This window comes from Streptomyces viridochromogenes DSM 40736 (assembly GCF_000158955.1).
GTDB lineage: Bacteria > Actinomycetota > Actinomycetes > Streptomycetales > Streptomycetaceae > Streptomyces > Streptomyces venetus.
In genome coordinates this window covers 2110074-2153432 of sequence record NZ_GG657757.1, presented here as the reverse complement: position 1 = coordinate 2153432, position 43359 = coordinate 2110074, and the positions used below count along the sequence as shown (strand labels likewise).

At 71.6% G+C, this 43359-nt stretch carries 42 protein-coding genes and 1 pseudogene; 20 read left to right on the top strand and 23 right to left on the bottom strand.

Features of this window, described 5'->3' with window-relative positions:
- Positions 1–300 precede the first annotated feature (300 nt).
- Positions 301–990 carry a DUF899 domain-containing protein gene (locus SSQG_RS09450; RefSeq protein ID WP_003989512.1) on the top strand — a complete coding sequence of 230 codons (690 nt, stop codon included), beginning with the start codon at positions 301–303 and terminating at the stop codon, positions 988–990.
- A 158-nt stretch (positions 991–1148) separates the two neighbouring features.
- Complete coding sequence (locus SSQG_RS09445) at positions 1149–1331, top strand: hypothetical protein (RefSeq protein ID WP_003989511.1); 183 nt, start codon at positions 1149–1151, stop codon at positions 1329–1331.
- 24 nt (positions 1332–1355) lie between these two features.
- Here the strand turns inward: SSQG_RS09445 and SSQG_RS09440 are convergent.
- The 3 genes and pseudogenes from SSQG_RS09440 to SSQG_RS09430 all read right to left on the bottom strand — a co-directional run bounded on the left by SSQG_RS09440 (position 1356) and on the right by SSQG_RS09430 (position 4739).
- A pseudogene (locus SSQG_RS09440) lies at positions 1356–3325 on the bottom strand (ABC transporter ATP-binding protein).
- 320 nt (positions 3326–3645) lie between these two features.
- Positions 3646–4080 (bottom strand): hypothetical protein, encoded by a 435-nt coding sequence (locus SSQG_RS09435; RefSeq protein WP_003989509.1) that lies wholly within the window; start codon positions 4078–4080, stop codon positions 3646–3648.
- The gene (locus tag SSQG_RS09430; RefSeq protein WP_086025073.1) at positions 4077–4739 is read right to left on the bottom strand and encodes an ATP-binding protein; all 663 of its coding nucleotides are present in this window, start codon (positions 4737–4739) and stop codon (positions 4077–4079) included. Before SSQG_RS09430 ends, SSQG_RS09435 begins: the two co-directional genes overlap by 4 nt.
- A 247-nt stretch (positions 4740–4986) precedes the next feature.
- Here SSQG_RS09430 and SSQG_RS09425 point away from each other — a divergent pair, with 247 nt between their 5' ends.
- From SSQG_RS09425 to SSQG_RS09415, 3 genes are all read left to right on the top strand, one after another.
- The gene (locus SSQG_RS09425; protein WP_003989507.1) at positions 4987–5847 is read left to right on the top strand and encodes a helix-turn-helix domain-containing protein; all 861 of its coding nucleotides are present in this window, start codon (positions 4987–4989) and stop codon (positions 5845–5847) included.
- Positions 5848–6102: a DUF397 domain-containing protein gene (locus SSQG_RS09420; RefSeq protein WP_003989506.1), complete on the top strand. Its 255-nt coding sequence runs from the start codon at positions 5848–5850 to the stop codon at positions 6100–6102.
- A 78-nt stretch (positions 6103–6180) separates the two neighbouring features.
- Positions 6181–6993, top strand: coding sequence for an SAM-dependent methyltransferase (locus tag SSQG_RS09415; protein WP_003989505.1), 813 nt, complete (start codon positions 6181–6183; stop codon positions 6991–6993).
- A gap of 35 nt (positions 6994–7028) precedes the next feature.
- On the opposite strand, the gene SSQG_RS09410 is transcribed toward SSQG_RS09415, so the two are convergent.
- The gene (locus SSQG_RS09410; RefSeq protein WP_003989504.1) at positions 7029–8474 is read right to left on the bottom strand and encodes a PLP-dependent aminotransferase family protein; all 1446 of its coding nucleotides are present in this window, start codon (positions 8472–8474) and stop codon (positions 7029–7031) included.
- Positions 8475–8521: 47 nt separating this feature from the next.
- Here SSQG_RS09410 and SSQG_RS09405 point away from each other — a divergent pair, with 47 nt between their 5' ends.
- Positions 8522–9019 carry a carboxymuconolactone decarboxylase family protein gene (locus tag SSQG_RS09405; RefSeq protein WP_003989503.1) on the top strand — a complete coding sequence of 166 codons (498 nt, stop codon included), beginning with the start codon at positions 8522–8524 and terminating at the stop codon, positions 9017–9019.
- 96 nt (positions 9020–9115) lie between these two features.
- Here SSQG_RS09405 and SSQG_RS09400 read toward each other — a convergent pair whose 3' ends face one another.
- From SSQG_RS09400 to SSQG_RS09390, 3 genes are all read right to left on the bottom strand, one after another.
- Positions 9116–10606: a glutamate synthase subunit beta gene (locus SSQG_RS09400; protein ID WP_003989502.1), complete on the bottom strand. Its 1491-nt coding sequence runs from the start codon at positions 10604–10606 to the stop codon at positions 9116–9118.
- A 126-nt stretch (positions 10607–10732) separates the two neighbouring features.
- Positions 10733–11212, bottom strand: a complete 480-nt coding sequence (locus SSQG_RS09395; protein ID WP_003989501.1) for a DUF1772 domain-containing protein — start codon at positions 11210–11212, stop codon at positions 10733–10735.
- A 258-nt stretch (positions 11213–11470) separates the two neighbouring features.
- Positions 11471–12169, bottom strand: coding sequence for a DUF2293 domain-containing protein (locus SSQG_RS09390; protein WP_039932220.1), 699 nt, complete (start codon positions 12167–12169; stop codon positions 11471–11473).
- Positions 12170–12235: 66 nt separating this feature from the next.
- On the opposite strand from SSQG_RS09390, the gene SSQG_RS09385 reads away from it, so the two are divergent.
- Positions 12236–12868, top strand: coding sequence for a hypothetical protein (locus SSQG_RS09385; RefSeq protein WP_003989499.1), 633 nt, complete (start codon positions 12236–12238; stop codon positions 12866–12868).
- A gap of 128 nt (positions 12869–12996) precedes the next feature.
- On the top strand, positions 12997–13425 hold the full coding sequence (locus tag SSQG_RS09380) for a CBS domain-containing protein (RefSeq protein ID WP_039932219.1): 429 nt from the start codon (positions 12997–12999) through the stop codon (positions 13423–13425).
- Between the two features lie 66 nt (positions 13426–13491).
- Here SSQG_RS09380 and SSQG_RS09375 read toward each other — a convergent pair whose 3' ends face one another.
- Complete coding sequence (locus tag SSQG_RS09375; protein WP_039932218.1) at positions 13492–14619, bottom strand: magnesium and cobalt transport protein CorA; 1128 nt, start codon at positions 14617–14619, stop codon at positions 13492–13494.
- Positions 14620–14901: 282 nt separating this feature from the next.
- Here SSQG_RS09375 and SSQG_RS09370 point away from each other — a divergent pair, with 282 nt between their 5' ends.
- A complete protein-coding gene (locus tag SSQG_RS09370) occupies positions 14902–15696 on the top strand; it encodes a methyltransferase domain-containing protein (RefSeq protein WP_003989496.1) in 795 nt (264 codons plus the stop codon).
- A gap of 19 nt (positions 15697–15715) precedes the next feature.
- On the opposite strand, the gene SSQG_RS09365 is transcribed toward SSQG_RS09370, so the two are convergent.
- Complete coding sequence (locus SSQG_RS09365) at positions 15716–16666, bottom strand: carbohydrate kinase family protein (protein ID WP_003989495.1); 951 nt, start codon at positions 16664–16666, stop codon at positions 15716–15718.
- Entirely contained in the window at positions 16663–17571 is a 909-nt protein-coding gene (locus SSQG_RS09360) for a pseudouridine-5'-phosphate glycosidase (RefSeq protein WP_039932215.1), read from the bottom strand. Before SSQG_RS09360 ends, SSQG_RS09365 begins: the two co-directional genes overlap by 4 nt.
- Before the next feature lie 106 nt (positions 17572–17677).
- Here SSQG_RS09360 and SSQG_RS09355 point away from each other — a divergent pair, with 106 nt between their 5' ends.
- Positions 17678–18106 (top strand): VOC family protein, encoded by a 429-nt coding sequence (locus SSQG_RS09355; protein ID WP_003989493.1) that lies wholly within the window; start codon positions 17678–17680, stop codon positions 18104–18106.
- 19 nt (positions 18107–18125) lie between these two features.
- On the opposite strand, the gene SSQG_RS09350 is transcribed toward SSQG_RS09355, so the two are convergent.
- A complete protein-coding gene (locus SSQG_RS09350) occupies positions 18126–18680 on the bottom strand; it encodes a methylated-DNA--[protein]-cysteine S-methyltransferase (protein WP_003989492.1) in 555 nt (184 codons plus the stop codon).
- A 47-nt stretch (positions 18681–18727) separates the two neighbouring features.
- A complete protein-coding gene (locus SSQG_RS09345; RefSeq protein ID WP_003989491.1) occupies positions 18728–19612 on the bottom strand; it encodes a glycerophosphodiester phosphodiesterase in 885 nt (294 codons plus the stop codon).
- Between the two features lie 283 nt (positions 19613–19895).
- Here SSQG_RS09345 and SSQG_RS09340 point away from each other — a divergent pair, with 283 nt between their 5' ends.
- The 6 genes from SSQG_RS09340 to SSQG_RS09315 all read left to right on the top strand — a co-directional run bounded on the left by SSQG_RS09340 (position 19896) and on the right by SSQG_RS09315 (position 28264).
- Positions 19896–20768: an MHYT domain-containing protein gene (locus tag SSQG_RS09340; RefSeq protein ID WP_003989490.1), complete on the top strand. Its 873-nt coding sequence runs from the start codon at positions 19896–19898 to the stop codon at positions 20766–20768.
- A 40-nt stretch (positions 20769–20808) separates the two neighbouring features.
- Positions 20809–22956 carry an excinuclease ABC subunit UvrB gene (uvrB, locus tag SSQG_RS09335; RefSeq protein WP_003989489.1) on the top strand — a complete coding sequence of 716 codons (2148 nt, stop codon included), beginning with the start codon at positions 20809–20811 and terminating at the stop codon, positions 22954–22956.
- Positions 22957–23095: 139 nt separating this feature from the next.
- Complete coding sequence (locus SSQG_RS09330) at positions 23096–23674, top strand: TerD family protein (RefSeq protein ID WP_003989488.1); 579 nt, start codon at positions 23096–23098, stop codon at positions 23672–23674.
- A 76-nt stretch (positions 23675–23750) separates the two neighbouring features.
- The gene (locus SSQG_RS09325; protein ID WP_003989487.1) at positions 23751–25766 is read left to right on the top strand and encodes a TerD family protein; all 2016 of its coding nucleotides are present in this window, start codon (positions 23751–23753) and stop codon (positions 25764–25766) included.
- A 224-nt stretch (positions 25767–25990) separates the two neighbouring features.
- The gene (locus SSQG_RS09320) at positions 25991–26992 is read left to right on the top strand and encodes a TerC/Alx family metal homeostasis membrane protein (RefSeq protein ID WP_003989486.1); all 1002 of its coding nucleotides are present in this window, start codon (positions 25991–25993) and stop codon (positions 26990–26992) included.
- 171 nt (positions 26993–27163) lie between these two features.
- Complete coding sequence (locus SSQG_RS09315) at positions 27164–28264, top strand: calcium:proton antiporter (RefSeq protein ID WP_003989485.1); 1101 nt, start codon at positions 27164–27166, stop codon at positions 28262–28264.
- On the opposite strand, the gene SSQG_RS09310 is transcribed toward SSQG_RS09315, so the two are convergent.
- On the bottom strand, positions 28254–29534 hold the full coding sequence (locus SSQG_RS09310) for an MFS transporter (protein ID WP_039932213.1): 1281 nt from the start codon (positions 29532–29534) through the stop codon (positions 28254–28256). The genes SSQG_RS09315 and SSQG_RS09310 overlap by 11 nt on opposite strands.
- Before the next feature lie 227 nt (positions 29535–29761).
- Here SSQG_RS09310 and aroQ point away from each other — a divergent pair, with 227 nt between their 5' ends.
- Positions 29762–30235, top strand: a complete 474-nt coding sequence (aroQ, locus tag SSQG_RS09305; RefSeq protein WP_003989483.1) for a type II 3-dehydroquinate dehydratase — start codon at positions 29762–29764, stop codon at positions 30233–30235.
- Between the two features lie 39 nt (positions 30236–30274).
- Here aroQ and SSQG_RS09300 read toward each other — a convergent pair whose 3' ends face one another.
- From SSQG_RS09300 to SSQG_RS09280, 5 genes are all read right to left on the bottom strand, one after another.
- On the bottom strand, positions 30275–31027 hold the full coding sequence (locus tag SSQG_RS09300; RefSeq protein ID WP_003989482.1) for an amino acid ABC transporter ATP-binding protein: 753 nt from the start codon (positions 31025–31027) through the stop codon (positions 30275–30277).
- Entirely contained in the window at positions 31024–31926 is a 903-nt protein-coding gene (locus SSQG_RS09295) for an amino acid ABC transporter permease (RefSeq protein WP_003989481.1), read from the bottom strand. Before SSQG_RS09295 ends, SSQG_RS09300 begins: the two co-directional genes overlap by 4 nt.
- Entirely contained in the window at positions 31923–32795 is an 873-nt protein-coding gene (locus SSQG_RS09290) for an ABC transporter substrate-binding protein (protein WP_039932210.1), read from the bottom strand. Before SSQG_RS09290 ends, SSQG_RS09295 begins: the two co-directional genes overlap by 4 nt.
- A 347-nt stretch (positions 32796–33142) precedes the next feature.
- On the bottom strand, positions 33143–33799 hold the full coding sequence (locus SSQG_RS09285) for an MBL fold metallo-hydrolase (protein ID WP_003989479.1): 657 nt from the start codon (positions 33797–33799) through the stop codon (positions 33143–33145).
- A 10-nt stretch (positions 33800–33809) separates the two neighbouring features.
- Complete coding sequence (locus SSQG_RS09280; protein ID WP_003989478.1) at positions 33810–34499, bottom strand: maleylpyruvate isomerase family mycothiol-dependent enzyme; 690 nt, start codon at positions 34497–34499, stop codon at positions 33810–33812.
- Positions 34500–34720: 221 nt separating this feature from the next.
- Between SSQG_RS09280 and uvrA the strand changes: the two genes are divergently transcribed.
- Positions 34721–37732, top strand: a complete 3012-nt coding sequence (gene uvrA / locus SSQG_RS09275) for an excinuclease ABC subunit UvrA (RefSeq protein ID WP_039934904.1) — start codon at positions 34721–34723, stop codon at positions 37730–37732.
- Between the two features lie 68 nt (positions 37733–37800).
- Here the strand turns inward: uvrA and SSQG_RS09270 are convergent, their stop codons facing one another.
- Positions 37801–38364, bottom strand: coding sequence for a YceI family protein (locus SSQG_RS09270; RefSeq protein ID WP_039932208.1), 564 nt, complete (start codon positions 38362–38364; stop codon positions 37801–37803).
- A 169-nt stretch (positions 38365–38533) separates the two neighbouring features.
- On the opposite strand from SSQG_RS09270, the gene SSQG_RS09265 reads away from it, so the two are divergent.
- Positions 38534–39328: a helix-turn-helix domain-containing protein gene (locus SSQG_RS09265; protein WP_106434155.1), complete on the top strand. Its 795-nt coding sequence runs from the start codon at positions 38534–38536 to the stop codon at positions 39326–39328.
- A gap of 52 nt (positions 39329–39380) precedes the next feature.
- On the opposite strand, the gene SSQG_RS09260 is transcribed toward SSQG_RS09265, so the two are convergent.
- The 4 genes from SSQG_RS09260 to SSQG_RS41730 all read right to left on the bottom strand — a co-directional run bounded on the left by SSQG_RS09260 (position 39381) and on the right by SSQG_RS41730 (position 42894).
- Entirely contained in the window at positions 39381–40289 is a 909-nt protein-coding gene (locus SSQG_RS09260) for a carbohydrate kinase family protein (protein WP_003989474.1), read from the bottom strand.
- On the bottom strand, positions 40286–41329 hold the full coding sequence (locus SSQG_RS09255) for a LacI family DNA-binding transcriptional regulator (RefSeq protein WP_003989473.1): 1044 nt from the start codon (positions 41327–41329) through the stop codon (positions 40286–40288). Before SSQG_RS09255 ends, SSQG_RS09260 begins: the two co-directional genes overlap by 4 nt.
- A 214-nt stretch (positions 41330–41543) precedes the next feature.
- On the bottom strand, positions 41544–42491 hold the full coding sequence (locus SSQG_RS09250) for a hypothetical protein (RefSeq protein WP_003989472.1): 948 nt from the start codon (positions 42489–42491) through the stop codon (positions 41544–41546).
- 250 nt (positions 42492–42741) lie between these two features.
- A complete protein-coding gene (locus SSQG_RS41730; protein ID WP_167545761.1) occupies positions 42742–42894 on the bottom strand; it encodes a hypothetical protein in 153 nt (50 codons plus the stop codon).
- 263 nt (positions 42895–43157) lie between these two features.
- On the opposite strand from SSQG_RS41730, the gene SSQG_RS40895 reads away from it, so the two are divergent.
- The coding region (locus tag SSQG_RS40895; RefSeq protein WP_039932207.1) for a GIY-YIG nuclease family protein at positions 43158–43359 on the top strand (202 nt) is incomplete at its 3' end.

Genomic DNA, 43359 nt, shown 5'->3' with positions numbered 1-43359 from the left:
TATCCACACCGGCGCGTGGTCCGAGCCGGGGCGCCCTGCGCTCCGCCGGGTCGGGGCCGATCGACGGGAGGCCGGGCTGGTGGGAGAGCTGGAACGGCGCTGCGCGCACTCGTCGACCGCAGCCACGGCCGGCGCGTCCAGCGGTACGACACCTGACTCCCCAGGCCGGTCCGCATGGCTCGCGACCGGGTACGAGGACGTCCGTGCGGCCCTCGCCGAAAGAACTTCGTGAGCCGGCGATGAGTTCCGCCCCTTCCCGCGGTCACCTATCCGAACGGAGCCGTAGGACAGGAGGGGCCCATGTCGCTTCCGGAGATCGCCTCCCGCGAGCAGTGGCGCGCGGCGCGCGCGGAACTGCTGGTCAAGGAGAAGGCCGTGACGCGCGCACGGGACGCGCTGGCCGCCGAGCGGCGCGGCCTGCCCATGGTGGAGGTCGACGAGGAGTACGTGTTCGAGGGCGGGGACGGCAAGGTCACCCTGCTCGACCTGTTCGAGGGGCGGCACCAGCTGGTCGTCTACCACTTCATGTTCGCGCCCGAGTGGGACGCCGGTTGCCGCAGTTGCTCCGGATTCCTGGACCAAATAGGGCATCTCGCTCATCTCGGGGCGCGCGGCACGTCGTTCGCGGCCGTGTCCCGGGCGCCGTACCCGAAGATCCTTCCGTTCAAGGCGCGGATGGGCTGGACGGTGCCCTGGTACTCGTCGCACGGCAGCGACTTCAACCGCGACTTCGAGGTGACCCTCGAACGCGAGGGCGAGCTCGTCGAGCGGCCCGGCCTGAGCTGCTTCCTGCGGGACCGCGACCGCGTCTTCCACACCTACTCGACGTACGAGCGCGGTCTCGACGGCCTCGGCTCGACCACCAGCCTGCTGGACCTCACGGCGCTGGGCAGGCAGGAGCGGTGGGAGGAGCCCGAGGGGCGGGCGTCGGCTCTCGGGGCGCCTGCGGGGAGCGAGCGGATCCGGTATCACGACGAGTACGACGACTGATACGGAAGGTGAACACATACGCCAAGAGGCTGAGAGGTTGGTCACACTTGGCGGTGAACGAGTGTCAACTACGTCTCAGAACCGTCACTTCGCGAGCCGTGCACCCCATCGTTGGCGTTTAACTCTACGAGTGCAGCGCTACATGGAGGTGCAGGGTGGTGAACGGGCGAACGGTGCTCGAGCGCTTTCCCGCCGGTGGGCCGCGTGGCTCCTGGCCGGCGGAGGAGTTCGCGCAGGCGCGGCGTCTGGAAGGCCTGCCTGCCGAGGTTGTCATGGACCTCGCGACGGACATGTTCCTGGTGATCGTGCGCAGCGGCGACGGCGCCGACGCCACCGCCTGACGGGCGGCCCGGGCAAGACCTCGTTCAGCCCGCCTTCGGCGCCGGCACCCTGTGGACGGGAGCGGGTGGTGTGACCGGCGCGGGCGGCTTGGTGAACTGCTCCGCCTGGAGCGCGTACAGCTCGGCGTAGAGGCCGCCGCTCGCCAGCAGCTCGTCCGGTGGCCCGGACTCCACGAGCCGGCCCTGGTCCAGGACGTGCACCAGGTCCGCGTGACGCACCGACGCCAGCCGGTGCGTGATCAGCACGACCGTCTGGCCGCTGTCGGCCAGGGCGCGGATCCGCTCGAAGACCTCCAGCTCGGCCCGGGCGTCCAGCGCCGCCGTCGGCTCGTCCACGATCAGGATGCTCCCCCTGCGGTACGCCGCGCGGGCGATGCCCAGCCGCTGCCACTGGCCCCCCGACAGTTCGTGCCCGCCGCTGAAGTTGCGGGCGAGCAGTGTGTCCAGCCCACGCGGCAGGTCGGCGACCACCGTCTGAGCCCCGGCCTCGGCGATCGACGTGGCCAGCCGCTCCTCGCACAGCGGCGCCGACGTGCGGCCCAGGGCGACGTTCACCCGGGCCGTGAAGGGCCACCGCTTGAAGTCCTGGGCCACCATCGCGATCCGCTCGGCCAGCCGGTGCCGGTCGGCGGTCGCCGCGTCCACGTCGTCCCACACGATCCGCCCGCGCTCCGGGGTGTAGAGCCCGGCGAGCAGTTTGACCAGGGTCGTCTTGCCGGAGCCGTTCTCACCGACCAGCGCCACGATCCGGCCCAGTGGGAGGGTGAGGGTCACGTCGGCGAGGGCGGGACGTGCGGACTCACCCGGATACCGGAAGGTGACGTTCTCGAAGCGGATCTCGCGCGGGTTCTCCGGCAGTGCCCGCCCTCCCACCGGGATCGCCCGCTGCGCCGCCTCCGTGTACAGCCGTTGCAGGTCGCCGACGAAGAGGGCCTCCTCGTGCAGCGCGTTGACCTCCACCACGAGCGTGTCGAGGCTCTGGGAGCCGGTGCGGATCGCGATCACGGCCGTACCCGCCACCGACAGGGCCATCGCCCCCGCCAGCAGCAGCCCGCCGAGCGTCGCGTACGTCGCCACCGTCGCCACGCCCGTCCACGCCGCGGCGATCAGGCCGGTGCGCGCGGCGAGCCGGGCGAGGCGCGCCTGCTCGGCCTCCGCCGTCTCGGACATCGCGCGGAAGTGCCGCAGCAGGAACCCGCCCACTCCGTGCACCCGGATCTCGGGCGCCGCCTCGGGCTCGATCAGCAGGCTGCCGAGCAGGCGGCCCGCGCGGGCGTGCTGCACCCAGGCGTGGAACGACTCGTAACGCCGCCGGGCCATGGTCAGGGCGCTCCACGCGCTCGGCAGCGTCATCGTCACCAGCAGCGGCAGGAGCGCCGCGTGCAGCACGTTCAGCACGCCGGCCGCCGCGACCAGCGAGACCATCGCGTTGATCACCCGCGTCCCGTACATGATCATCCGGCGGGCGGAGGCGGCTCCCTCCTGGGCGGTGTCCAGCAGCTTGTGGAAGGCGTGTTCCTCGATCGCGTCAGCTCGACGCGCGGCCCGCTCCAGGTAGAGCTCGTCGCCACGCGCTCCACCTTGGGCTCCAGCCGACCGGTGGCGTACGTGCTGGCGGCCCGCAGCAGTGCCGCGAGCAGCATCACGACGGCCACGGTGACCAGCGCCGGGACGGCACCGCGCAGCCGGTCCTCGATCGGACCGCCGCCCATCAGCCCGGCCAGCACGCTGTTGACCGCGAGCAGGCTCACCGCCTGCGCCACACCCCGGCCGGCCTCGGCGGCCAGGACGATCCGTGCGGCGCCCCGGTCGGCCTGCCGGGCGAGCCGCAGGCTGGACGCCAGCAGGGACGGCAGCCGGGCGATCATGGCCCGGAAGTTCAGCTCCAGGAACGCGTCGGCGTGCTGGTTCCAGCCCATGTCGTAGCGCAGCGGTCCGCCGAAGAGCAGCCGCTCCGACTCGGACACCTCCGGCGCGGTCCGCTTCTTCCCCACGGTCGACCGACCTCCCACCTCGTGCCCCGCCTTGTGAGGCGGACCACTATTGCGGGGGCGGAGCCCGTCCGGGCAGGGCGCAGCCCGGGGCGCCGGATGCGCGCGGGCGCACGACCTGACCGGGGGAGGTGTGGGGCGGCGCGGGGGTGTGGGGTGGTGCGGGGGTGTGGGTGTGCGCTTGGCTGCTCGACCGGGCTGTGCTGTTCGATCGGCTGGTGGTGCGCGTTCTGGCCCGTGTTGCCCGACCGGCCGAGGTGCTCCGCGGGTCGAGGGGTGCCGTACCGGCCCGTGCCGCCCGACCGGCCCGTGCTCGCCGGGTCCTACGCGCTGACCGGCCGCGACCAGGCCGGAGCTGTTCCCGTCACGCGGCACAGGGTCAGGTACAGCGGGATCGGCGGGGTGTACGGAAGCGTGCCGTCCGGGCGGTGGATCAGGTCGGGGAGCCGCGAGAGGTCCGGGACGACCGCGCCGGTGACGTAGTGGGCGGGGGCCGGCCATTCCAGGGCGTGGTCGGAGTCGGACGGCACCAGCCACCACCAGGTCGTGCCGTCGGCGTAGACGCAGCCCACGCGGGGCAGCCGGGGCATGACCAACGGGCCGAGACGGGCGGGTACGGCGACCGCGTCGCAGCCGAGCGGGGCGGTCATCCCCTCGGGCACCGGCAGGCGCAGCGCCTGGCCCGGGGTGCGCAGCCCGCGCTGGAGGCGGGCCAGGGTGTCGAGATTCAGGACGCGGCCGACGCGCCCGGGACTCATACGGGCCTCCGCTGCCCGCGCCGCCCCTGGGCCGGAACCTCGTCCATGCCCTTCGTATGGCGCGTCGGGTGCGCCTCGTCCCCGTCGCCCGGGCCGTCGGACGGACCCGGCTTCGGGCGGGCGCCCCAGCCGAGGTCGTTCCGGGGCTCCGGCGGCTCGTGCGGGGTGTCGGTCGTGCGCGGCAGCTCGGCCCAGACCAGCAGCCCGGGGCCGTGCTCATGGGCTCCCCAGGCGTCGCAGAGGGCGTCGACGAGAAGCAGTCCCCTCCCGTGCTCCTCCTCGGGCCGGGTGCGGCTGGCCGCGTGGGGCTGGCCCGGCGCGCAGCCCTCGTCACGCACGGCTATCCGCACCAGGTCGTCGCCGTCGTGCAGTTCGCACACTATGTGCGTGCTCGCCGTGTGCACGATGGCGTTGGTGACCAGCTCGGAGACCACCAGGGCCGCGCTGTCGCAGGTGTCCTCGCACACCGACCAGCCGGTCAGCCGGGCCCGCGTCAGGCGTCTGGCCTGTGCGGGGGAACCCGGATGTGCGGCCAGTTCGAAACGGAACCGGCGCCCGGCGGCGGCCCCCGCGGGGACTGCTTCCGTGGCGGCACCGAGGCCGTAAGGGCCTGCGGCGGCGTCTGTTCCTAAGGGCGCGGACGGAATCACGCTTGCCACTATCGCCCCGCCGTGAACACTTGGCAAGTGTCACTCTGAAAATTGCAGAGTGCTGTGTGACGGTCTGGAAGGCCGTGGCACACTGCTCGGAACAGCACCCCGCGCGGCGCCAGTTGAGACTGTCGAAGAACTGTTCGGAACATCTGTTCGGAAACTCGGCTCTTCGATCAGGGTCTTCGCATGGCGCCGCCGGGCTGTCAGCGTTCTTTTGTGGCCGGCTCGTCAGAACTCTTGGTGGAGGTGGAGCGTGAGTGAACCGCGGTCCGCGCCGACGGTCGGTCAGGTCGTCCTCGGTCGGCGCCTGTTGGACCTGCGGGAAAGCGCCGGGGTGAAGCGCGAGGAGGCCGCCCGCATCCTGCGTGTCGCCCCCGCCACCGTCCGCCGTATGGAGATGGCCGAGGTCGCGCTCAAAATCCCGTACCTGCAACTGCTCCTGAAGGCCTACGGAATCTCCGACGAGGAGGCCGACGCCTTCGTCCAGCTGGCCGAGGAGGCCAACAAGCCCGGCTGGTGGCAGCGTTTCCACGACATCCTGCCCGGCTGGTTCTCGATGTACGTGAGCCTGGAGGGCGCGGCCGACGTCATCCGGAGTTACGAGCCCCATTTCGTCCCCGGGCTGCTCCAGACCGAGGACTACGCGCGCGGAGTGCTCCGCTCGGGCGCCATAGGGCAGACCCGGCCCGCCGACATCGAGCGTCATGTCGCCCTGCGCATGCAGCGCCAGGAACTGCTCACCCGCAAGGACGCGCCCCGGCTGTGGGTCGTGATGGACGAGACCGCGCTGCGACGCCCGGTCGGCGGCCCGGAGGTGATGCGTGCCCAGATCGACAGACTGCTCGAGGCCGCGAAGCAGCCCAACGTGACGCTGCAGGTCGCCCCGTTCCAGGCCGGGCCGCACCCGGGTACGTACGGGCCGTTCGTGCTGTTCCGATTCGCCATGCCCGAACTGCCGGACATGGTCTACAGCGAGTACCTGACCGGCGCGGTCTATCTCGACGCGCGCGACGAGGTGGCGACCCACCTCGAGGTCATGGACCGCATGGCGGCGCAGGCCGCTACGGCACATCGCACGAAGGAGATCCTCCGGGATCTCCGCAAGGAGCTCTGAATGGACCGCATCAAGCCGCGCAAACAGGTCTACAACGGCATGCCCGCGCGTGACTTGGGCAGCGAAGGCTGGCACAAGCCGTGGAGCGGTGGGAACGGCGGGAACTGCCTGGAGGCGATGAAGCTCGCCGACGGCCGGATAGCCGTCCGTCAGTCCACCGACCCGGACGGCCCGGCGCTGATCTACACCACCGCCGAGATGACGGCCTTCATCGAGGGGGCCAAGGCGGGGGAGGCGGACTTCCTGCTGTCCTGACGTGCTTGCCGTCGTTCACGTTCAACTTCCGTACGCTGGTGCTGAATTGACCGTCCCTTGCCCCTTACGGAGTGCCTCATGACCGGGCAGAACCCCACCTCGGCCGCCCAGATCGACACGACCAGACCCCATCCCGCGCGGATGTACGACTGGTACCTCGGCGGCAAGGACAACTACCCGGTCGACGAGGAGATGGGCCGGCAGATGCTCACCCTCGACCCGCGGGTGCCGGTCATGGCCCGGGTCAACCGCGCGTTCATGCACCGGGCCACCCGCTGGCTGGCCCAGAACGGCGTACGGCAGTTCCTGGACGTCGGCACCGGCATTCCGACCGAGCCCAACCTGCACCAGGTCGCCCAGGGCATCGCTCCCGACGCCCGGGTCGTCTACTGCGACAACGACCCCATCGTGCTGGCCCACGCGGCGGCCCTGCTGCGCGGCACGGACGAGGGGGCCACCGAGTACCTCCAGGCCGACGTGCGCGACCCGGACGCCGTCCTGGAAGGCGCGAAGAAGGTCCTGGACCTCACCCGGCCCGTCGCGCTGTCGCTCGTGGCCCTGCTGCACTTCGTCTCCGACGAGGACGGCGCCCACGACCTGGTCCGACGCCTGCTCGCCGCACTGCCCTCCGGCAGCTACCTGGTGGTCACCCACGCCACCGCCGACTTCACGCCGGAGGAGTCGAAGGCGGCCACCGACAAGCTGCGCGCCGCCGGTGTCACCCTGGCCCTGCGCTCCCGCGAGGAGTTCACCCGCTTCTTCGACGGCCTCGACCTCGTCGAGCCCGGCATCGAGGTGCCCCACCGCTGGCACCCCGAACTGGGCGAGCCGGTGCCCGGCCAGGACGACGGGGTGATCCCGGGGTACGGGGCGGTGGCGCGCAAGCCGTAGGGCCCCGAGGGCTTCCCGGTCGGGCTCCGGGCCGGTCAGGGCGGTGGCAGTGCTCGGCACAGCGCCTCCAGGGCCGGCCCGTACGCATGCTCGGAGGCAGTCGCGTACCCCACGACCAGACCGTCGCCCGCCGCCATGTCCGTGGCCGGGTGCCGGAACACGGCGAGGCCGTCGAGGGAGACGCCCTGCCAGACGGCGGCCTTGACCGTGGACGCCTCGGTGCCGGGCGGCAGCCGCAGCACCGCGTGCAGACCGGCCGCGACACCGGTGACCTCGATGTGCGGCGCGTGCGCGGCGAGCGCCGCGACCAGCCGGTCCCGGCGGCCCCGGTACCGCTGCCGCATACGCCGTACATGACGGTCGTACGCCCCGGAGGCGACGAAGTCGGCGAGGCACAGCTGGTCGAGGACGCTCGCCCACGCCTCCCGTTCCCCCTTGGCGGCCAGGGCGGCGCCGACGTACCGCTCCGGAAGCACCATCCAGCCCAGTCGCACCGCCGGTGACAGGCTCTTGCTGACCGAGCCGATGTGGATCACATGCTCGGGGTCGAGTCCCTGCACCGCGCCGACCGGCTTGCGGTCGTAGCGGAACTCCCCGTCGTAGTCGTCCTCCAGAACCAGCCCGCCACGCGCGCGTGCCCAGTCGATCACGGCCGCCCGGCGCGCGGGATGCAGCGGCCCGCCGGTCGGGAACTGGTGCGCCGGCGTGAGCAGCACGGCCCGCTCGCGGCCCAACCGGTCGACCCGGGCGCCGTGTTCGTCGAGAGGGAGCGGCACGGTCCGCACACCGGCGGCGGCGAGGACCTCCCGGTGGAACCCGAGTCCGTACGCCTCCACCGCCAGGGGCCCGCGCAGGACGCCACCTCCGAACAGCAGCCGCAGCGCGTGCGCGAAACCGGAGCAGATCACGATCCTGCCCGGCTCGGTCCGCACGCCACGCGCGCGTGCCAGATACTCCGTGAGCGCCTCCCGTAGTTCCGCCCGGCCGGCAGGGTCACCGGGGCCGAACACCTCGTTGGGGGCCTGCTGGAGGGCCCTTCGGTAGGAGGCGAGCCAGGCGGTGCGCGGGAACGCCGAGGCGTCCGGCGTGCCCTGCCTCAGGTCGTGCCGGGGGCCCCGCGCGCGTGGCGGGGCCTTCCGGGGCACGCGCGCGGCCGGCCGCGGCGGTTCGGCGCTCCCCCATTGCCTGAAGGGCATGGGTGGTACCCCCATCGCGACCCGGGTGCCCGAGCCCTGGCGTGCCGTGAGCCAGCCCTCCGCGACGAGTTCCGCGTACGCGTCGGCCACCGTGTTGCGGGCGACCCCGAGGTCGGCCGCGAGTGACCGGTACGGCGGCAGCCGCGTGCCCGGAGCGAGCCGCCCGCTGCGTACGGCCTCGCGCAGGGCACGGATCAGCGCCGCACGCCGACCGCCCGGCCCGGTCAGCTCCAGATGGAGGTCGGCCCCGATCCGCTCCGCGGAATTGACCCACGAATCAGCCATGGAAATGCACCCTACCGGGGGTCTTTCGGGCCCGTAGGTTGAAGGACATGACGACGAACACGAACACGACGACGAACACGACCCCGGTGCAGGGGAGGGCGCCCCGGCTGGAGTTCGCGAAGTCTTCCCCGAAGGCCTTCCGGGCCCTCGTCGCCTTCGACGCCGCCGCCCGTGAGGGCCTCGACCCGGCCCTCGTCGAACTGATCCAGATCCGCGCCTCGCACCTCAACCACTGCGCGTACTGCCTCCACATGCACACCAACGACGCCCGCAAGGCCGGTGAGAGCGAGGACCGGCTGCACATGGTCGCCGTGTGGCGTGAGGCCCGCCACTTCTTCACCGAGCGGGAGCAGGCGGCCCTGGCGCTCACGGAGGCGATGACCCTCGTGGCCGACGCGGGCGTCCCGGACGACGTCTACGCACAGGCCGCGTCCCACTTCGAGGAGCGGGAACTGGCCCAGGTCCTCGCCCTGATCTGCACGATCAACACGTGGAACCGGGTGGCGCTGTCGACCGGGAAGGTCGCGGGCACGGACGAGCGGTGACGTTCCGGTGGCCCGACGTCCGGTGGCTCGATGTCCGGTGGTCCGGTGGTCCGGTGGCTTCAGGGGCGGGCGGCCGGGGGCCTGAGGGCCAGCGCGCTACACCGCCATGGGCCGGTCGTACGGCCCGATCGGAGTCGGCAGTCTCGAACTGCCCGTCAGGTGGTGGTCGACGGCGGCCGCCACCGCCCGCCCCTCGGCGATCGCCCAGACGATGAGCGACTGGCCACGGCCGGCGTCCCCCGCGGCGAAGACGCCCGGCACATTCGTGGCGAAGCCGGGGTCACGCGCGATCGTGCCGCGGGGATCCATGTCCAGTCCCAGCTGGTCGACGAGCCCGTCCTCCCGGTCAGGGCCGGTGAAGCCGAGGGCGAGCAGCACGAGATCGGCGGGGAGCGTCCGCCCGGTGCCGTCCACCGGGCGGCGCCGCGCATCCACCTCGACCAGGTGCAGCGAGCGCACATGCCCCTCCCTGTCACCGTCGAGGCGCAGCGTGGACGCCGCGAACAGCCGCGCGTCCGCGTCCGCGACCGGAGCCGTCCGCAGGTCACCGGCCTCCTCGTGGGCGGCGGACAGCCGGTAGACCCGCACCGGGTACGTCGGCCAGGGCTCGGTGTCCTCGTCGCGCTGCGCGCCGGGCAGCGCGTAGATGTCCAGCTGGGTCACGGATGCGGCGCCCTCCCGGACGGCCGTGCCCAGGCAGTCGGCCCCGGTGTCGCCGCCGCCGATGATGACGACGTGCCGGCCGGCTGCCGACAGCGGGGACGTCTCCAGATCGCCCTGGCGCACACGGTTGGAGAGCGGGAGGTACTCCATCGCCTGGTGAACACCCGTCAGATCCCGCCCCGGCACGGGCAGTTCACGCCAGGCCCTCGCCCCCGTGGCGATCACCACGGCGTCGTAGCGACTCTTCAGTTCGGCGGCCCCGACGTCCCGTCCGACCACCGTCGACGTACGGAACTTGGTCCCCTCGTCCAGCATCTGCTCCAGCCGCCGCTCCAGGTGGTGCTTCTCCATCTTGAACTCGGGGATGCCGTACCGCATCAGCCCGCCGGGCCGGTCGTCCCTCTCGTACACGGCGACCGTGTGCCCGACCCGGGTGAGCTGCTGGGCCGCGGCCAGTCCGGCGGGCCCCGAACCGATGACCGCGACCGTCTTGCCCGACAGCCGCTCCGGCGGCCGCGGCGGCGCGAAGCCCTCCTCCCAGGCCCGGTCAGCGATCGCGCACTCGACGTTCTTGATGGTGACGGCCGGCTGGTTGATCGCCAGCACGCATCCCGCCTCGCACGGCGCCGGGCACAACCGGCCGGTGAACTCGGGGAAGTTGTTGGTCGCGTGCAGCCGGTCGGCCGCCGCCCGCCAGTCCTCCCTGGAGACCAGGTCGTTCCACTCGGGGATCAGGTTGCCCAGCGGGCAGGCCTCGTGACAGAAGGGGATGCCGCAGTCCATGCAGCGGTCGGCCTGCTTGCTGATGATCGGCAACAGCGCCCCGGGCACATAGACCTCGTTCCAGTCGCGCACCCGCTCCTCGACGGGCCTGCGCGGCCACTCCTGGCGCGGGGTGGTCATGAAACCCTTGGGATCGCCCATGGCCGTCTTCCTTGCGTGCGCGTGTCGCAGGGCGTGCGTCGCCGGGCGGCACTCCTGCGGCCACGATACGTCCGCGGCGGCCCGCCCGCAGGGCAGCGGACAGCACGTTCTCGCAGGCTGGGGGCGTCAGGTGAGCGCCAGCAGGTACGCCACCGCCGCCCCGGCCGAGGCGGCCGTGCGGACGTGGTTCCACATCGTCCACTCGCGCACGTACACCGGCCAGTACGCGGCCGCCTCCGACGTGCCCGGATCCAGCCTCAGCAGCGCGTCGTTGCGCGGCACGTTCGCGACCATGGTGAGCCCGAACGAGCCGAACAGGTACAGCGCGCTGCCCACCAGCAGCTCCACCGTCCCCTCGTCCGGCCACAGCACGAACGTCACCACGGCGATCACCGCGCACACCAGGGCCGATCCGAGGAACACCACCATGAAGGGCGGTGCCACCGCCGCCACGTTGATCGCGTTCATCGCCGCCACCCCCTGCGCGGGCGGCAGCGTGGCGAGGCCCCGCATGACGAAGGTCGAGAAGCCGCAGAACACCCCCGCCACCAGACCGGTCCCCAGCACACCCAGCACCGTCAGCACGAAGTACGGTCCGTCGATCATGTCAGCCTCTCCCACCCGTCGAGCCGGGATCCTGCCCGGCACCCTTCCTCACCACAAGTGAATTGCCGTACGAGCACGGTGACCATGGCCGAGCGGCGCGGGGGCATGCGCGAACGTCGCGGACTCGCCGATCGGCCCTGACTGGGGCCCGACAGCCCGACCGGTGCGCGTGCCCACCGTACGGCGGCCGGCCACGCCGGTGCGGCGACCTGCCGAGGAGCAGCGCGGCCGGCTCCCGCACGCCGGGGTCCTCGCAGGTCACCCCGCGGAACCGAGCCCCTCCACCGCCCACCCCCTCAGCACCGCCTCCACCACCGGCGCGATCCGCCGCCGCGCCTCGTACCGCGGCACGCCGCTCATCAGCAGCCGGTCGTACGGCGTGTCCAGATGCCGTACGGACGCCACGACCGCCGAGGTCACGGCCCCCTCGGTCAACGCCCGCCCCGCCGCGCTGCGCCCCACCCTTCCGCTGCCCCGCTCCGCGGCGTGCGCGGCGACGGCCTGCGCCCGCGCGTCCGGGCACCCGGGAAACAGCCGCCGTATCTCCGCCGCGAACGCCTGGACGAACAGCTCGTCCCGGACCGCCCGCCGCCGCGCGTCCCGCACCCGGCGCCGCCGCCGCGCCTCGGCGTCCGCGAGACACCGCTGCTCGGCCCTGGCGAGCGCCGCCTCCTCCACCAGAACGCCCTGCCGTTCGTAACGGCTCCTGCGCCGGTTGAACCGCACGACCACCGCCGACAGCCCGCTCTCCTCCCGCGATCTGCGCGTCAGCGCGGTGTCGCCGCGCGGCACGAACACCAGATGCGCGAGGTCGGCGCAGTCGAGGCACCGCGGGGCACCGTCCTCCAGGACGAGCAGCGGCAGCGGCCCTCGCCGGCACTCGGCGCAGTGCCGCCTTTTGAGAGGCTGGAAGGCGAGAAGTCCGGTGTGGGGCGGGAGCGTCGCGCGGGGGACCATGAGTGGTTCATTCCCCTGCGGACCGTGACCGGCACGCCCTGCCAGGGCCTGACGCATCATGGGCCTGTGCGACTCGAAGCGATCACCTGGGACCGGCTCGGCGACCTGCTCGCCGAGCGTCTGCTCGACCTGAAGCCCGCCGACGGCAGCCCCTGGCCGCGCATCGCCTTCGACGGCGCCCCGGCCGCGCGCCCGGGGGACCTCGCCCGGCGTGTCTCCGAGGCCCTGCGCATACGCGGCCGCTCCTCGCTCGTCGTCGGCACGGAGGGCTTCCTGCGTCCCGCCTCCGTGCGACTGGAGTACGGCCACCGGGACGTGGAGTCCTACTACAGCGGCTGGTACGACACCGGCGCGCTGTGGCGCGAGGTGTTCGGCCCGCTCGAAGCCGGCGGCGACGGCAGCGTCCTGCCCGACCTGTGGGACCCGGCCGCCGACCGGGCCACCCGCAGCCCCAAAGTCCGGCTCCCGCCCGGCGGCATGCTGTTGCTGCACGGGCCCTTCCTGCTCCGGCACTGGTTCCCCCTCGATCTGAGCGTTCACGTCGCGCTCTCCCCGGGCGCCCTGCGCCGCCGCACACCCGAGGCCGAGCACTGGACCCTCCCGGCCTTCGAGCGCTACGAGCGGGAGAGCGACCCGGCGGGCGCGGCCGACGTCCTGGTACGGGCCGACGATCCGCGTCATCCGGCGTGGGGCGGCTGAGCCGACGCCGGGCCGGCGCGGGACGCCGTGGCGTGTGCGAGAGCCGGGCCGCGCGGCGAGAATGAAGGGCGTCGGGACTCGCGGTGCGTCCCGTGCCGCGCCGGCCGTCCGGCACCGGGAGGTACCTCATGACCACCGCCGGAGACATCATGCACCGCGGCGCCCAGTGGATCCCCGCCCACGAGACCCTGGACCGCGCCGCCCAGCTCATGCGCGAGCTGAACGTCGGGGCCCTGCCCATCAGCGACGAGAACGAGCGGCTCTGCGGCATCCTCACCGATCGCGACATCGTCGTCGGCTGCGTCGCCATGGGCCACGACCCGGCCAGGGTCACCGCGGGTGAGATGGCCAAGGGCACCCCCCGCTGGATCGACGCGAACGCCGAGGTCGGCGAGGTCCTCCGCGAGATGCGGGAGCACCAGATCCGCCGGCTGCCCGTGATCCAGGACAAGCGCCTGGTCGGCATGATCAGCGAGGCCGACCTGGCCCGGCACCTGGCGGACGACCAGATCGCCTCCTGGGCCGGGAGCGTCTACGCCCGGACCGTTCCGGGCTGACGCCTCGGGCCGCCCCAGGATCGGCCCGCGATCACTCCTTGATCACCCCGCAGGTCCCGGTCGTCGTCAGAGCCAGCCGCTGCGCCGGAAGCCCCGGTACAGCACCAGGCACGCGACGGATATGACGCCGATGACCATGCCGTAGCCGTATCGCCAGTGCAGCTCCGGCATGTGGTCGAAGTTCATGCCGTACACCCCGCAGACCATGGTGGGCACCGCGATGATCGCGGCCCACGCCGTGATCTTCCGCATGTCCTCGTTCTGCGCGACCGTGACCTGCGCGAGGTGCGCCTGGAGGATGGAGTTGAGCAGCTCGTCGAAGGCGGCGATCTGCTCCTTCGCGCGCAGCAGATGGTCCGAGACGTCGCGGAAGTAGGCCTGTATCTCCGGGTCGACCGCCCGGATCGGCCGGGTGGCGAGATCCTCCAGCGGCCGGCTGAGCGGCACCACCGCCCGCTTCAGCTCCAGGAGTTCACGCTTGAGCTGGTAGATGCGTCCCGGATCCGCGCGTGCGCCGGTCTCCGCGAACACGTCCGTCTCGACCTGGTCGATGTCCTCCTGGACCGAGTCCGTGACGGTCAGGTAGTCGTCCACCACATGGTCGGCGATGGCGTGCAGCACCGCGGACGGGCCCTTGGCCAGCTGATGGGGATCGGACTCCAGCTCCTCGCGCAGCGGACCCAGGGAGCCGTGCCGGCCGTGCCGCACCGTGATCACGAAGTCGTGGCCGACGAAGACCATGATCTCGCCGGTGTTCACCACCTCGCTGGTGGCCGTGAGTTCCTCGTGCTCGACGTAGCAGACCGTCTTGAACACCGCGAACAGCGTCTCTCCGTACCGCTCCAGTTTGGGGCGCTGGTGGGCCTCCACGGCGTCCTCGACGGCCAGCGGGTGCAGGTCGAAGAGTTCGGCGATGCCCGCGAACTCCTGGTCGGTCGGCTCGTGCAGGCCGAGCCAGACGAAGCCCTCCCGGCCCTTGCGCACCTGCTCCACTACGTCCACCAGGTCGCCGCGCGCAGGGGTGCGGACACCGTCCCGGTACGTCACGCAGTTGACCACCGAGGAGCCCAGCGGGGAGCGGGCCGGGTGACTCAGGTCGACACGCGGGCGCCGCCGGGCCAGCCGAGCCACCTTGCGGAGGCCGCCGACCCCACCGAGGGTCGTGACCTTCCGCAGATTCCCTGCCATGGACATCCGGATCTCCTTGCGTGGCTCTCCTCGCGCCGTTCCCGCGCCTTGGCGGCAGTCTGCCAGGCCGACGTGAGCTGCGGGTAAGCCTGTGGAAACGGCTCGTTCCGCTTTGTTCCCGGCTGTGGACGATGTATCGGCGCGACGAGGACATCGACACGGCGAAGGCATCGACACGGCGAGTACATCGGCACGAGTGAAGACATCGACGCGTGTCGGGACCGTGCGGTTCTGCGTCCCGGAGCGTCGACCATCACGGACAAGTGGGGCAACTGGGATGATCGCGGCATGACGCGAACCGATGGGTACCTCCTCGACAACCGGCAGACCGAGGCGGCAGAGCACTTCAGCGCCTTCGCCGCTCTCTTCGACCCGACGACGTTCCAGCATCTCGAAGCACTCGGCGTCGGATCCGGCTGGCGGTGCTGGGAGGTCGGTGCCGGCGGCATCTCCGTGGTGTCCTGGCTGGCGAAGAAGGTCGGCCCGACCGGCCGCGTCGTCGCGACCGACGCCGACCCCGCCCGGCTCTTCCCGGCCCCCCGGCCGCCCGTCCGGATGCTCGTGCACGACCTGGTCGCTCAGGAGCCACCGGGGGACGGCTTCGACCTGGTGCACGCACGCCTTGCGCTCGTCCACGTGCCTGACCGGGAACGGGCGCTGCGGACCATGGTCAAGGCGCTGCGCCCCGGCGGCCGCCTCCTCGTCGAGGACGCCGACCCCGCCCTCCAGCCCCTGCTCTGCCCCGACGAGTGCGGCTCCGAACAACAGCTCGCGAACCGGCTGCGGCAGGGCTTCCGCCGACTGCTCGCCGACCGCGGGACCGAGCTCCCCTCCGGCCGTACCCTCCCACGCCTGCTGCGGGAGGCCGGCCTGACCCGCGTGCAGGCCGACGCCTACTTCCCCATCGCCTCGCCGGCCTGTGCCGCCCTGGAGTCCCTCACGATCCGCCAGATCCGCGACCAGCTGGTCGCCGCGGGACTCGCCACGGACCAGGACATCAACCGCCACCTCACGAACGTCACCTCCGGTGTCCTCGATCTGACGACGGCTCCGATGATCTCGGCGTGGGGGCGGAAACCGTAGCGGTGCGGGGTGCGAGACATCAGCCGGGCCGGGGTGGTCTGCCGCCCACGTGTTCCACCGCCCTCGCGCCCGCCCGGCAGCCCTCCTCCGCCGCCTCCTCCGGGTCGGCGCCCGCGAGCAGGGCGGCGAGGAAGGCGCCGGTGAAGGCGTCACCGGCGCCCGTGGTGTCCCGTGGCGTCGCCGGTACGGCGGGAACGCGCGCGGACACCGTTCCCGAGCGGGCCACGAGGGCTCCTTCGTGGCCCTGCTTGGCGACCACCAGCGGAACGCGCAGGCTCAGCTCGGCAGCCGCCTCGGCCGCGTCGGTGAGCCCGGTCAGCAGGCACGCCTCGTCCCGGCTGGGCAGCAGGAGGTCCACCCCCTCGACGAGCGCGAGGAAACGCTCGGCGCCCAGCTCCCCGAGGAATCCGGCCGACGCCGGGTCCAGGCTCACCGGCACGCCCCGTGCGCGTGCGGCCTTCAGCGCCACCGCCACCAGGGCCCGACTCGGTTCCGAGAACAGGAGATAGCCCGACAGGTGCAACCGGACCGCCCCGTCGAGCAGCGCGTCCGACCAGTCGGCCGGTTCGAACCGCAGCGCCGCCCCGCTGTCGGTGAGGAACGTCCGCTCCGCCGAAGCACCCCCGTCGACCAGACAGATCACCGTGCCGGTCGGCGCCACCGGGTCGACGACGAGCCGCGGCCGCACACCGTGGGCCAGCAGCTCGCGCTCGTGCCAGGCGGCGGCCTCCGCCCCCACGCGCCCGAGCAGTCGCACCTCCGCCGCACCCCGGTCCGCGGCCCAGCACGCCACGTTGGCACCCGCCCCACCCGGAAGCGTCCGGATCGAGGCGGGCGTGTCCGTACCGGCCGCGAGCGGACCCCGGTGCCGTGCCACGACGTCCGTGACGACGTCCCCGACGACCAGCAGCGCCCCGGCCTCGGTCCCGGCCCCGGCCCCGGCCCCGGTCCCGGCCCCGGTCCCGGTCATCCCCGGGACCAGGCCGCCGCGATCCGCGCCGCCAGGCGCACGTTGCCACGGACCGCCGCCAGGTTGGCGCTCAGGGAGGCCCCGTCGGTGTGCCGTACCAGGTGGTCGAGCAGGAACGGGGTGACCGCCTGGCCGGTGATCCCCTCCGCCTCGCACGCGTGCAGCGCGTCCGCGAGCACCCGCGCGTGCAGCTCCGGATCGAGCTGCTCCTCCTCGGGGACGGGGTTGGCGACGATCAGCGCCGACTCCGGCCCCGCGAGCGCGTCCTGGGCGCGCATGACGCCCGCCACCTGCTCCGGCGAATCCAGTGTCCAGTCCACCGGATGCCCCGAGTCGGACAGGTAGAAGCCGGGGAACCGCCCGGTGCCGTACCCGGCCACCGCGACACCCAGCGTCTCCAGCCGCTGGAGCGTCGCCGGCACGTCCAGGATCGACTTCACCCCGGCACACACCACGGTGATCCGGGTCCGCGCCAGCAGACCGAGGTCGGCCGACTCGTCCTGGGTCACCGTCCACTCCCGGTGCACCCCGCCGACCCCGCCCGTCGCGAACACCCGCACGCCCGCCAGCGCCGCCAGCAGGGCGGTCGCCGACACCGTGGTCGCCCCGCTCGCCCCGGCGGCCACCGCGAGCGGCAGGTCCCGGTGGCCCAGCTTGCGGATCCCGTCCTCGTTCGCGACCCGTTCCAGCTGCTCCTTGTCCAGGCCGACATGAGGCCGGCCGTCCAGCACGGCGATCGTCGCGGGCACCGCGCCCTCCTGCCGCACGGCCGTCTCCAGCTCCAGCGCCACCTGGAGGTTGCGCGGGCGAGGCAGCCCGTGGGCGATGATCGTGGACTCCAGGGCCACCACGGGCCGACGCGCGTCGATCGCCTCCCGCACTTCTTCTGAAACCACCAGCACCACGCGCCTGCCTCCTGTCAGTCGGTCAGTCGGTCTTCCCTCATCTCTGGCGGGCGGCGCGCCGGGCCAAACCCTTGCGGGCCGTCGGAGGCGTCACGAGCCTGGGGGTATGACGGACCACACCACACGTCTTGACCACGTCGTCCTCTGGGTGCGCGACCCGGTCGCCGCCGCCGACTTCTACGAGAAGGCCGTCGGCATGGAGACGGTCAGGCTCACCGAGTTCGCCGCGGGGCAGGTGCCGTTCCCCTCCGTGCGCGTCAACGACGAGACCATCATCGACCTGATGCCGCGGACCTTCGCGGAACGCATGACGATGCTGCCCGGTGCCGCCGACAGCGCGGGCCACCCCGTCAACCACGTCTGCCTGTCGCTGCCCCGCGGGGACTTCGACGCCCTCCTGAGCCGTCTCGAGCAACGCTCCGTGCCGGTGTCGGACCTCTCGTACGACTCCTTCGGAGCCCGGGGCAAGGCCACGCGCAGCTTCTACTTCCGCGACCCGGACGGCAACGTCTTCGAGGCACGGCACTACGACTGACCTGACCGGGCCCGTGGCCTCAGAAGAGAGGCTCGGGCAGCACCCCTTCCAGGGCGAGCAGCTTCCGCTTGGTCTCCAGGCCGCCCCCGAAGCCGCCGATGCCGCCTCCGCTCTCGACGACCCGGTGACACGGCACCACCACCGGCAGCGGGTTGGCGCCCATCGCCGTGCCCACGGCCTGGGCGGCTCCCGGCTGCCCGACCCGCCCGGCCAGGTCGCCGTACCCGACGACGGTGCCGTACGGCACACCCGTGGCCAGTTCGCGCAGGACCTCGCGGTTGAAGCCGGAGATGAGCGACCAGTCCAGCGGCAGGTCGAAATCGCGGCGCCGACCCGCGAAGTACGCCTCGACCTGACGTATCGCCTCGGCCAGCAGTGGGGCGCCGGGCGCCTCGACGGGCTCGGTGCCGAACCGCGACGCCAGCCGCTCCACCGCCCGGTCCCGCACCGCGTCCGTGGCGTGGAACACGACGTTGACCAGGCCGTCCCGACTCGCGGCCAGCAGCAACGGCCCGATTCCGCTCTCGACGACCGCCCACACGACCCGCGGCTCGACCTGCCCCTGACTGTCCATGCGCCCACGGTACGACCCGCCACTGACAACGCCCGGCGTCCGAGGCCTCACCGGAGGGATCGACCGCCGACGGCCTCCCGCACCACGTCCGGCTTGTTCGTGATGATCCCGTCGACGCCGTACCGGGCGACCCGCCGGGCCGTCGCCGCGTCGTCCACCGTCCAGGTGAAGACCTCCATCGGAGTGCCGTGCGGCCCGTCGAACGCCTGGACGGAGGAGACGTACGCCGTGGAGAGGGTGCTGTAGGAGGGATTGATCTGGTCGGCGAAGCCGGCGTACTCCGGCAGATCCCTCACCGACGGTGTGCCGAGCAGGCCGGTCTTCACGCCGGGCTTCAGCTCGTGCACCGCTCGCACGCTGGCGGCGCTGAAACTCTGCACGACCAGCCGGTCCGCCAGGTGCGACCGGTCGAGCCAACCCTCGTTGCTGAGGACCTTCAGCGTCTGCTGCTCGATGCCCGGATACAGCTCCGGGTTCTTGACCTCCAGGAGCAGCTTCTGGTGATGCCGCTCGACACGGTGCACGAACTGCTTCAGCGTCGGCACGCGCGCACCCGCGTACGCGGGAGCGAACCAGCTGCCCGCGTCGAGACGGGCGATCTCGGCGGCGGTGAAGTCCTTCACCTTCCAGGGAGCCCGGCCGGGGAACACCTCCTCGGCGTCGGTGGTGCGCCGCAGGTTGTCGTCGTGGACCACGACGAGCTCACCGTCACTGGTCCGCTGGACGTCGTTCTCCACCCAGCCGATGCCCAGCTCGGCCGCCTTGTCCACGGCGGCCAGCGTGTTCTCGGGGGCGTACGCCGAGCCACCGCGGTGCGCGACGACCAGCGGTGCCGTGCCGTCGTCGGCCGCTGCCGCGGGGGAGACGGGGAAGAGGAGGCCGGCGGTCCCCAGGAGTGCGGTGGTGGAGGCGGCAACAGCGCGCGCGTGCATGCGTACTCCTCACGTCGAGCGATCACGTCACAGACAGCTCAACTGTGACAGCAGAGGGTCAACGCGAGAGGGGTACAGGATGGCCACAGCTTGAACGCAGATGACCCAACTCCGCTCACCGGTGCCGCACAACTGGGGCAAGGCCGTGTTTCTTTGCCGGAAAGTCGTTCGACCATTCCGGTGGGGGTCATACTCTCTGCGTCAACCCTGACCGTTGTGCGGTCCTGGGAGGGGGCGCACATCAGGAATTCCGGGACGCAAAGGGCGGGAAGGGCAGCCGCGCATGCAGGGCACGGTCGACGGATTCAGCTACGGCCTGGTCACACCCCTGGTGGCCTACTTCATGGCCTGCCTGGGCGGCGCCCTGGGGTTGCGCTGCACCACCAGATCCATGCTCGTCGCCCAGTCCTGGCGCTCCGGCTGGCTCGCCCTGGGCTCGGCCGCCATCGGCTCCGGCATATGGACCATGCACTTCGTCGCGATGATGGGGTTCACGGTCAGAGGGACCCCGATCCACTACGACAAGGCGATGACCTTCGCGAGCCTCGCCGTCGCGATCGTGATGGTGGGCATCGGGATCTTCATCGTCGGCTACAGGGGAGCCCGGGGAACGGCCCTGTTCACCGGGGGCACCATCACCGGCCTGGGCATCGCCTCGATGCACTACCTGGGCATGGCCAGCATGCGCCTGGACGGGAAGCTCGAGTACAACACGCTCACCGTCGGCATCTCCGTCGCCATCGCCATGGGCGCCGCCACCGCCGCGCTGTGGGCGGCCGGCCAGGTCAGGGGATTCCTGTGGAGCGTCGGCGCCAGCCTCGTCATGGGGCTCGCCGTCACCGGCATGCACTACACCGGCATGGCGGCCCTCGACGTCCACGTGCACGGCACATCCGCGCCCGCCACGGGCGAGTCGCCCGCCTCCCTGCTCGCGCCCATGCTGATCGGCCCGCTCTCCTTCCTCCTCCTCGCGGGCGCCGTGGTGATGTTCGACCCACTGATGGTCATGGGCAAGCCCACCGTCGCCCCCGTCGAGCACAAGCCCGGCATCCCGGCCCACACCCACAGCGCCGCCCACCACAACCCGCGCCGCCTGCGGTTCCGCCCCCGCCGCCCCGTGGCGCACCGAGGCTCCCGCACCCCGCAGAACCGCTGATCGGAGCCCATTGTCAGTGCGGGGTCGTACCGTGGATTGCATGCGGCCCGTTTCCCAGATCGAACGCACGGTGGCGCCCATCGAGGTCGTCAGCCCCTACCAGCCGAACGGCGACCAGCCGGCGGCCATCGCCGAGCTCGCCCGGCGCATCCAGGCAGGCGAGAAGGACGTCGTCCTCCTCGGCGCGACCGGCACCGGCAAGTCCGCCACCACCGCGTGGATGATCGAGAAGCTCCAGCGCCCCACGCTCGTGATGGCGCCGAACAAGACGCTGGCCGCACAGCTGGCGAACGAGTTCCGCGAGCTGCTCCCGAACAACGCCGTCGAGTACTTCGTCTCGTACTACGACTACTACCAGCCCGAGGCCTACGTCCCGCAGTCGGACACCTACATCGAGAAGGACTCCTCGATCAACGAGGAGGTCGAGCGCCTGCGCCACTCCGCGACCAACTCGCTGCTCACCCGCCGCGACGTCGTCGTGGTCGCCTCGGTCTCCTGCATCTACGGCCTCGGCACCCCGCAGGAGTACGTGGACCGCATGGTCCCCCTCAAGGTCGGCGAGGAGATCGACCGCGACGAGCTGCTGCGCCGCTTCGTGGACATCCAGTACACACGTAACGACATGGCGTTCACCCGCGGCACCTTCCGCGTCCGCGGCGACACCATCGAGATCTTCCCGGTCTACGAGGAGCTGGCCGTCCGCATCGAGATGTTCGGCGACGAGATCGAGGCGCTGTCCACCCTGCACCCGATCACCGGCGAGATCATCAGCGACGACGAGCAGCTGTACGTCTTCCCGGCCTCCCACTACGTCGCCGGCCCCGAGCGCATGGAGCGGGCGGTCAACGACATCGAGAAGGAGCTCGGCGAGCGACTCTCGGAGCTGGAGAAGCAGGGCAAGCTCCTGGAGGCCCAGCGCCTCAGGATGCGCACCACGTACGACATCGAGATGCTCCGCCAGATCGGCACCTGCTCCGGCGTGGAGAACTACTCGATGCACTTCGACGGCCGCCTGCCCGGCTCCCCGCCCAACACCCTGCTGGACTACTTCCCGGACGACTTCCTGCTCGTCATCGACGAGTCCCACGTCACCGTCCCGCAGATCGGCGCCATGTACGAGGGCGACGCCTCCCGCAAGCGCACCCTCGTCGACCACGGCTTCCGGCTGCCCTCGGCCCTGGACAACCGCCCCCTGAAGTGGGAGGAGTTCCAGGGGCGCATCGGGCAGACGGTCTACCTGTCGGCGACCCCGGGGAACTACGAGATGTCCCGCTCGGACGGCGTCGTCGAGCAGATCATCCGCCCCACCGGCCTCGTCGACCCGGAAGTCGTCGTCAAGCCCACCGAGGGCCAGATCGACGACCTGGTGCACGAGATCCGGCAGCGCACCGAGAAGGACGAGCGCGTCCTGGTCACCACACTCACCAAGAAGATGGCCGAGGACCTCACGGACTACTTCCTGGAGCTCGGTATCCAGGTGCGCTACCTGCACAGCGACGTCGACACCCTGCGCCGTGTCGAACTCCTCCGCGAGCTGCGCGCCGGCGAGTACGACGTGCTGGTCGGCATCAACCTCCTGCGGGAGGGCCTGGACCTGCCCGAGGTGTCCCTCGTGGCGATCCTGGACGCCGACAAGGAGGGCTTCCTGCGCTCGGGCACCTCCCTGATCCAGACCATCGGCCGTGCCGCGCGCAACGTCTCCGGCCAGGTCCACATGTACGCCGACAAGATCACCCCGGCGATGGAGAAGGCCATCGAGGAGACCAACCGGCGCCGGGAGAAGCAGATCGCGTACAACACGGAGCAGGGCATCGACCCCCAGCCCCTCCGCAAGAAGATCAACGACATCGTCGCCCAGATCGCCCGCGAGGACGTCGACACCGAGCAGCTGCTCGGCACGGGCTACCGCAAGGGCCGGAAGGACGGCGGGGGCACCAAGGCACCCGTGCCGTCCCTCGGCGGCAAGGCGGCCGAGGCCGGCAAGTCCGCCAAGGGCAAGGGCAGGTCCAAGGAGACGGTGCCGACCGACCGCCCCGCGGCCGAACTCGCCGAACAGATCGAGGAGCTCACCACGCGCATGCGGGCCGCCGCCGCGGAGCTCCAGTTCGAGATCGCGGCCCGGCTGCGCGACGAGGTCTCCGAGATGAAGAAGGAACTGCGCCAGATGAAGGAGGCCGGACTGGCCTGACAGCGCACCCCGTACGCGCAGTGTTGCAAGACCGACACAAAGTGCGGACGGGGGTACGGCACCGTCAGCGCCGCTGCGTAGGGTTCTGATCAACCGCGACTGCGCGGCAACAGGGGACGTTCGAGAGGGGAATCAGCGCGTGACCGTCAACATGACCAAGGGTCAGGCCATCAGTCTGCAGAAGAACGACGGGGGCAGCCTGACCGCGGTGCGCATGGGTCTCGGCTGGCAGGCGGCTCCCCGGCGCGGCCTGTTCGGCTCGCGTACGCGAGAGATCGACCTCGACGCGTCCGCCGTCCTGTTCGCGGACAAGCAGCCGGTCGACGTCGTCTTCTTCCGCCACCTGGTGAGTGACGACGGATCGGTGCGCCACACCGGCGACAACCTCGTCGGCGGTGTCGGCCAGGGCGGCGACGACGAGGCGATCCTCGTCGACCTCTCGCGTGTCCCGGTCCACGTCGACCAGATCGTCTTCACCGTGAACTCTTTCACGGGCCAGACGTTCCAGGAGGTGCAGAACGCGTTCTGCCGCCTGGTCGACGAGACCAACGGCCAGGAGCTCGCCCGCTACACGCTGGCCGGCGGCGGCCAGTACACGGCCCAGATCATGGCCAAGGTGCACCGCTCGGGGCCGGGCTGGACGATGACGGCCCTGGGCAACCCGGCCAACGGCCGCACCTTCCAGGACCTGATGCCGGCGATCCTGCCCGTCCTCTGAGGCCCCCGGGCCGAGCGGCCCGGGCAGCCGGCGAGCGGCACACGACACCAGACAACGACACAGGGGGACGAAGGCGATGACGGCCGAGCTGGTGCGGGGGCAGAACCACCCGCTCTCCCAGGTTCGTCTCGAGATCCGGATCTCGGCCGGCACGCCGATCGTGGCCGCGGCCGCGCTCAGTGACGAGAACGGCCGCATCCGCGGTGTGGAGTGGGTGGCTCACCCGGGCGCACCCACCCAGCCGGGGCTCGAGGTCTCCCGCCAGGCCGCAGCCGATCACCGCCTCGCGGTGGACCTGGACGCCGTGCCGGAGGCCGTCCACCGTGTCGGTGTGTTGCTCGCCCTGCCGTCGGGCGGGCCGGGGCCGGCCCGTTTCGGCGCCGTGGCCGCGCCGTTCGTCGCCGTCACCGGCCTCGACGGCGGCGAGATCGCCAGCTACACCATCACCGGTCTGGACACCGAGTCCGCAGTCGTCGCCCTGGAGCTGTACCGCCGGCAGGGAGCCTGGAAGGTGCGGGCGATCGGCCAGGGGTACGCGGGCGGCCTCGCCGAACTCCTCACCGACCAGGGCCTGCCGCAGGCTCGGCAGCTGGCCGGAGGCATCGACGACGCGGTGGCCCGGGGCCTGGCCCGCTCGGTGCAGGCGCCCCCGCCCCGTACGGCGGACGGCGACCGCTCCCGGCAGGCGGCGGCCCCGGCCCTCGGCCCGGACCAGGGCGGCACCGCCCCCCAGGGCGTACCCCCGATGTCCCCGTACGGTGGACAGACCCCCGGCGCGCCAGGGCAGCCCGCACCGCAGCCGTCGGCGTACTCGCCCGGCGCGCCGGACCCCTCCGCCGTCACCCAGCCCAACGTGCCCACCGCGGGCGGCGGCCCGATCGACTACAGCCATCCGCGCCGCCGGAACGCCGCCCCGCCCCCGCCTGCGCCCACCGCGCCCCCGGCCGCACCCGGGCAGCCCGCACAGCCCGTCGCGGGCGACGCGACCGGCTGGTCCATGGACGAGCGGCTCTACAACCAGGTGTGGGGCATGTTCGAGGACCTCGCCCGCACCACCGCCGCCTATCGCAGCGCCGTGGACTTCGCCGAGTCACGCATGGACAAGGAGCTGGAGCAGCTCCTGTCCGACCCGCGCAGCCGGATCGGTGGTCAGGGTGACGCCGCCCGTGAGGCGGCCCGGGCCCGGCACGCCCAGCTCGTCGCCCAGGCCAGGGAGGTCCTCGACCGGGACCTCGCCCAGCTGATGGCCGAGGCCGAGGTCGTCGAACCGGCCCTGCCGCCGGCGTACGCCCGCTGGGACAACCCCGTGTGGCACGCCTACCGCGTACCGATGGAGATCCCCATGGCCCTGCGCCTGGGCGACCTCCACCTCCCCGAGGCCGACCGCATCCGCATCCCGATGCTGGTCCGGCTGCCGCTGGAGCGCGGGCTGTGGATCGACAGCGGTCGGACCGCGTCGTCCGACGGTTCGCTCACCGACGGGCACGCCATGGGGCGTCTGGCCATGGAGACGGCGGTCGCGCACGCGGCCCGGCTGCTCGCCGTGTACCCGGCGGGCGACTTCACCGTCCACGTCATCGACCCGGCAGGTTCGGGAGCGCAGCCGCTGGCGCCCCTCGTCCAGACCGGTGTTCTCGCGGCCCCGCCCGCAGTCGGCGCCGCGGGGGTGGCCGACGCGCTGGCCCGGCTCACCCAGCGGGTCGACCTCGTGCAGATGGCGGTGCGGGGTGGCGCAGCCGACTCCCTCCCGCCGGGCTTCGACACCTCGCAGCAGCTGCTGATCGTCAACGACTTCCCGCACGGCTTCGACGACCGGGCCGTGAACCAGCTGCGCTACCTCGCCGACGAGGGTCCCGCCTTCGGCGTCCACCTGATGATGGTGGCCGACCGGGAGGAGTCCTCCGCCTACGGGCCGTTGCTCGACCCGCTGTGGCGTTCGCTGCTGCGACTGACCCCGGTGGCCGATGACCACCTGGCCGACCCGTGGGTCGGTCATGCCTGGACGTACGAGCCCTCGCTCGTGCCGCCGGGCAGCCAGGTCCTCCAGCAGGTGCTCACCCAGGTCGCGGCGGCCCGCACCAAGTACATGTAAAGCCCTCTGACCAGGGATTTTGGCCTTTCTTTTGCCAAGTGCTTTACCTGTTCTTGGTGATTGCGGTACTGTTGTCGGCACGGAGGGGAGTACTCCCTGTCTGCTGCGGCGTACCCGTCAATACGGATCAGGCCAGATCCCGGGGCGTCGGCCCATCCTTGGGTGGAAGAGACCTCCGGCAGCGACGACGCTGACATTTGCCGTTAACGACTGCCGGAGGCGCAGTGGATGTTTCCGTGACCCTATGGGTCCTGACGATCGTGGGCCTCGCCGCCCTGATCGCGGTCGACTTCTTCATCGGCCGCAAGCCGCACGACGTGTCGATCAAGGAAGCAGGAATCTGGACGGTCGTCTGGATCGTGCTCGCCGCGCTCTTCGGGCTCGGCCTGCTGATGTTCGGCGGCGGCCAGCCCGCCGGTGAGTTCTTCGCGGGCTTCATCACCGAGAAGTCGTTGAGCGTCGACAACCTCTTCGTCTTCGTCCTGATCATGGCGAAGTTCGCGGTGCCCTCGCAGTACCAACAGCGTGTGCTGCTGATCGGTGTCCTCATCGCCCTGGTCCTGCGGGCCATCTTCATCGCCGCCGGTGCGGCGATCCTCGCCAGCTTCGCGTGGGTGTTCTACATCTTCGGCGCCTTCCTCATCTGGACCGCCTGGAAGCTCATCCAGGAGGCCCGCGCGGACGAGGACGACGAGGACTGGGAGGAGAACAAGCTGCTCAAGGCCGCCGAGCGCCGCTTCGGTGTGGCCGACCGCTACCACGGCACCAAGCTGTGGATCCAGGAGAACGGCAAGCGGGTCATGACCCCGATGCTGGTCGTGATGCTCGCGATCGGCACCACCGACGTCCTGTTCGCGCTCGACTCCATCCCCGCGATCTTCGGCCTGACGCAGGACCCGTACATCGTCTTCACGGCCAACGCGTTCGCGCTGATGGGTCTGCGCCAGCTGTACTTCCTCATCGGCGGCCTGCTGAAGAAGCTGGTCCACCTCAGCTACGGCCTGTCGATCATCCTGGGCTTCATCGGCGTGAAGCTGGTGCTCCACGCGCTGCACGAGTCCGGGGTGCACGTCCCCGAGATCAGCATCCCGGTCTCGCTCGGCGTGATCTGCGCCGTCCTGATCGTCACCACGATCACCAGCCTGCGGGCCTCCAAGAAGCAGGCGGCGGCCGAGGCGGCGAAGGGGCAGAGCGGAAGCGCTCCGAAGGACAGCATCGACGTCTGACCACGTCGGACGCAGGAACAACCATCACCGGGACCGGTGCGCGGCGAATTGCCGACCACCGGTCCCGGTGCTTGTTTGTTCCTGAGCGCGTTCCCCGGTAGCCCCGCAGCCCGCTCGAGGGACCCGCACGACCGGAGTGCGGGCCCCCCGAGCGTCTGCGACGATCCCTCCATGACCGCTCGGCGCAGGCCGCTCACGGCGCAGTGGACGACCCTGGTGCCGTTGCTCGCGGCCGTGCTGCTGGTCCTCACCTGGGGGCGCGACCTGCCCGGCGTGATCGTCGCGCTGATGACCCTGGTCCTCGCGGGAGCCGTCCTGGCCGCCGTGCACCACGCCGAGGTGGTGGCGCACCGGGTCGGCGAGCCCTTCGGCTCCCTCGTGCTCGCCATCGCCGTCACGATCATCGAGGTCGCCCTCATCGTCACCCTGATGGTTGACGGCGGGGACAAGACCTCGACGCTGGCCCGCGACACGGTCTTCGCGGCCGTGATGATCACCTGCAACGGCATCGTCGGCCTCTGCCTCCTGGTCGCCTCCCTGCGGCACGGCACGGCCGTCTTCAACCCCGAGGGCACCGGCGCCGCGCTGGCGACCGTCGCGACCCTGGCGACGCTCAGCCTGGTCCTGCCGACGTTCACCACGAGCAAGCCCGGCCCGGAGTTCTCCACCGTCCAGCTGACCTTCGCCGCGCTCTCCTCACTGGTCCTGTACGGCCTGTTCGTCGCGACGCAGACCGTGCGGCACCGGGACTACTTCCTGCCGATCACCCGGCACGGCGAAGTGATCACCTCCGAGGAGCACGCCGAGGCACCGACCGCCCGCACCGCCCTGATCAGTCTCGGGCTGCTGGGCCTGGCGCTGATCGGCGTGGTCGGTCTGGCCAAGGGGGTGTCTCCCACCATCGAGTCCGGGGTGGAGGCCGCCGGTCTGCACCAGGCCGTCGTCGGCGTGATCATCGCGTTGCTGGTGCTGCTTCCGGAGACCATCGCCGCGCTGCGCTCCGCCCGGCGCGACCGCGTGCAGACCAGCCTGAACCTCGCCCTCGGCTCGGCCATGGCCAGCATCGGACTGACCATTCCCGCGGTCGCGCTCGCGTCCGTGTGGCTCTCCGGCCCGCTGGTGCTCGGCCTCGGTGCCACGCACATGGTGCTGCTCGCCCTGACCGTGGTGGTGGCCTCGCTGACCGTGGTGCCGGGCCGGGCCACGCCGCTCCAGGGCGGAGTCCATCTGGTGCTGTTCGCGGCGTATCTGGAGCTGGCCGTCAACCCGTAGCCGCCTCCGCCTCCGCCCCTGCCGCCACCGGAACCGGACGGGTCTCGGGCAGCAGCGCGAAGCACCCCAGGCTGAGCAGCGCGATCGCCGTCAGATACGCGGCCACGCCCCAGGGCACCCGCCCGCCCTGCTCGGCCAGCGCCGTCGCCACGATCGGGGTGAGTGCGCCGCCGATCACCCCGCCGAGGTTGTAGCCGACGGCGGCGCCCGTGCAGCGCACCCGCGGTGCGTACAGCTCGGGCAGATACGCCGCGATCACGGCGAACATCGTGATGAAGGAGAGCATCGCTCCGAGGAAGCCGAGGAACATCGGCAGCGGATCGCCGGTGGCGAGGAGAGCGACCATCGGGAACATCCACAGGGCGGCGCCCGCGCACCCCACGAGGCACAGGGGGCGCCGGCCGTAGCGATCGCCGAGCACCGCCGCCAGCGGCGTGAGCGCGCCCTTCACCACCACCGCGGCCATGATGCAGGTCAGCATGACGCTGCGGCTCACCCCGAGCTGTTCCGTGCCGTAGGCGAGCGACCAGGTCGTCACGGCGTAGAAGATCGCGTAGCCGATCGCGAGCGCCCCGCCGGTGAGCAGGAGCAGGCGCCAGTGGTCACGCAGGACCTCGGCGAGCGGCACGCGCGCGTGATCGTCCATCTCGAGGAAGCGGGGGCTCTCGGCGAGCGAGGAGCGCAGCCACAGTCCGACGACGGCCAGTACCCCCGCCGCCCAGAACGGCACGCGCCACCCCCACGCGGCGAACTGTGCCTCGGACAGCGTCGACGACAGCCCCAGCACCACACCGTTGGCGAGCAGGAATCCCAGCGCCGGCCCGACCTGAGGGAAGCTCGACCACAGCCCGCGCCGTCCGGCGGGCGCGTGCTCCACCGTCAGCAGCACCGCCCCGCCCCACTCCCCGCCGAGCCCGAGCCCCTGGAGGAAGCGCAGGACGAGGAGCAGCAGGGGAGCGGCCACGCCGATCGTGCCGTACGTCGGCACACAGCCCACCGCGACCGTGGAGGCGCCGGTGAGCAGCAGGGAGGCCACGAGGACCGGCCGCCGCCCCCTCCGGTCCCCGATGTGTCCGAAGAGCACCGACCCCAGCGGCCGGGCCACGAAGCCCACACCGAAGGTGGCGAAGGCGGCCAGCGTCCCCGCCACCGGCGAGAAGGTCGGGAAGAACAGCGGCCCCAGGATCAGGGCCGCCGCCGTCCCGTAGACGAAGAAGTCGTAGAACTCGATGGCCGTGCCGGCGAGGGAGGCGGCCGCGAGGCGCGGCATGGAGGGTGCCCTTACGGTGCGTACGTCGTGCATGCCGCGTCAACTACCCACGGTGACGGCGGGTTACGGGGGCGCGTGGAGGGCTTGGGGGGTCCTCAGTATGTGACCGTGATGCGCCGGGCCGGGCCGTCCACACGCGCCGTGCCCCCATCGGGATCACCGTGATAGACCGGCTGTGAGCAGCGGTCCGCCACGGGCCGCCCGAACGCGACCGGACCGGAGGAACCGTGCCCCGCACCCTGGCCAACGCCCCGATCATGATCCTCAACGGCCCCAACCTGAACCTGCTCGGCCAGCGCCAGCCGGAGATCTACGGCTCCGACACCCTCGCCGACGTCGAGGCCCTGTGCGCCAAGGCGGCGGCCGCGCACGGCGGTACGGTCGACTTCCGCCAGTCCAACCACGAGGGCGAACTGGTCGACTGGATCCACGAGGCGCGGCTGAACCACTGCGGGATCGTCATCAACCCGGGCGCCTACTCGCACACCTCCGTCGCCATCCTGGATGCGCTCAACACCTGCGACGGCATGCCGGTGTTGGAGGTCCACATCTCCAACATCCACAAGCGCGAGTCGTTCCGGCACCACTCCTACGTGTCGCTGCGCGCCGACGGGGTCATCGCGGGCTGCGGGGTGCAGGGGTACGTGTTCGGCGTGGAGCGGGTCGCGGCACTGGCGGGTGAGGGCAAGGCCGACACGTGAGCCGGTGCCGGTAAGCCTCGCCGGCCTGGCCGTCGCCCCTTACAGACGTCCCGCCTCCACGACCCGCCGCAGGAAGCGCCGAGTGCGCTCCTGCCGCGGCTCCCCGAAGACCTGCTCGGCCGTGCCGCGCTCATGCACCACACCGCCCTCCAGGAAGCACACCTGGTCGGCGACCTCCCGTGCGAAGCCCATCTCGTGCGTGGCCAGCACCATGGTCATGCCCTCGTCCTTCAGCCCGCGGACGACCGTGAGGACCTCGCCCACCAGCTCGGGGTCGAGGGCGGCGGTGATCTCGTCGAGCAGCAGCAGCCGGGGCCGGACGGCCAGGGCGCGGACGATCGCCGCCCGCTGCTGCTGCCCGCCGCTCAGCCGGTCCGGATACTCTCCCGCCTTCCCACCGAGACCGAGCCGCTCCAGCAGCTCACGCGCGCGTGCCTCGGCCTCGGCCCGGGGCACGCCGTGCACCCGGCGGGGAGCGAGTGTGACGTTCTCCAGGACCGTCATGTGCGGGAACAGGTTGTACGCCTGGAACACCACGCCGATCCGGCGCCGCACGGCGTCCTGGTCGACACGGGGGTCGGTGATCTCCTCGTCGTCCAGCCAGATCGCCCCGTCGTCGATCTCCTCCAGCAGGTTCGCGCACCGCAGCAGCGTGGACTTGCCGGAGCCGGACGCGCCGATCAGCGCGGTGACCGTGTGCGGCGCGACCTCCAGGTCGACGTCCCGCAGCACGACCGAGCCACCGAAGGTTTTGCGGACGGACTCCATCCGCAGTACGGGCGTCTCGCTCATGTGGCTCCTCCCTGGGCCCGACGGCGGTCCATCCGTGCGGTCACCCAGTCCGTGAAGCGGGTCATCGGGATGGTCAGCGCGACGAACACCAGACCGGCGACGATGTACGGCGTGTAGTTGAGGCTGCGGCCGACGATGATGTCGGCGGCCCGTACGGCGTCCACCGCCCCGCCGATCGACACCAGCCCGGTGTCCTTCTGCAGCGACACCAGGTCGTTCAGCAGCGGCGGCACCTGGCGGCGCACCGCCTGAGGCAGCACCACGTACCGCAGGGCCTGCCGGTTACTGAGCCCGAGTGAGCGGGCCGCGGCGCGCTGCGAGGGATGCACGGACTCGATGCCGGCCCGGAACACCTCGGCGACGTACGCCGAGTACGTGAGGGTGAGCGCCGTGCCGCCGAGGAGCACCGGGTCGACGGTCACCCCCTGGAGCCGCAGCGCCGGGACACCGAGGACGACGATCATCAGGTTGATGATCAGCGGGAGTCCCCGGAAGAAGTCCGTGTACGCGGCGGCCAGGGCCCGCAGCGGGAAGAACACCGGCCCGCGCAGGGTACGCGCGATGGCGATCAGCATGCCGAGGACGAGCACCGCGGCCCCGCAGACCAGCAGCAGCCGGACGTTCAGCCACAGCCCTTCGAGGACCTTGGGGAACGCCTCGCGCGCGTACCCCCAGTCGAAGAAGGTCTCCTTGGTGCGGGGCCAGCCCGGGGCGTTGACCACGACCAGGTAGAGGACGGCTCCGGTGACGAGGGTCGAGAGGGCGGCGACCGCAGTGGCGCGGCGAGCCCGGGCACGCTTGTACCGCTCGCGCTCGATCCGCCGCTGCGACGGGGCGTACGCGTCGCGCACGCCCTCCTTGCCGGAGTCCGCCCCGGGCGCATCTTCGGTGACCGTCACTTGAGGACCGGAGCGTCGACGGCGTCCGACAGCCACTGCTTCTCGACCTTCGCGAGCGTGCCGTCCTTCCGGAGCGCGTCCACGGCGTCCGTCACGCACGAGGTGAGGGCACTGCCCTTGTCGAGCACCAGACCGAACTGCTCCGGTGTGCCGCCCTGGTTCTCGAACTGGCCGACGATCGTCGCGTTCGTGACCTCGGCGCCGGTGATGTAGAAGGCGGTCGGCAGGTCGACCACGATGGCGTCGACCTGGCGGTTCTTCAGCGCGGACTTGGCCTGGTCGTTCTTGGCGAAGGCGGCCGCCCCCTGGGCCGGCTTCACCACGTCCTCGATGGAGGCGAGGCTGGTGGTGCCGACCTGGGCGCCCAGCTTGAGGCCCTTGAGGCCGGCGATGCTCGTGGCCTTCGAGGCCTTGGTGCCCTTGAGCGCGACGACGGCCTGGCGCACGTCGTAGTAGCCGGACGAGAAGTCCACGGCCTTCTTCCGCTCGGCGCTGACGGACACCTGGTTGATGTCGAAGTCGAAGGTCTTCTCGCCGGGCGCGAAGGCCTTGTTGAACGGGACGGTCTGCCAGACGACCTTGTCCTTGCCATAGCCGAGCTGCCGGGCGACGGCGTACGCGACCGCCGACTCGAATCCCTTGCCGTTCGCGGGGTCGTCGTCCTTGAACCAGGGCTCATAGGCGGGTTCGTCGGTGGCGATGGTCAGCCTGCCCGAGGCGCGGGTGGCCAACTCGCCCTTCTCGCACGTGTTTCCGCCGGACGCCGACGGCCGGTCCGAGGCCTCCGGCTGCGGTGCACAGCTCACTGCGGCGGCGAGGAGGACGACGGCCAGGGCAGCGCGGCGCAGGGCACGCGGGGCAGGATGCATGGCGGGAGATTGGCAGGTCACGGCCCCGTTTGTCGAGGTCACGGCAACAGATGTCCGGATGGTGGGAACGGGTGTTGCATTCGTGTGAACGCCCCCGGCGCACCGCCGTGTTCCGCAGACGCAGACGCAGACGCAGACGCAGACGCCGGGGCCGCCGGCCGAGGGCGGGGATCGACAGGCCGGCGGCCCATCCGCCCAGGAGCCGTCATCCTGCGCGGGGCTCCTCCCAGTTGACCGCTCAACCGGGGGAGAGGGGAGCGCATGTGCGACCCCGGCGTGTGCGAACGATTCACACGGGGCGCGTTGCGCGGCTCACCGCTCGACGCGTATGCGCCCCGCGCAGTCCTTCACCACCCGCGCGCGTGCCACTCCGGCAGATGCGGGCGCTCCGCGCCCAGTGAGGTGTCGTTGCCGTGCCCCGGGTAGACCCACGTCTCGTCCGGCAGGACGTCGAAGATCTTCGTCTCCACATCGTGGATGAGGCTGGCGAACGCCTTGGGATCCTTGTGGGTGTTGCCCACACCGCCCGGGAAGAGACAGTCCCCGGTGAACACATGGGGATGCCCGTGCGGGTCGTCGTAGACGAGAGCGATCGAACCGGGTGTGTGCCCGACCAGGTGGCGCGCGGTGAGTTCCACGCGCCCCACCCGGATGGTGTCCCCGTCGTCGACCGGCACATCGGTCCGTACGGGGATGCCCTCGGCGTCCTCGCGGCCCGCGTACGTGCGGGCACCGGTGGCCGCCACGACCTCGGCGAGCGCCTGCCAGTGGTCGCCGTGCCGGTGGGTCGTGACGACGGACGCGATGCCGTCGCCACCGATCATGCCCAGCAGGGTGTGCGCCTCGTTCGCGGCGTCGATCAGCAACTGCTCGTCCGTCGCCCGGCAGCGCAGCAGATAGGCGTTGTTGTTCATCGGACCCACCGCGATCTTGGTGATCATCAGGTCCTTGAGCTCGTGCACGTCGGCAGGCCCGCCGACCGTCACCTCGCCGCTGTACGTCATGTCCGCCAGCCTATAGCGGGGGCAGCGCCGGAAGCGGGCCGCCGTCCACCGTCAGCGCGGAGCCGCTGCGGCGTCCGGCCAGCCAGCCCAGCAGATCCGCCGGCGAGCCGGTGACGGTCACCTCGGCCCCCTCCTCCGTCTCCCGTCCGGTGCTCCACGCGCGCGTGCCGTCCGTGACGCGGGTGGCCGGTACGTCGGGGTGCCCGGCGAACCGGTCGGCCAGGAAGTCGATCTCCCGCTCGGTGAAGTCCTCCGGCAGATCCTCCAGCTCGTACCCGATCCCCAGGTCCACGTGGTGCAGCTCCACCTCCACCCACCGCCGGAACGGCACCCGGGACGCGGAGTCCGTGACTCCGTTGCGCAGCTCCACCGTCCGCGACCAGTCCGCCGGAGCGGCCCCGGTCTCCTGGAAGCGGGCCGCGCTCTCGCGCAGGTCGGTGAGCTGGATGTCGAGGGGGCGCGGGGCGTCCCGCTCGATGTCGCTGTCCCGGGCCTCGGCGGAGACATACATGGGACGGCCGGCGAGGACGTTCACGAGGGCGTCGGCATTGCGGGCGAGGTGGGCCAGGACATGGCCGCGGGTCCAGCCGGGCAGGCGTGACGGCTCCGTCACAGACGCGTTGTCCAGTTTGCCGACTGCGAGGAGCAGCCGCTCGGTCGCGTCACGTACAGACTCCAGGTCATGCGCGTGATCAATCATGGTGCTGACCCTAGCCCCGCCACACCTTCGGGTGAAGGTGGTGAACGAGTGCCGTAAATCGAATGCGCGTGCTATATGGTCGGACGTGGCGTCGGGCATGCTGGAGAGCCGGGGTTTGTTGGCAACCGTGAATCCGACCGGCGTTGTCAGTGGCTCCCCCTAGTCTGAGAAGGACGGGGGCCCCGCCCCTGTCACTTCTCTCAAGAAAGGTGCGGACCGGCGTGGCCGACCGTCTCATCGTTCGTGGAGCGCGCGAGCACAACCTCAAGAACGTCTCGCTCGACCTCCCGCGCGACTCGCTCATCGTCTTCACGGGCCTGTCGGGGTCGGGCAAGTCCTCGCTGGCCTTCGACACCATCTTCGCCGAGGGGCAGCGGCGCTACGTGGAGTCGCTCTCCTCGTACGCCCGGCAGTTCCTCGGCCAGATGGACAAGCCGGACGTCGACTTCATCGAAGGTCTGTCCCCGGCGGTCTCCATCGACCAGAAGTCGACCTCGCGCAACCCGCGCTCCACGGTCGGCACGATCACCGAGGTCTACGACTACCTGCGCCTGCTCTTCGCGCGCATCGGCAAGCCGCACTGCCCCGAGTGCGGCCGCCCGATCTCGCGCCAGTCGCCCCAGGCCATCGTCGACAAGGTCCTGGAGCTGCCCGAGGGCAGCCGCTTCCAGGTGCTCTCGCCGCTGGTGCGCGAGCGCAAGGGCGAGTTCGTCGACCTCTTCGCCGAGCTCCAGACCAAGGGCTACTCCCGCGCGCGTGTGGACGGCGAGACCATCCAGCTGTCGAACCCGCCGACGCTGAAGAAGCAGGAGAAGCACACCATCGAGGTGGTCGTCGACCGCCTCACGGTCAAGGAAGGCGCCAAGCGCCGCCTCACCGACTCCGTCGAGACGGCCCTCGGCCTGTCCGGCGGCATGGTCGTGCTCGACTTCGTCGACCTCCCCGAGGACGACCCCGAGCGCGAGCGCATGTACTCGGAGCACCTGTACTGCCCGTACGACGACCTCTCCTTCGAGGAGCTGGAGCCCCGCTCCTTCTCCTTCAACTCGCCCTTCGGCGCCTGCCCGGACTGCTCCGGCATCGGCACGCGCATGGAGGTCGACCCGGAGCTGATCGTCCCGGACGAGGACAAGAGCCTCGACGACGGCGCCATCCACCCCTGGTCGCACGGCCACACCAAGGACTATTTCGGCCGCCTCATCGGCGCCCTCGCCGACGCCCTGGGCTTCCGGACGGACATCCCCTTCGCGGGGCTGCCGCAGCGCGCCAAGAAGGCTCTGCTGAACGGCCACAAGACCCAGGTCGAGGTCCGCTACCGCAACCGGTACGGGCGCGAGCGCCGGTACACCACGGCCTTCGAGGGCGCCATCCCCTTCGTCAAGCGCCGGCACAGCGAGGCCGAGAGCGACGCCAGCCGCGAGCGCTTCGAGGGCTACATGCGCGAGGTGCCCTGCCCGACCTGTAAGGGCACGCGACTGAAGCCGATCGTCCTCGCGGTCACGATCATGGACAAGTCCATCGCGGAGGTCTCCGCGATGTCCATCAGCGACTGTGCCGACTTCCTGGGCGAGCTGAAGCTCTCCGCCCGCGACAAGAAGATCGCCGAGCGCGTCCTGAAGGAGGTCAACGAGCGGCTGCGCTTCCTGGTCGACGTCGGCCTGGACTACCTCTCGCTGAACCGCGCGGCCGGCACCCTCTCCGGCGGCGAGGCCCAGCGCATCCGCCTGGCCACCCAGATCGGCTCCGGCCTGGTCGGCGTCCTGTACGTCCTCGACGAGCCGTCCATCGGTCTGCACCAGCGCGACAACCACCGCCTGATCGAGACCCTGGTCCGGCTGCGCGACATGGGCAACACGCTCATCGTCGTCGAGCACGACGAGGACACCATCAAGACCGCCGACTGGATCGTCGACATCGGACCCGGCGCCGGTGAGCACGGCGGCAAGGTCGTGCACAGCGGCTCCCTGAAGGAGCTGCTCGCCAACGCCGAGTCGCAGACCGGTCAGTACCTGTCCGGCAAGAAGGCCATCCCGCTGCCCGACATCCGGCGCCCGCTGGACCCGTCCCGGCAGCTCACGGTGCACGGCGCCCGGGAGAACAACCTCCAGGACATCGACGTCTCGTTCCCGCTGGGCGTCTTCACCGCCGTCACCGGCGTGTCCGGCTCCGGCAAGTCGACCCTGGTCAACGACATCCTGTACACGCACCTGGCCCGCGAGCTGAACGGCGCGAGGAGCGTGCCCGGACGGCACACGCGCGTGGACGGCGACGACCTCGTCGACAAGGTCGTGCACGTCGACCAGTCACCCATCGGCCGCACCCCGCGCTCCAACCCGGCCACGTACACCGGCGTCTTCGACCACATCCGCAAGCTGTTCGCCGAGACCACCGAGGCGAAGGTCCGCGGCTACCTGCCCGGCCGCTTCTCCTTCAACGTCAAGGGCGGCCGCTGCGAGAACTGCTCGGGCGACGGCACCATCAAGATCGAGATGAACTTCCTCCCGGACGTCTACGTCCCGTGCGAGGTCTGCCACGGCGCCCGGTACAACCGGGAGACCCTGGAGGTCCACTACAAGGGCAAGTCCATCGCCGACGTCCTGAACATGCCGATCGAGGAGGCCACCGACTTCTTCGAGGCCGTTCCCTCGATCTCCCGCCACATGAAGACCCTGAAGGACGTCGGCCTCGGCTACGTCCGGCTCGGCCAGTCCGCGACCACCCTGTCCGGTGGCGAGGCCCAGCGCGTCAAGCTCGCCAGCGAACTCCAGCGCCGCTCCACCGGCCGCACGGTCTACGTCCTGGACGAGCCGACCACCGGTCTGCACTTCGAGGACATCAGCAAGCTGCTGACGGTCCTGTCCGGACTGGTCGACAAGGGCAACACGGTCATCGTCATCGAGCACAACCTCGACGTGATCAAGACCGCCGACTGGATCGTCGACATGGGCCCCGAGGGCGGCGCCGGCGGCGGCCTGGTCGTCGCCGAGGGCACACCCGAGCAGGTGGCGGGGGTCCCGGCCAGCCACACCGGCAAGTTCCTCCGCGAGGTCCTCGGCGCCGACCGCGTCAGCGACGCGTCCTCGGTGAAGGCCCCGCGCAAGAGGACGGCGAAGAAGACCGTCCCGGCACAGAAGACCGCCGGCAGTACGGTCAACAGCACCGCCGGCAAGAAGGCGGCGGCCAAGACCACCAAGACCGCCGCGAAGAAGACGACGCGAACGGCCAAGGGCTGAGAGCACCACCGACGCGCCGTGTCCCCCGGGCGACCACCTGGGGGACCCGGCGCGTCGGCATGCGTCCGTCAGCCGTTCTTCGGCTCCACGAACTGCATGTCGAGCTGGATCTTCACCACTTCGCCGAGCAGACCGGGGGCGAAGTCGAGCCCGAACTCGCTGCGCCGGATCTCGCCCGTCGCCTCGAACCCGGCGTGCCGGCTGCCGTCCATGGGCACATCGACCAGCCCGCCGAACTCCACGGCGAGCGTCACCGGCCGGGTCACCTCACCGATCGTCAGCTCGCCCTCCATCGTCCAGTCCTCGCCCGCGCCCGACACCCGCGTCGAGCGGTACGTCATCGTCGGGCGCTTCTCGACGTCGAGCAGGTCGGAGGCGCGTACGTGTGCGTCCCGGTCGGCGTTGCCGGTGTCGATCGAGGCCAGGTCGACGGTCGCGGAGATCCGGACGTCCTCGACCCGCTCCCCGACGTACAGCTCGGCCTCCAGCCGCTCGAAACGCCCCCGCACCTTGGCGATGCCCAGGTGGCGGACGGTGAAGTTCACGGAGGAGTGGAACGGGTCGAGGGCCCAGTTCCCCGGGGCCAGCGGCAGGGCGGTGGCGGAAGCGGCGGTGGTGGTGTCATGCGTCATGCCCTCCACCCTGAGGCCCGCGCGGCCCGTGAGGGAGACCGGCCGGAGCCTGGTAGTGGCAGGGCCACGATCCGCGCTCGCGCCCGATGTACGTTCGGCGGGTGAGCGACAACGAGTTGGGCGCCTTCCTGCGCACCTGGCGTGAGCCGTCAGCCCCGCCGAAGCGGGCCTGCCCACCGGTGCACGGCGCCGCACCCCGGGACTGCGGCGCTCCGAACTGGCCACGCTCGCCGGCATCAGCGTCGAGTACCTCACCCGGCTGGAACAGGGCCGCGACCGCAACCCGTCCGCCCAGGTGCTCGGTGCCCTGGCCGACGCCCTGAACCTGTCCCTGACCGACCGGGTGCTGCTGCGCCGCCTGACCAAGGAGGCGGACGGCGGAGATCCGCTGATCTGTGCGGCGGCCCCGTCCCTCAGCCGCACGGCGCGCCCCACCGTACGGGCCGTACTGGACCGCCTGGAGCCGGCCCCGGCCGTGGTGGTCAACTGGATCGGCGACGTCCTCGCGCACACGGCGGGCTACGAGCGGCTGGTCGGTCCCGTCGGCCTGCTCGACGACGAGCGGCCCAACCTGCTCCGGTACCTGTTCACCGACGCACGGGCCCGAGACGCCTACCGCGACTGGGACCGGGTGGCCGACGACCTCGTCGCCCGGCTGCGGCACGGCGTCCCCCTGCGGGACCCCTACCTCGCCGAGCTGGCCGACGAGCTGACGGTGACGGCGGGGGCGGACTTCGCCGACCGCTTCGCCGACCTGGCCCTGACGCCGCGGCGGACGGGTTCCCAGCATCTCGAACACCCGGAGGCCGGCTCGCTGCGGTTGCTGCACGAGACGCTGTCGCTGCCCGACGAGGGGCAGACCGTCGTCGTCCACCTGCCCGCGGACGAGGCCACGGCCGCCGCGCTGGACCGCCTCGACGGCCGCCGCCCCGGTGCGCTGAGGGCGGTGGGAGAGACGCGCTGAGCGATGCGGGCCGGGTGGTGGACCGTGGACCACTGCCCGGAGCCCGCTCGCGTCAGCCGTCCAGTTCGTGGGCGTACGGCGGTTCCGCGCCCGCCCGGGAGCAGGTGATCGCCGCCGCACGCGCCGCGAAGCCCAGCAGGTCCGACCAGCCGTCGGACCCCAGAGCGGCCAGCGCCTGCGGGCTGAGGGCGTCCCGCACCGCCAGCCCGTGCAGCAGCGCGGCGTTGACGGTGTCACCGGCCCCGATCGTGTCCACGACCTCCACCCGCTCGCCCGGCACGGTGTACTCACCGCCGTCGGCGGTGTAGGCGGTCAGCCCCTCGCCGCCCCTGGTGATCACGACCGCCGCCGGGCCGGCCGCCAGCCACTCCCGCGGGGTGCCGCCGAGCCACTCGGCGTCCTCCGCCGACAGCTTCAGCAGCGACACCGACGGCAGCCAGCTCTTGAACCGCGCCCGGTAGGCGTCCGCGTCCGGGATCAGCCCGGCCCTGATGTTCGGGTCGAGCGCGGTGAACACGCCCTGCCCGGCCGCCGTGCGCATCAGTTCCTCGTACGCGCTCGCCCCCGGCTCCAGCACCAGCGAACAGGTGCCGAAGGAGACCGCCCGGGTTCCGGACGGCAGCGCGGAGGACGCCGTGAACTCCCGGTCCGCCGTCCCGTCGACGTAGAAGGAGTACGCCGCCGAGCCGTCCTCGCCGACCGTGGCGACGGCGAGTGTCGTGGGCTCGGAGCCCCGCTGCACCGACGACACGTCCACTCCGGTCCCGCGTAGCCGGTCCAGCAGGGCCTCCCCGAAGGCGTCGTGGGAGACCCGGGAGCAGAAGGCGGCCGGGGAGCCGAGGCGGCCCAGCGCCACCGCCGTGTTGTAGGGGCCGCCGCCGAGCGCCGGCTGGAGTGCCGCCAGGGCCCCCGTGCCCTGCGGTACCAGGTCGATCAGTGCCTCACCGGCGACGACGATCACGACAGGGTTCCTTCCTCGGAGGGTTCGGGGCAGCCGCACGAGGTGCGGTGGACGAAGGTGCAGGGCAGCCGCACGGTCCGGGCAGGCCGCTCCGGCTCGGCGAGACGCTCCAGGAGCACGCGTACGGCCCGGGCGCCGATCTCCTTGCTGGGCTGCGCGATCGTGGTGAGCCGGGGCGAGAAGAGGTCCGCCCAGGCGAAGTCGTCGAAGCAGCACAGCGCGATGTCGCCGGGCACGGAGAGGCCGTGGGAGCGCAGGGCACGCAGCGCGCCGATGGTCATCGCGTTGTTGCCGGTGACCAGCGCGGTCGGCGGCACGGCGAGGGACAGCAGGGCGTCGGTGGCCTGTTCGGCGCCGGCCGACTCCGAGTGGCCGTGCACCAGGAGCCGCTCCTCGTAGGGGAGCCCCGCGAAGGCGAGTCCGCTCCGGTAGCCGGTGATCCGCTCGCTCGTGGTGCTGAGCCCGGGCAGCCCCGCGACCATTCCGATCCGCCGGTGGCCGAGCCCGGCGAGGTGGGTGACCAGCCGTGACGTCGGTTCGGCGTTGTCGGCGCAGACCTGGTCGATGCGCGGGCCGCCGTCCGTCTCGGGGGTGCCGACGAGCCGGTCGAGGAACACGGCGGGCACATCGTGCCGCCCCAGGTACGCGAGCAGCCCGCGCGGATCCGCGGAGGGCGCCACGATCATGCCGTCCACCCGGCGCTCGTGGAGCAGCTGGACGACCTTGCGCTCGTGGTCGGGGTCGTCGTGCGGAGCGGCGATGAGCAGGCTGTAGCCGGCCTCCAGCGCGGCGGCCTCGACGCCCTGGAGGATCTCCGTGAAGTACGGGTTGCTGACGGCCGACACCGCCAGCCCGATGGAGCGGGTGCGGGACGTCACCAGGGAACGGGCCAGTGTGTTCGTGGTGTAGCCGAGCTCCTCCACGGCGTCCAGGACCGCCTGGCGGGTGTGCGGCAGCACCGGCCGCGTGCCGTTCAGCACGTGCGACACCGTGGCCACCGAGACACCGGCGCTCCGTGCGACGTCGGCCATGGTCGCCATGGCGTTCCCTCCTCGCTTCCGGCGAGGAACGTACCGCATCCCAGACCGGACGTAAACGTTTGCGCAAGCGTTTACGTCCCGCTGGCCCCCGGGACAGGGGGAGGAGCCCCATGGGGAGACCGTGGGGAGACCCCGAGGGGGAGAGACCCCGGGGGAGAGAGACCCCGGGGGGAGAGAGGCCCCGGGGGCGAGATGCTGAACCGGACCCGGCCGGCTACTCCCAGTCCCAGCCGATCCCCACGAACCCGGCCCGCACCCGCGGCTCGACCAGGTGCACCGACCGATACCGCCCACTCAGCGCCAGCTCCTGGCACCCGGTGCGCGGGGCCGCCGTCGTCTGCTGGGCGAACCGGTGGCAGCGCAGTGGGACGGCGCCCGCGTCGAAGCACACCTGGAGCGCGTACTGGCCGCCGGGGGAGTCGAAGCCGCGGACGTACTCGCGTGACACGTCCGCCGTGCCGTCCTCGACCCCGAAGCGGAACAGGAACGTGTCCCCGGCCCGCAGCCGGGTGTCGAAGAGCAGCTCGGCCGCGAGCAGACCGGTGTCGTCGTGCCAACGGACGCGTCCCGTCCGGCAGTTCTCCAGGGCGTGCACCCGCATGCGCTCCGGCACGGCTCCCCGGTCGCCGTGGTGGACGGCCACGAAGCGGTCGACGCCGTCCCGGTGGGCGCGCACGATGTGGTGCGACTCGCGCTCGGCCAATTCGCGCCGCGCCCCGATCCGGAGCCGCTCGTGGTGCCCGAGGGTGTGCAGGCCGCCGTCCGGCGGGCAGTCCAGCTCGGCCAGCAGCTGGTCCAGGACCCCCGAGGCCTCGACGAGGGAGCGGTAGGACCGGGCTGACGACCGCTGCCCGGACGGGCTCTCGCCGGACTCGGCGAGCAGCCGGAGCAGCGACTCCTCGGGCAGCTCCAGGATCTCCTCCAGCGCCCGTACGGCCCGCAGCGACTCGGGGCGCTGCGGGCGCCTGGCGCCCTGCTGCCAGTAACTCAGGCTGGTGACGCCGACCTTCACGCCGTGGCGGGACAGATGGTGCTGCACGCGTTGCAGCGGCAGCCCGCGGGCGGCGATCGCGGCACGCAGGGCGACGTGGAAGGGGCCGCCTCGCAGGGCCGAGTCCAGTTCCGTGGTGGCGACGTCCGCGTGCTGGGGGGCGTGCGGCATGCAGGGGCCTCTTCTCTGAGTCGGCAACGGCTGGTCAGACCGTTCGCACGGGGCGGTCCCGCCGGCGCAGGGCAGGTCTTCACATCCGTACGCCGTCGTTCAGCGCCCCGAGTTCCCCCGCATTGAAGCGTGTTGATCTGGTCCCGACAACACCTGATGCCGGACAGTGACGTACTCCCGGCCGGGCCGCCCGGGCATACGAAACGCCCGGGGCGGGCACCCCGGGCGTTCGCGGCAGACCCGTGAGCTTCTAGGAGTGGTCGTTTCCGCCCTGTTCCCGGAGGGCCAGACGCTTGGCCCGCGCGATGTCGGGATCGCGCGGGTCCAGGGCGTCGCGCAGTGCCAACGGCTCGTCCGTGTACCGGCGCGCACGGGCCGCCCGCCGGGTTTTCTCGATCCGCATCCGCTTCATCCGCGCAGCCCTCCGACCCGTGGCCCGCCCGTTCCGCACCGGGAACGGCGGTCCGCACCGACAACCTGTGCCTGCACCGGGACGGGCTCCGTCCGCCGGACGTCGCCGTGTCCCGTGGGTGAGCCCCATTCCCGCTCCCGGCGGGCCGTAACCCCGGGGCGGCGCATGCCGTTGGAAACTGCCGCGCCGTCCGGCCTGTGATCGTGTCCCGCGGCCCCGCCGGACTGTCGGTGCTCGCCAGTAGGGTGTGAGACATGGCCGACCCCTCCAGCTACCGCCCCAAACCGGGTGAGATCCCCGACTCACCGGGGGTCTACAGGTTCCGCGACGAGCACCGCCGGGTGATCTACGTCGGGAAGGCGAAGAGCCTGCGCCAGCGCCTGGCGAACTACTTCCAGGACCTGGCGGGCCTGCACCCCCGCACCACAGCAAGCATGGTCACCACGGCCGCGTCCG

Excerpts from the sequence above, each read along its gene's own strand:
- SSQG_RS09450 (WP_003989512.1), top strand. The coding sequence starts at position 301 with ATGTCGCTTCCGGAGATCGCCTCCCGCGAGCAGTGGCGCGCGGCGCGC.
- SSQG_RS09435 (WP_003989509.1), bottom strand. The coding sequence starts at position 4,080 with ATGAGTCCCGGGCGCGTCGGCCGCGTCCTGAATCTCGACACCCTGGCC.
- SSQG_RS09420 (WP_003989506.1), top strand. The coding sequence starts at position 5,848 with ATGGACCGCATCAAGCCGCGCAAACAGGTCTACAACGGCATGCCCGCG.
- SSQG_RS09415 (WP_003989505.1), top strand. The coding sequence starts at position 6,181 with ATGACCGGGCAGAACCCCACCTCGGCCGCCCAGATCGACACGACCAGA.
- SSQG_RS09410 (WP_003989504.1), bottom strand. The coding sequence starts at position 8,474 with ATGGCTGATTCGTGGGTCAATTCCGCGGAGCGGATCGGGGCCGACCTC.
- SSQG_RS09405 (WP_003989503.1), top strand. The coding sequence starts at position 8,522 with ATGACGACGAACACGAACACGACGACGAACACGACCCCGGTGCAGGGG.
- SSQG_RS09400 (WP_003989502.1), bottom strand. The coding sequence starts at position 10,606 with ATGGGCGATCCCAAGGGTTTCATGACCACCCCGCGCCAGGAGTGGCCG.
- SSQG_RS09395 (WP_003989501.1), bottom strand. The coding sequence starts at position 11,212 with ATGATCGACGGACCGTACTTCGTGCTGACGGTGCTGGGTGTGCTGGGG.
- SSQG_RS09390 (WP_039932220.1), bottom strand. The coding sequence starts at position 12,169 with ATGGTCCCCCGCGCGACGCTCCCGCCCCACACCGGACTTCTCGCCTTC.
- SSQG_RS09380 (WP_039932219.1), top strand. The coding sequence starts at position 12,997 with ATGACCACCGCCGGAGACATCATGCACCGCGGCGCCCAGTGGATCCCC.
- SSQG_RS09375 (WP_039932218.1), bottom strand. The coding sequence starts at position 14,619 with ATGTCCATGGCAGGGAATCTGCGGAAGGTCACGACCCTCGGTGGGGTC.
- SSQG_RS09370 (WP_003989496.1), top strand. The coding sequence starts at position 14,902 with ATGACGCGAACCGATGGGTACCTCCTCGACAACCGGCAGACCGAGGCG.
- SSQG_RS09365 (WP_003989495.1), bottom strand. The coding sequence starts at position 16,666 with ATGACCGGGACCGGGGCCGGGACCGGGGCCGGGGCCGGGGCCGGGACC.
- SSQG_RS09355 (WP_003989493.1), top strand. The coding sequence starts at position 17,678 with ATGACGGACCACACCACACGTCTTGACCACGTCGTCCTCTGGGTGCGC.
- SSQG_RS09350 (WP_003989492.1), bottom strand. The coding sequence starts at position 18,680 with ATGGACAGTCAGGGGCAGGTCGAGCCGCGGGTCGTGTGGGCGGTCGTC.
- SSQG_RS09345 (WP_003989491.1), bottom strand. The coding sequence starts at position 19,612 with ATGCACGCGCGCGCTGTTGCCGCCTCCACCACCGCACTCCTGGGGACC.
- SSQG_RS09340 (WP_003989490.1), top strand. The coding sequence starts at position 19,896 with ATGCAGGGCACGGTCGACGGATTCAGCTACGGCCTGGTCACACCCCTG.
- uvrB (WP_003989489.1), top strand. The coding sequence starts at position 20,809 with ATGCGGCCCGTTTCCCAGATCGAACGCACGGTGGCGCCCATCGAGGTC.
- SSQG_RS09325 (WP_003989487.1), top strand. The coding sequence starts at position 23,751 with ATGACGGCCGAGCTGGTGCGGGGGCAGAACCACCCGCTCTCCCAGGTT.
- SSQG_RS09315 (WP_003989485.1), top strand. The coding sequence starts at position 27,164 with ATGACCGCTCGGCGCAGGCCGCTCACGGCGCAGTGGACGACCCTGGTG.
- SSQG_RS09310 (WP_039932213.1), bottom strand. The coding sequence starts at position 29,534 with ATGCCGCGCCTCGCGGCCGCCTCCCTCGCCGGCACGGCCATCGAGTTC.
- SSQG_RS09300 (WP_003989482.1), bottom strand. The coding sequence starts at position 31,027 with ATGAGCGAGACGCCCGTACTGCGGATGGAGTCCGTCCGCAAAACCTTC.
- SSQG_RS09290 (WP_039932210.1), bottom strand. The coding sequence starts at position 32,795 with ATGCATCCTGCCCCGCGTGCCCTGCGCCGCGCTGCCCTGGCCGTCGTC.
- SSQG_RS09285 (WP_003989479.1), bottom strand. The coding sequence starts at position 33,799 with ATGACGTACAGCGGCGAGGTGACGGTCGGCGGGCCTGCCGACGTGCAC.
- SSQG_RS09280 (WP_003989478.1), bottom strand. The coding sequence starts at position 34,499 with ATGATTGATCACGCGCATGACCTGGAGTCTGTACGTGACGCGACCGAG.
- SSQG_RS09270 (WP_039932208.1), bottom strand. The coding sequence starts at position 38,364 with ATGACGCATGACACCACCACCGCCGCTTCCGCCACCGCCCTGCCGCTG.
- SSQG_RS09255 (WP_003989473.1), bottom strand. The coding sequence starts at position 41,329 with ATGGCGACCATGGCCGACGTCGCACGGAGCGCCGGTGTCTCGGTGGCC.
- SSQG_RS09250 (WP_003989472.1), bottom strand. The coding sequence starts at position 42,491 with ATGCCGCACGCCCCCCAGCACGCGGACGTCGCCACCACGGAACTGGAC.
- SSQG_RS41730 (WP_167545761.1), bottom strand. The coding sequence starts at position 42,894 with ATGCGGATCGAGAAAACCCGGCGGGCGGCCCGTGCGCGCCGGTACACG.